The sequence below is a fragment of the Marinobacter sp. genome (assembly GCF_035268745.1).
Taxonomy (GTDB): domain Bacteria; phylum Pseudomonadota; class Gammaproteobacteria; order Pseudomonadales; family Oleiphilaceae; genus Marinobacter.
This window is the reverse complement of the sequence record NZ_DATFKH010000050.1, coordinates 1-57671: the sequence shown is the minus strand read 5'-3', so window position 1 is coordinate 57671 and position 57671 is coordinate 1. Positions and strand designations below refer to the sequence as shown.

The window sequence follows — 57671 nt, the reverse complement described above, 5'->3', positions numbered from 1 at the left end:
AGCGTTTTTTCTGTCCAGAAGGGCCGGGGAACGACTTCCATAAAGCGATCCAGCCTGAGATGACTCCAGTTATTGCTCTCGTCGGCCGGCCCAATGTCGGCAAGTCCACACTCTTCAATCAGATGACCCGTTCCCGGGACGCGCTGGTCGCGGATTTTCCGGGCCTTACCCGTGATCGTAAATACGGTGAGGGCAATTACGAGGGCCAGCGTTTCATTGCCATTGATACCGGCGGCCTGACCGGAGATGAAAAGGGTCTGGATGCAGAAATGGCGCGCCAGTCGATGCAGGCCGTTGAAGAGGCCGATATCATCCTGTTCATGGTGGACGGCAAGGCGGGTCTGAATGGTGGTGATGAGCTGATTGCCGAACAGCTCAGGAAAACCGGCAAGCGTGCTCATCTGGTGGTGAATAAAACCGATGGCCAGGATCCTGACATTGCTGCGTCCGATTTCCATGGCCTGGGCTTTGATTCCGTTTTTCTTGTTGCAGCCTCCCATAACCGGGGCATCCGCTCCATGCTGGAGCTTTTGCTGCCCGGTATTGAAGAAGGCGAACAGCAGGACCGCGCCGATCAGTACCCGGGCATCCGGATTGGCATTGTCGGACGTCCCAACGTTGGCAAGTCAACCCTGGTCAACCGTATGCTCGGCGAAGACAGGGTCGTGGTGTTCGATATGCCGGGCACTACCCGCGACAGCATCTATATTCCCTACGAGCGTCACGACAGGCAGTACACCCTGATTGATACTGCCGGTGTCCGGCGGCGCAAGAATGTCAGTGAAGTTGTCGAGAAATTCTCGATCATCAAGACCCTCAAGGCCATCGAAGATGCTCATGTGGTGATCCTGGTAATTGATGCCCGGGTAGGTCTGGTTGACCAGGATCTGCACCTTATCGGCTTTGTGCTGGATGCCGGTCGTTCGCTGGTGATTGCCGTCAACAAGTGGGACGGAATGGATCCGGAAGACCGGGCGAAAGTGAAGGAACAGGTTGCCCGCCGCCTCGACTTTCTGGATTACGCCGACAAACACTTTATTTCTGCTCTTCATGGCTCCGGTGTCGGGGTCATGTACGAGTCTGTTGAAGCCGGCTACGAATCCGCGATGGCGAAATGGCCGACCAATCGGCTCACGGCTATTCTGCAGGACGCAATCGCGCAGCATCAGCCTCCGCTGGTGCAGGGTCGGCGGATCAAATTGCGTTATGCTCACCAGGGCGGGTCAAATCCGCCGGTTGTTGTTGTCCACGGTAACCAGGTGGATTCGTTGCCGGGCGCCTACAAGCGTTATCTGGAAAATACCTTCCGCAAGGTCCTTAAAGTCACCGGGTCTCCTATCCGGTTCGAGTTCAGGTCGGGAGAAAACCCTTACGCCCACAAGGTGGACCGACTGACTCCGCGTCAGAAGGTCAAGAAAGATAACGAACACAAGCAGGGGCGCATGCCGCCGAAGAAAAAACGCCAGAAAAGCCTCAAGCGTTAGTGCCTTCAGCCTGTTTTGCCTGCACGGCGGTGAGGGCAATGGTAAACACAATGTCCTCCACCAGCGCGCCCCGCGACAGGTCGTTAACGGGTTTGCGCAGGCCTTGCAGCATCGGGCCGATGCTGACCACATTGGCGCTGCGCTGGACGGCTTTGTAGGTGGTGTTGCCGGTGTTCAGGTCGGGAAAGACGAATACCGTGGTTTTGCCCGCCACCCTGCTGTCGGGAGCCTTGCTTCTGGCCACGCTTGCGATGGCAGCAGCGTCGTACTGAAGGGGCCCGTCAATCAACAGTTCGGGCCTGCGTTCCCGCGCAATCCGCGTGGCTTCCCTTACTTTATCCACGTCCTCGCCACGGCCTGATTCGCCGGTGCTGTAACTGATCATGGCGACCCGCGGCTCAATGCCGAAGGCTCTGGCGGATTCGGCGCTCTGAATGGCAATATCCGCCAGTTCCTCGGCATCCGGATCCGGGTTGATTGCACAGTCGCCATAGACCACCACCTGTTGCGGAAGCAGCATAAAGAATACGGAGGACACCACCTTCGCCTGGTCGTGGGTTTTTATAAGTTGCAGGGCCGGGCGCACGGTATTGGCCGTAGTGTGAGTTGCGCCGGAAACCAGCCCGTCAGCTTCATCCAGCGCTACCATCATGGTGCCCAGAACCACGTTATCCTCAAGCATGGCTTCGGCCAGATCCCGCGTCAGGCCCTTGTTTTTGCGAAGTTCGACCATGGGTGAAATGTAGCGCTCACGCACTTCGACCGGATCGATGATTTCGATGTCCTCCGGTAACTCGAGATCCTGGGAACGGGCAATACGCCGGATCTCCGACGCATCACCGATCAAAACGCAGCGGGCCAGCTTGCGCTGATGGCAGGTAACCGCTGCCTCGACTGTTCGCGGTTCGCTGCCTTCCGGCAGAACGATACGCTTATTGGCAGCACGGGCAGACTCTGAAAGCTGATAGCGAAATGCAGGCGGAGAAAGCCGGTTCTGACGCTCCACCCTGAGATGTTGCTTCAACCAGTCAGTGTCTATGCGGGTGGCTATCGCTTCCATCGCCTTTTCGATACGTTCGGGGTCATCAATGGGAATGGCTGATGACAGGTTGGCCAGCATCTGGGCTGTCCCGAAGGTATTGGTATCGGAACTGATGACCGGAAGCCCGGTTTCCAGCGCGCGATGACAGAGATCGATCACCCGCTGGTCCGGCATGAGTCCACCGGTGAGTATCAGGCCAGCCAGTGGCACTCCGTTGAGTATCGCGAGCGCTGCGGTAACCAGAATTTCCTCGCGGTCCCCGGGGGTCACCAGCAGGGTCCCGGGCCTGAGTGTTTCGATCATGTTGCGGATACTGCGCGCGCACATACTGACTTTATGAACCCGCCGGGCCTGCATATTGCCTTCGCTCAGCACCGGCAGCCCCAGTTCCCGCACAATGTCAGAAACCCTTGGCGCAAGAAGTTCGGGCTGCCAGGGTATTTCACCGATCAATCGGAACCGGTCCTCGCTGAACACCCTGCACTCGGTCCGGTAATCAACCCCGGGAGCGCTGGTCTGGTTGCCGCCGGGAGGGAGTTGAAGCCCATATAGCTCGGGTTTGCCAACCATATTGAGAATGACCCCGATCACATCCGGGTCGTTGGGATCGGCGAACAGACGTGATGAGAATTCCAGCTCTTCATCCATCTGCTCTGCATCCATGTTTTTCGGCGAGCTGACAAGGATGACGTGGGAGCCCAGGTTGCGGGCAACTTCCACGTTCAACCTGGCGATATAGGCTTCGGTTCGATCAGGGACCAGGCCTTCAATAACAACGACATCAAATTCCCTGGCTACTTTCTGGTACTCTCCGACAACTTTTTCCAGCAGATAATCCGACTCTCCCCGGTTCAGCAGTTGTTGTGCTTCTTTCAGAGGAATCGGGTCTGGCGGGGACAGATGACTGCTGGTCCGGGCAAACGCCACCGATGAATCCTGGCCATTGTTATGGCGGACTTCTGCGCGGTGGATAGCCTGGCTGAAGGGTTTGTAGAAACCAACACTGACACCTACCCGCTCCAGCGCCCGCAGCATGCCAAGGCAAACCGAGGTAAGGCCGGAGTCCATTGAGGTAGGTGAAAAAAAAAGGCTCTTTGCCATGACTGTAGTCCTGATTATGAATGTTGGTCAGCGGGTTCCGGCCTGCCCGCCAGTCGCGAAGCTTCCTGTGCTATGACCAGTTCCTCGTCAGTGGGGATCACCAGAATCGGGAACCGGGAGTCAGGGCTTTCGATCCTGCCATCGCTGAAGCTGCCATGGTTCTTGTTAAGATCGGTGCCGATGGCAAATCCCATCAGGCCCAGATGGCCGATGGTTTGCTGTCTGATCCGGGCACTGTTTTCGCCGATTCCGCCGGTAAAGACCAGGGCATCCAGCCGGGCAAGGGATGCCATCATGGCCCCGATATACCGGGCCAGGCGGAAGCAGAACACCTCAATGGCTGTTTTCGAGGGTTCGTGGCCATGATCAGCAAGTTCACACAATGACCGCATGTCGTTGGTCTGGGCTGAAAGTCCCAGCAGACCGCTCTGATGATTCAGGACCTGATGGACTTCTTCGGCGTCAACGCCTTTGCTGCCAAGAAAGTCAAACAGACCCGGGTCCACATCTCCGCTCCGGGTGCCCATGACCAGGCCTTCAAGTGGGGTAAGTCCCATACTGGTGTCGACACTGACACCTTCGCTGATCGCGGTGATGCTGCAACCATTGCCAAGATGGGCGGAAATCACGGAGGTGGTTGCCGGGGTTCTGCCCAGCAAGCGGGCGGCCTCGATTGCCATGAAAGCATGACTGGTGCCGTGAAATCCGTAACGGCGAACACCCCAGTCCCGGTGCCAGGATCGGGGAACCGCATACAGATAGGCCCGTTCCGGCAGCGTCTGATGAAAGGCCGTATCGAATACCGCGACCTGCTGAACGCCGGGAAACAACGCCCGGGTCGCCCGGATGCCGCAGAGGTTGACCGGATTATGAAGGGGGGCGAGTTCGGCACAGTCGTCGATGGCCTTTATCACGTCATCATCAATCACCACGGCCTCGTGGAAGGTTTCGCCGCCGTGAACCACCCGGTGGCCGACAGCTGCGGGCCTTGACGCCATCAGTTCAAGATTCTGGAGCGCGCTGACTATTGCTTCCAGTGCCTGTTCATGGGATGCGTCAGGCTTCAGGGCAATGCCCTCGTCGTTGCCGCCGATGCGGGCACCCGCGTCTTTTGTGTTCAGACGCTCCGCAGCAGCAGATGCCAGCTTGCTGAGGTGATGGTCAAATAACGAAAGTTTCAGTGATGAGCTGCCGCAGTTAACGACAAGTATGGTATCTTCCATGGCGTTGAGGTTCCGGCGGTTTGGAATTTATACCCGACGATTGCTGGCCAGCCAGGTTTCAAATCTGGGGCCGGGCATGGGGTGACTATAAAAATAACCCTGGGAGAAATCACAGCCTTCCTGTTCCAGGAAGTGAGTCTGTTCTTCCTCTTCGACCCCTTCGGCAATGACCCGCAGCCCAAGGCTGTGAGCCATGGTGATAATGGCCTTTACCAGCGACGCATCACTCTGTTCTTTCATCACATCCTGAATAAAGGACTTGTCGATCTTGAGTGTATCAAACGGGTAAGTTTTGACATAACTGAGCGCGGAATAACCGGTGCCAAAATCGTCCACAGACAATCGGATTCCGGATCTGTCCAGTTCACTCAGAATATCGGCAGTCTCGATGGTGTTGTCGAGAATCAGCCTTTCGGTAATTTCAAGCTCAAGCTGATCAGGCTCCAGTCCACTGTGTTCCAGTGCCTTCATGACCGTGGTCACGAAACGGGGATCACGGAATTGCCGCGGCGATACATTGACCGCAATGCCGATACTGGTGCCGAGCTGCTCTTTCCAGCGCATGGCTGCAAGACAGCTCTCTTTTAACACCCATTCGCCGATGGTGATAATGAGGCCAGTCTCCTCGGCCAGCGGAATAAAACGGTCCGGCATCACCATGCCCAGGCTCGGACTGTTCCAGCGGAGCAGGGCTTCAGCGAAGGCGAGCTGGCCGGTGTCTGTTTGCACGATTGGCTGAAAATAAAGCTCGAACTCATGCTGATCCAGGGCGCGGCGCATGAGTGATTCCATTTGCAGGCGCTCGTGGGAGACTTCAGTCATTTCAGGCTTGAACACGGCATAGGCGCTCTTTCCCTTGTTTTTCGCCTGATACATGGCGGTGTCGGCGTGTTGCAGCAGCGTGCCGCTGTTGTCCGAGTCGAGGGGGAAGATGGCAATGCCAATGCTGGTGGTAATAAACACTTCCTGGCCGTTGATAACGTAGGGCGGCTGAAATGTCGAGAGGATACGCTGGGCCACATGAATACTGGCTTCCATGTCCGCAAGGCCAGGAAGCACGACAAGAAACTCGTCGCCACCGAGCCTGGCAACGGTGCTGGTGCCTCTGAGGCAGCTTGAAACCCGCCGTGCGGCCTCGACCAGCAGATTGTCGCCGGCATCGTGGCCGAGAGTGTCGTTGATGTGCTTGAAGTTGTCCAGATCAAGGAACATGACGCCAACCAGTGAATCTTCCCGGCGAGCCTGTGCGAGGGCAAGTTTCAGGCGATCCAGAGCAAGCATGCGGTTGGGCAGGCCTGTGAGTATGTCGTAATTGGCCTGTCTGAGCAGTTGCTGCTCGTAACGTTTGCGTATGCTGATGTCTTCACCAAGAATCAGGTATCCGGTTACCTTACCGTCATTATCCTTGATCGGGGTTACGATGAGCTGTTCCCAGAAATGCTCTCCGTTTTTCCGGGAACTGTTTACCTCACCCTGCCAGACGCCTACCCGTTGCACCTGCAACCGGATGGACTGCCATAGTTGCCTGCTTTCCCTGCGGGCGTTGATATCGTCGCTCAGGGTTTCCGGATGCTTGCCCCTGATGGCGTCCGGATCATACCCGGTCAGCTGGGAAAATTTCTGGTTGGCGTACTCGACCTGCCATTTACGGTCGCAGATCAGCACCGACGACGGGCTCTGCTCTATGGCTTTTGAAAACTTGCGGATTTCCCGGGCGTCGCGCTCCTGCTGCTCAACGTCCTCAGCAAGGCGCCGGCGCATCTGGTTAATGGCGTCGGTAACCTGTGCCAGTTCGTCTTTGTTGTTCGCCGGCGTATCGGGCCTGTCCAGTTGCAGTGGTGCACCAAGATTGTTCAGTGAAAAATTACGGGCATAGTTTGCCATGGCGGTCAGATGCCGGGTGACAAAGTGCTGGAAGATCAGAACGATCAGGATGGATATGAAAAAGGTCTTGAGAAACTGGGTCGCCAGTATGAGCAGCACTCGTTGTTCCATGTCGGCGTAGGCGCGCCTCAGATCGGCGGTAACGGTTAACTCGCCAAGAATGAACATGCTGTCGTCCTGATGAATCAGTTCGAAACTGTGGCTGGTTGTGGTTGTGTCCCGGGGAATCCGGCCGAGTACCAGCTCGGAATCGGGCTCGATCTTGAGCCGGAGATGGACAATATCCGGAAGGCTCAGGACGCCCTCAAGCTGGGTCTGCAGCAGTTTCTGGTCCAGCGCCCAGAGACTTCTTGCCAGACTGGACGCGTAGCCTGTTTCGATAACCTCCATGCGGCGGTCAATCTGGAATAAGTCTTTTCTGAAGTCGGAATAGATCTGACTGGCCGAGCTGACCAGGGTAAAAACCGAGCTGAATAGAAGGATATAGGCCAGCAGCCTGAATGACAGTGGAGATCTGGATTTGAAATGCTGCAGGCGAGTCAGAAATTTTGGCATGATCTAAGGTTTCGGACCAGATCGGATTATTGAGTTGCGCCTTCCGACTATAGCAGCAGTTCTGAAATGCTGTCTCGCAAATGCCCGATAAATCGGCAGATTATTCTGACAATCGGAGGAAACACCGAACCGGATTATGGTTACGGTTGCTGACAGAAGTGGCGTCCCCTACCGGGTTCGAACCGGTGTTGCCGCCGTGAAAGGGCGGAGTCCTAGGCCACTAGACGAAGGGGACGGATCTCTTGGTACCTAGCCTCATTGAGGTGGCGCGTATATTAAAAAAGGCGATGATCCCTGTCAAACGCTTTTTAATGAGCCCGACGGGACACTAGAAACGCGTTGCGTCTTCAAGGGCCGACCCCAGATCCCTGTAGTGGAAGCTGTAGCCCTCGTCTGTAAGCTTCTTCGGTATCGCCTGCTGGCCGGTCAGCAGCAGCCGCGCCATTTCTCCCATGGCTATTTTCAGAACAGTTTCCGGCACCGGAAATACAGCCGGGCGATGCAGGACATTTGCAAGTTCTGCAGTGAACTGGCGGTTCGTGACCGGGTTGGGGCTGACCACGTTATAGGCACCGTTCGCCTCAGGAGTTTCCAGCATCCAGATCAGTGCCGACACAACATCCTCGCGGTGAACCCATGGCATGTATTGCCGGCCGCTGCCGATGCGCCCGCCGAGGCCCATCCTGAATGGCAGCAGCATCCGCTTGAGGAAGCCTCCGCCCGGCCCGACCACGAGACCGGTACGGGAAAGGCAGACACGGGTGTTGTCACTGCCCATGGCCAGGGCTTCGGCTTCCCAGTCCCGGCACATCCGGTGGGTGAATTCGTCAACCGGTGCGGTGTCTTCAGTCACCGTCTTGCTGCCCTGAGCGCCATAATATCCCACCGCCGAGCCGGAAATCAGAACTTCAGGGGGAGTCTCCCAGCTTTTCACAACTTCAGCCAGCTCGCGGGTGAGGCCTACCCGACTGTCAAGCAGCGTCTGTTTCCGCGCTTCTGACCATCGCTTGTCGGCAATGCCTTCACCAGCAAGATTGATCACCGCGTTGAAGCCGCGATGGCCTTGCAGATCGGAAAGATCGCCCAATGCCTCGACGCGGCCGCAGAGAGCCTGCACCTGATCCCGGGACTGGCGGCTCAGAACCGTCAGCGAGTAGCCTTTTGACAGCAGAGCGGGGCACAGTCTCTGGCCAATGAAACCGGTGCCTCCGGTAACAAGAATCTGATGGTCCATAGCAGCTCACTCCTTGTGTCTGATTGCAGAAATTATTCGGGCCTGCGACTCAATTCCTGGCGCACAACATCACGGATTGCATCGCCCAGCTGTGGGTTTTCACCAATCGGCGCGGCCAGCGTGATGGTGACGTTGTGAGTGTTTTCGATCTCCCTGATCATTCCGGGCACGTCTTTACGCAAATGGCGTCCGGCTGCCAGGAAAAGCGGTACTATGGTAAAGCTACGCACTCCGGAATTTACGCCTTCGGAGACAACCCTGTCGATGGAGGGTTGCGCCAGCTCCATGTAGGCGATGCGGGAGCCGGGCACCGACTCCAGTGTCGGGCCGGCAAGTTTTTCGAAGGTCTCACACCAGCGGGCATCGCTGCTACCATGGGCGAGAAGAATAATGGCCGGCTCGCTGCTCATGCCTGCTCCTCAACACTTGTCAAAAGAAGGATATAGTAACGCATATGTTCGACTGGAAGGAGATTCTGGATTTCTGGTTCGGTGAATTGGACGAGCACGGGCTGCCAGACAGCTTTCATCGCAACCGCTGGTTCCGTTCCAGCCGGGCCTTTGATCAGGAAATTCGCCGCCGGTTCATGTCGATGGTGCTGTTTGCCTCAGAGGACGGACTTGAACACTGGCGGTCCCGGCCTGGCGGCGCCCTGGCAGAGATACTGCTACTCGACCAGTTTACCCGCCATATCCACCGCGGGGGCGCACTTGCATTCGAAAACGACGCACTGGCGGTCAGGCTCTGCAAACAGGCGCTGAAGCGTGGCCACGATATGGCCCTGGCGCCTGTGCACAGAGCGTTTCTGTACATGCCACTGCAACATTCGGAAAACCAGGCAAACCAGGCCCTGTCAGTCGAGTGCTATGAGCAGCTTGCCGCCTCAACCGATGGTATAGCCGGTGATTTCATGCAAAATTTTCTGCAGTCAGCAAAGGATCACCGGGCTATTATTGAGCACTTCGGCCGGTTTCCCCATCGCAACCGGGCGCTGAAAAGGCCATCGAGACCGGAAGAAGAGAGGTATCTTGAAACTGGCAAGCGGTTCGGACAATAAAACTGTTGACGGCAAAGGCCGAATCCGTAGAATACTGCGTCTTCGATCAGGCGGGAATAGCTCAGTTGGTAGAGCACAACCTTGCCAAGGTTGGGGTCGCGAGTTCGAATCTCGTTTCCCGCTCCAGATTCAAGGAACCCGGCGTCTGTGCCGGGTTTTTTCGTTTTATGCTTCAGGAATCGCTCAATTTACCTGACGGCCCGGGGTCTCAAGGAATGTTCGTGCACTGTTGCCGTATCCCGTAGCATTTCTGGCCGGAAGCCCGGTGGAATGGAACTCGCCGGGTGACCCCGTCCGATCAGCACAGCAAACAGGAGCGCTTGAAAGTGCCACTTCTAACGCTGGATGCCGTCTCTCTGGCTTTTGGTATGCAACCTTTGCTGGATCAGGCCACCATGACTGTCGAACCGGGAGAGCGCATCTGTCTCCTGGGCCGTAATGGCGAGGGTAAGTCGACACTGCTGCGAATTGTCAGTGGAGAGATCCAGCCCGACGCCGGCGTCGTCAGGCTCGATGACGGAGCGGTTCTGTCGGTGCTCCCGCAGAACCTGCCGGTGGACGATCGCCGTACGGCTTATGAGGTGGTTGCCGGAGCGTTTCCGGAAACCGGAAAGCTTCTTGCCGAATTTCACCGTCTGACCCAGTCCGCGGATGAGCAGAGCCTGGATCGCATGATGAAGGTGCAGGAGCGCCTGGAGGCCCTGGACGGCTGGAGCCTCGACCAGAAAGTCGGCGACATCCTGGCCCAGTATTCCATTGATCCGGATCAGACCCTGAACACACTCTCGGGAGGCTGGCAGCGCCGGGTCCTGTTGGCCAGTGCTCTGGTAACCGATCCCAATATTCTGCTGCTGGATGAGCCAACCAACCATCTGGATGTGCCCGCAATCGCCTGGCTTGAGGAGGCACTCGGACAGTTTCGCGGTGCCATTGTGTTTGTCAGCCACGACCGTGCGTTCATACGCCGGATGGCGACCCGCATTGTGGAGCTGGATCGTGGTCAGTTGGTGAGCTTTGCAGCGAGTTACGATCGTTACCTCGAGCTCAAGGAAAAAGCGCTTGAAGAGGAAGATCGCCAGAACGCGCTGTTCGATAAACGCCTCAAACAGGAGGAAGCCTGGATCCGTCAGGGTATCAAGGCCCGGCGAACCCGAAATATGGGGCGCGTCCGGGCGCTGAAGGCCATGCGTGAGGAGCGACGTCAGCGCAGGGAGCGTGGTGGCACCGCTTCATTTGCAGTGGAGGACGCCGCCCGCTCAGGCAAGCTGGTGGTTGAGGCCCGCGATGCAGGCTTCGCCTACGATGCCGGCAATCCGGTTATCACCGGTATGACCATGACCGTGCTCCGGGGGGACAAAATCGGCCTTGTGGGTGAAAACGGAACCGGCAAGACGACACTGGTGCGACTGATGCTTGGGGATCTTGCGCCGACGGAAGGGCGGATCCGCCTTGGAACCAACCTTCAGGTGGCCTATTTCGATCAGTTGCGCGGCGCCCTGGATCTGGACAGGAACGCCCTGGACAACCTGTCTGAAGGGCGGGAATTCATTGAAATCAATGGTCAGAGCAAACATGTGCTCGGCTATCTGCAGGAGTTTCTGTTCAGCCCGGAGCGGGCCCGCTCGCCTGTGCGGGTATTCTCAGGGGGAGAGAGGGCCCGGCTGCTGTTGGCCAAACTGTTCAGCAAACCGGCGAACATTCTGGTTCTTGACGAGCCAACCAACGATCTTGATGTGGAAACCCTGGAGTTGCTGGAGGAAAGACTTGTAGAGTTCGCGGGCACGGTGATTGTCATCAGCCACGACCGGGAATTTCTGGATAATGTGGTGACCGACACGGTCTTTCTTGATGGGTCCGGTAAAGTGCGGGAATTCGTGGGTGGTTATACCGACTGGCGCCGCCAGGGCGGACGTTTTCCTGCCGAAGCCGGCGCCCGGTCGCCCAAAAGCAACAGGACTCCGGCCCAGCCAGCGCCACCAGCCCGGAAAACAAAGGCGGTGAAACTGAGTTATAAACTCAAACTTGAGCTCGAAGAGTTGCCGAAAAAAATTGAATCGCTTGAGGCGGAACTGGCCCGGCTTGAAAGTGCTGTAGCGGATCCGGGATTCTATTCGGGCTCGCCCGATGAAGTATCCGCCACTCTTGAAAAAATGTCCGAAACCCAACGTCAGCTTGACGCCGTAATGGAGCGCTGGATGGAACTGGAAGAACAGGCGGATCAATGAACGTGAATTACCGTTTTGAGCTGGAAAACAGGGTGCCTGTTGAATTCAGGGTCACCGACCGGCCCGCTTCTGCCGGACAGGCAAAACTGCCGAACTGGACCAGGCTGGAGCATTGCAAGTGTTCCAATTGTCCATTGACAGCAGCCGACACCGAGCGCTGTCCGGCCGCCGTTGAAATCCTTCCGGTGGTCACCGCATTTCAGGCCGAAGACGCCTATCAGAAAGTGTCTGTTGTGGTCCAGGATGATCGCCGTACCTACACCAAGTCCACCACTCTGGAGGAAGCCTTGCGCTCCCTGCTGGGCCTCAAGATGGCAACCAGTGGCTGTCCGGTGCTGGCGGAGCTAAAACCGATGGCGGTCCACCATTTGCCCTTCGCCAGTAACGAGGAATTCATCATGCGCAGTGTGTCCCACTTCCTGCTGCAGCAATACCTGATGAAGCGCAATGGTGAAGAACCGGACTGGGACCTGAAAGGACTGGTGGCCAGAAACCAGCGCCTGCAACTGGTCAACCAGGCACTCTGGCAGCGCATTAATTCCGTTTGCGAGGGAGACAGCAACCTCAAGGCCTTGCTGAACTTCTTCTCAATGGCTTCCAGTGTCAGCTTTTCACTGGAAAGTCAGCTGCGGAAACTGGAAGCCAGAATGAAAGGCGAAAATGGATTTTAAAGTCACACCCGACGGTCACGGGAATCTGCTCAGGTCTTTATGCGAACTGCCAGCACATCACAGGCAGCCCCATGCAGAACGCCGTTGGCGGTAGAACCCAGAATCAGCTGGAAGCCCTTACGGCCATGACTGCCGACCACAACAAGGTCAGCGCTGAGTTCCTCCGATAGCCGGTGAATTTCGGATTCCGGCCGACCCACCATCACTAACTGATTTTCCGGGGTAATACCGTGTTTTTCGCCGTAGCTCTGGAGTTTCTCTTTTGCCGCCTTGTCGAGTTGTTCCTGTAGCTCGGTGAGGTCCATGGGGATATCGCCACCATAGGCATAGCCCACTGGTTCCACGACATGAGCCAGAACAACTTCGGAATCGTGCGCCTTGCTCAATGCCATTGCTTTTTCAAGAACCTGCGGGGCTTCTTCAGTAAGGTCAATTGCAACTAGTATTTTCTGATAAATGGCCATGTTTTCACTCCTTCAGACCCCGCTGTTGTGCGGGCTAATATTTGTCAGGCGCTTCTGTTCCTGTATTTGTTGTCAGAACCGCTAATAAACTGCCACCTGGTGCGCACACTGTCCATGATAGATTTTAGCTCAACGCCGGGTTCAGTGCTTGCGGTATCACCACGCAGGTTATGGAATTGCCGGGCCTGAGTTTACCGCCAGGTTATTGTGGTGGACCAAGGTTTGGTGCCGGAGTTAAAGTATCGCTGCTGTCCATCAAGCGGTGCTGACCGGCTGGCAGCTGCCAGCGAGCGGAACCTGGTGGAATGATTGATTCATCAAGAAACAAATTGACAAATGGCCGGTTTTTTTTCATGGTGGCAAACCACGATTCAAACGACTGTATGAATTATTGGATCGGTTGATTGGGGTAGTGACCGAAAATAGTGACCGAAATCTCGCTGCATCGGCTGCCGCATTGCGGGCGCTTTTGCGGCAGTTATAGCAGTTCCAAACACAGACTGGAGATCAGTTGATGATTTACGAAGGTAAAGCCATCACGGTGAAAGAGATCGAAGGCGGGATCGCTCAGTTGGACTTTGACTTGCAAGGCGAGTCAGTTAACAAGTTCAACCGTCTGACGCTAGAAGAGCTCCACGCCGCGACTGACAAGCTGAAAGCAAAGAAAGGCCTGAAGGGTCTTGTTGTAACCAGCTCCAAGGACAGCTTCATTGTTGGTGCCGACATCACCGAATTCACCGAGCTGTTCGCCGGGCCCGAAGAGGATCTGATCGCTAACAATCTGAAGGCCAACGCCGCATTCAGTGCGATTGAAGACCTGCCCTTTCCGACAGTGACTGCCATCAACGGCATCGCGCTGGGCGGCGGCTTTGAAATGTGCCTGGCAACCGATTACCGGGTTATCGATCCCAGGGCGAAGGTTGGTCTGCCCGAGGTCAAGCTGGGGATTTTCCCGGGCTTCGGTGGGACCGTCCGCCTGTCACGCCTGGTGGGTGTGGATTACGCCGTCGAGTGGATCTGTGGCGGTAGTGAAAACCGTGCCGACAAGGCGCTGAAAGTTGGTGCTGTCGACGCTGTTATTGCCAGCGAAAAGCTGGTCGAAGGCGCTGTCGATCTGATCAGGCAGTGCAACGAAGGCAAGCTGGATTACCAGGCCCGTCGTGACGAAAAGAAGGGCAAGATCAAACTCAATGCCATGGAAAGCATGATGGCGTTTGAAACCTCCGAGGCGTTTGTTGCCGGTCAGGCCGGCAGGAACTACCCGGCGCCGGTCGAGGCTATCAAGGTCATGCAGAAGCATGCCGGCCTAACCCGTGACAAGGCCATCGAAGTGGAGGCCAAAGGTTTTGCCAGGATGGCCAAAACCAACGTGGCTGCGTGCCTTGTCGGGCTGTTCCTGAACGATCAGGCCCTGAAGAAGAAAGCCAGGGCCTGGAGCAAGGAAGCAAACGAGGTGAAGCTGGCTGCCGTTCTTGGCGCCGGTATCATGGGTGGCGGTGTTGCCTTCCAGTCGGCCCTGAAAGGCACACCGATACTGATGAAGGATATTAATCAGGACGGTATAGCGCTGGGCCTGAAGGAAGCCAAGAAGCTTCTGACCAAGCGCATCGATAAAGGCAAGATGAAGCCGGACCAGATGGCGGATGCCCTGAACAACATCACGCCGACCCTCAACTATGGTGACTTCAAGAACGTCGACCTGGTCGTGGAGGCCGTTGTCGAGAATCCGAAGGTGAAGGACGCGGTGCTGTGTGAAACCGAAGATGCGGTTCGCGAAGACACCATTCTGACTTCGAACACCTCCACCATTTCCATTGACAAGCTGGCCGCCAACCTGAAACGCCCGGAAAACTTTTGCGGCATGCACTTCTTCAACCCGGTTCACATGATGCCGCTGGTGGAGGTCATCCGTGGCAAGAAGACCAGTGATCGCGCCATTGCAACAACGGTTGCCTACGCCAAGGCAATGGGCAAGACGCCGATCGTGGTCAGCGACTGCCCCGGCTTCCTGGTAAACCGCGTACTGTTCCCGTATTTCGGCGGCTTTGTGAATCTGGTGCGTGACGGCGCTGATTTTCAGCACGTTGACAGGGTTATGGAAAAGTTTGGCTGGCCGATGGGGCCTGCCTACCTGCTTGATGTTGTAGGCATGGACACCGGCAAGCATGCCGGTGACGTTATGGCCGAAGGCTTCCCCGACCGGATGAAGCATGAGGGTACAACAGCCATTGACGTCATGTTCGATAACGACCGTTACGGCCAGAAGAACGGCAAGGGCTTTTACAAGTATGAGCAGGACCGTAAGGGCAAGCAGCAGAAGGTCGTCGACGAAGAAGCCTACAAGCTGCTTGAGCCTGTTGTTCAGGGCAAGAACGACTTCAGCGACGAGGACATCATCGCCCGAATGATGATTCCGCTGTGCATGGAGACTGTTCGCTGCCTGGAGGACGACATTGTCGAAGATCCCGCAGATGCTGACATGGGGCTGATTTTCGGTATCGGCTTCCCGCCGTTCCGTGGTGGTGCCCTGCGTTATATCGACGATATGGGTGTCGACAAGTTCGTTGAGCTGGCAGACAAGTTTGCAGATCTTGGCGCTTTGTATCACCCGACCGAGAAGCTGCGTGAAATGGCCAAGAATGGCAAGAAATTCTTCGCCTAACCCTGAACAAGATTTCCGAACGGAGAAAGATCTATGAGCCTTAATCCGAGAGACGTTGTCGTCGTCGATTGCGTGCGGAGTCCGATGGGTCGTGCCAAGAATGGCTGTTTCCGCAATGTCCGTGCGGAAAACCTGTCGGCTGCGCTGATTGAAGCACTGTTTGAGCGCAATCCGAAGCTCGACCCGAAAGAAGTTGAAGATGTGATCTGGGGCTGTGTAAACCAGACCAAGGAGCAGGGTTTCAACGTCGCACGTCAGATATCCGTGCTGACGCGCATCCCGCACGAATCCTCGGCGCAGACTGTCAACCGTCTTTGCGGCTCCGCCATGAGCGCCATCCACACTGCCGCGCAGGCCATACAGACCGGCAATGGTGAGATGTTTTTGGTTGGCGGTGTCGAACACATGGGCCACATCCCCATGACTGACGGCTTCGACCATAACCCGGCAGCCTCAAAATACACCGCCAAGGCGTCCAACATGATGGGCCTGACTGCGGAAATGCTGGCGAGAATGCATGGCATCACCCGCAAACAGCAGGATGAGTTCGGTGCCCGTTCCCATCGCCTGGCTCACGAGGCAACGCAGGAAGGTCGTTTCAGCAATGAAATCGTGCCGGTTGAAGGTCATGACGAAAATGGCTTCAGGAAGCTGATAGAGGAGGACGAGACCATTCGTCCCGAGACTACGGTTGAGTCCCTGGCTCAGCTCAAGCCCGCTTTTGATCCGAAGAATGGTTCGGTCACCGCCGGCACATCGTCCCAGCTCACTGACGGTGCGGCTGCGATGGTATTGATGTCTGCCGGCCGTGCCGAAGCTCTGGGCCTCAAGCCGATTGCCAGAATTCGCGGCATGGCTGTCGCCGGGGTTGATCCGGCGATCATGGGTTACGGTCCGGTTCCGGCGACCAAGAAAGCACTCAAGCGTGCGGGCCTGAAAGTCGAGGATATCGACTTCTGGGAACTCAATGAAGCCTTCGCCGGCCAGTCACTTCCGGTGCTGAAAGACCTGAAGCTGCTGGGCGTAATGGAAGAGAAAGTGAACCTGAACGGGGGCGCGATCGCCCTTGGGCACCCGCTGGGCTGCTCCGGTGCACGTATCTCGACCACCTTGCTGAACGTGATGATGGCCAAAGGCGGGAAGCTTGGTGTATCCACCATGTGTATCGGCATGGGGCAGGGTATCGCAACAGTGTGGGAGCGTGTTTAATTCATTGAATTGAATCAATAACGTGTTCTGAGAAAGCCCGGCAGTTGCCGGGCTTTCTTGTCTGACATTCAACAAAAACCGGGCACAACCCTTGCTGCATTTTTCCATAATGGGTTGTCTTGCTTTTCCTGACCCTGTACAACAATGCAATTATACTATTAGGGCGGCTATCAAGACTTTTCTAGCCGACTGATTTTACAGCGAGTTTACGGTTTGCTGACTTTTTAACCGATCATCGCCAAGGATATAGAACTCCGATATGGGTAAAAGCCTCGTTATTGTCGAGTCGCCAGCGAAAGCGAAGACTATCAACAAGTACCTCGGATCTGACTTCATTGTGAAGTCGAGCGTCGGGCACATTCGTGATCTGCCGGTCAGTGGCTCCGGTTCCACCAGTGATCCCAAGGAGCGGGCGCGGCTGGCTGCGATTACCCGCAAGATGAGTCCCGAGGAAAAGGCGGTCCACAAAAAGAAGAAGGCGCGGGATCAGTTAGTGGCGCGCATGGGAGTGGATCCGGACCATGACTGGGATGCCCGTTACGAGATACTGCCCGGCAAGGAAAAAGTGGTTAGCGAACTCAAACGCCTGGCGAAATCGGCCGACAATATCTATCTCGCGACGGATCTGGACCGTGAGGGGGAAGCCATTGCCTGGCATCTGCAGCAGACCATTGGTGGTGATCCGGAGAAATACCGCCGGGTGGTGTTCAACGAAATCACCAAGCGGGCGATTCAGAAAGCCTTCGAGGATCCGGGCAATCTTGACAATGACCGGGTGAACGCCCAGCAGGCCCGCCGTTTCCTGGATCGGGTTGTGGGCTATATGGTGTCACCGCTGCTCTGGGCCAAGATTGCCCGGGGCCTGTCGGCAGGTCGCGTGCAGTCTGTTGCGGTGCGTCTGATTGTCGAGCGTGAGCGGGAAATCCGCAAGTTCGTGCCCGAGGAATTCTGGCAGTTGCATGCGGACCTGACCCGGAGCGAATCGCGGCAGCCGATCCGCTTTGAGGTCACCCGATATGCCGACAAGGCCTATCGGCCAACCAGTGACAAGCAGAGTGCCGAGCACGTTGAGCGTCTGAAGTCAGGGAGCTTCAAGGTAGCAAGGCGGGAAGACAAACCAACCCGCTCACGCCCCTCGGCGCCCTTTATTACTTCTACATTGCAACAGGCCGCCAGCAATCGCATGGGGTTCAGCGTCAAGAAAACCATGATGCTGGCCCAGCGTCTTTACGAGGCGGGCTTCATAACCTACATGCGCACCGACTCCACCAATCTGAGTCAGGATGCGTTGGCCAGTTGCCGGGACTACGTCAAAAAGGTGTTTGGCGATAAGTTTTTGCCCGACCAGCCCAGAATCTATGGCAGCAAGGAAGGCGCGCAGGAAGCTCACGAAGCGATCAGGCCAACCGACGTAAATCGCAGGCCTACCGATATTGCCGGACTCGAGAAAGATGCTGAGAAGCTTTACGAGCTGATCTGGCGGCAGTTCATTGCCTGCCAGATGGCGGACGCAGAATTCCTGAGCACATCGATACTGGTCGCAAATGGCGATTACGAGCTGCGAATCCGTGGACGGATCATCAAGTTTGAAGGTTTCCTGAAAGCCGCGCCCCAGACGTCGAAAAAAGACGAGGACATGCCGCTGCCAGACATCCGGGAAGGCGAGACCCTTGGTCTTGAGAAGCTCGAACCGAGCCAGCACTTTACCAAGCCATCGCCGCGATATACTGAAGCCAGCCTGGTCAAGGAGCTGGAAAAGCAGGGCATAGGTCGCCCTTCCACCTACGCATCCATTATCTCGACCATTCAGGACCGGGGCTATGTGCGGCTTCAGAACCGGCGCTTCTACGCCGAGAAAATGGGCGAGATCGTCACCGAACGTCTGTCCGAATCCTTCCCCAATCTGATGGATTTCGACTTTACGGCCCGGATGGAGGACGAGCTGGATGAAATCGCCGCGGGTGATGTGCAGTGGAAAAAGGTACTGAACGACTTCTACAGTCGCTTCAAAAAACAGCTTGAGACTGCGGAAATCGCGGACGACGAGGGCGGTATGCGGGCGAATACGCCCACGGAAACCGATATTCCCTGCCCGACCTGCGAGCGCCCCATGCAGATTCGTGTGGCCAGCACCGGGGTGTTTCTTGGTTGCTCCGGTTATTCATTGCCACCGAAAGAGCGCTGCAAGACCACGATCAACCTGGTGTCGGGCGATGAGGTGGTGAGTGCCGATGAAGATGTCGAGGGTGAGGGCGAGAGCCGGTTGCTCCGCAAGAAGCGTCGCTGTCCCCGGTGCGGCACTGCCATGGACAGCTATCTTGTTGATGAGGGTCGCAAGCTCCATGTCTGCGGCAACAATCCGGACTGCCCGGGCTACGAGGTCGAGAAAGGCAGCTTCCGCATCAAGGGCTACGAAGGACCGACCCTGGAGTGCGACAAGTGTGGCTCTGAAATGCAGCTGAAAACCGGTCGTTTCGGTAAATATTTTGGTTGTACCAACGATGACTGCAAGAACACCCGCAAACTGCTAAAAAATGGTGAGCCCGCCCCGCCCAAAATGGATCCGGTTCCGATGCCGGAACTGGCCTGCGAGAAGGTGGACGACACCTATGTGCTTCGGGATGGGGCGTCTGGTCTGTTTCTGGCGGCAAGCAAGTTTCCCAAGAACCGGGAGACCCGACCGCCGCTGGTGAAAGAGATCAAGCCGCACCGCAAGGAGATCGATCCAAAATATGATTTTCTGATGGATGCGCCGGAGAAGGATCCTGAAGGTAATCCCACAGTGATTCGTTATAGCCGCAAGAGCAAAGAGCAGTACGTCATGTCAGAGAAAGACGGCAAGGCGACCGGCTGGTCAGCGTGGTACGAGAATGGGCGCTGGATTCCTAAAGACAAGAACAAGTGACTGGTTAGCCACGGAAAACACGGAAGATCACTGAAAAACTGAAAGACGATTTACCACGAAATCCACGAAATACCCGCTTCTTGGCTGGGGAATATAAATACACTGCCAGTCTTTTTTTCGTGTGATTTCGTGGATTTAGTGGCCAAAAATCTTTATTTCTCCATGTCCTTCCGTGGATTCCGTGGCAAAAAATCCTTACCGTTTTCCTTTCAGTCTCTGGATCAGCGACGAGGTATCCCACCTACGTCCGCCCATATCCTGAACGTCGCCGTAAAACTGATCCACCAGGGCTGCGACGGGTATTTTTGATCCATTTTTGCGGGCTTCCTCCAGGCATATCGCCAGATCCTTGCGCATCCAGTCCACCGCGAAGCCATGATCGAATTTACCCTCGATCATCGTGGCTGAACGGTTTTCCATCTGCCAGGACTGGGCGGCACCTTTGGAAATGACGTCCACGACCTTCTGAACGTCGAGTTCTGCCTGTTGGGCAAAATGCAGCGCCTCTGACAGCCCCTGTACCAGGCCGGCAATGGCAATCTGGTTGACCATTTTGGTTTTCTGTCCGCTGCCTACCGGCCCCATAAGGTTCAGGGCCTTGGAGTAGTGTTCCATCAGTGGCTTCGCTTTTGCAAAGGCCTGGTCGTCACCGCCACACATAATGGTGAGCTGGCCTTTTTCGGCGCCCTGTTGTCCGCCGGACACCGGCGCATCAACGAAACCCAGCCGGTTTTCTCCGGCAAGCTCTGCCAGGTGCTCTGCAATGCCGGCCGATGCGGTGGTATGGTCAACCAGAACAGCGCCCGGGCTGGCATTTTCAATGATGCCCTCCGGCCCAGTGAAAATTTCTTTCAGATCCGGGTCAGCGCCGACACAGGTAAACACAAAGTCTGCCCCGCTGACCGTTCCGGCAATGGATGTGCCGGCACTACCGGGGTATTGGGCTGCCCATTGCTCCGCTTTCCCTGAAGTCCGGTTCCAGACGGTTACGGCAATACCCGCATTGGCCAGATGTCCTGCCATGGGATACCCCATAACGCCAAGTCCAAGAAATGCAGCTTTGATGCTCATCTGTTTGTCTCCAGTGTGATGTTGTTATTGCTCTTGATGAATCATTGCAGAATGTCCGGGTATAAAAAAGGCCGCTATGGGAGCGGCCTGGCCTGAATGCCCGAGTCCGGGTCTATTTTTTCGGGTACTTGCGGACATCAGGACCGGTGTAAAGCTGACGGGGACGACCGATCCGGTAGCTGCCAGTGACCATTTCGTTCCAGTGGGAGAACCAGCCGATGGTACGGGACAGGGCAAAGATTACCGTGAACATGGAAGTGGGGATGCCGATCGCTCTAAGGATCAGGCCAGAATAGAAGTCCACATTCGGATAGAGTTTGCGCTCGACAAAGAATTCATCTTCCAGTGCAATTTTCTCCAGGCGCTGTGCAATCCTGAGCAGCGGATCGTTTTCCAGCCCGAGTTCAGACAGTACTTCATAGGCTGTCTCGGCCATGACCTTGGCACGTGGGTCAAAGTTCTTGTACACCCGGTGACCGAAGCCCATCAGGCGGAAAGGATCGTCCTTATCCTTGGCCTTGGCGATATATTTCTCGATGTTCGACTCATCGCCGATTTCTGACAGCATGGCCAGAACTGCTTCGTTGGCTCCGCCGTGAGCAGGTCCCCAGAGGGCTGCAATGCCGGAAGCGATACAGGCGTAGGGGTTGGCACCGGTCGAGCCCGCCAGGCGCACAGTGGACGTGGATGCGTTCTGCTCGTGGTCGGCATGCAGCAAAAAGATCTTGTCCATGGCCTTGGCCAGAACCGGGTTCGGTTTGTACTCTTCACAGGGAACGCCAAACATCATCTGCAGGAAGTTTTCGGCATAGGACAGGTCATTACGCGGATACATGAACGGCTGGCCAATGCTGTACTTGTAACTCCAGGCTGCAATGGTGGGCATTTTGGCGATCAGGCGATGGGCAGTGACCTCCCGCTCGCGTTCACTGGTTACATCCATCGAGTCGTGATAGAAGGCCGAGAGGGCACCCACGACCCCACACATGATCGCCATCGGGTGCGCATCACGGCGAAAGCCCTGGTAGAAGTTGCGCATCTGATCATGAAGCATGGTGTGATTCTTGATCGTCTGATGGAACTCCGTGTTTTTTTCCGCATCGGGCAATTCGCCGTAAAGCAGCAGGTAACAGACTTCCAGATAATCGGAATTCTCGGCCAGTTCTTCGATCGGATAACCGCGATGCAGAAGGACTCCGTTGGCGCCGTCAATGTAGGTTATGCCGGATTCGCAGGCTGCTGTTGAAATAAACCCCGGATCGTAAGTAAAGAATCCTTCCTCCACCAGGCCGCGTACATCGATGACATCAGGGCCAACAGTGCCTGAGTACACCGGTAGGTCCAAGGACTTGCCACCCACTGAAAGCGTGGCTTTCTTGTCGGTCATGGTACTCTCCTTTCTGTAAATGTTGGGAATCTGTTCAGTGTTTGGAAGCCCGGTAAGGCGAGTATTATCGCAAGACTAGGGGCAAAATATAGGGCGTTGGCTTTTTTTGTCAATGCAAAGTGACTACAAAGTGGTGATACCGCTACGAATAGCGGAGTCAGGCATAAAGTGTGAGACCCTGATTTTACGGGGTTTTGCAACCCTACGCGTTTGTAATTAGCAGGGCTACTCCTTATAATCCATAGCCCGTGATAATAGAGGACCCGCCGAGTTCAGCGCCGCATTAAGAACAGCGCAGGCCCGGCCTCCCTCCTGAGCCAATCGTGTGTAGGGCTCTCGTCTTTGCACACTGATCTGTCAACACCAACCCTCTGCCGTCGGATCCGGTCCGTCTGTAGAATAAAAAAAGAGAGTGTGAGAGCGCTGTGAATAGCAAACGACCAGTAAATCTCGATCTCGGCAAGTTTCATTTCCCGCTGCCAGCCATAACGTCCATTCTGCATCGCATCAGTGGCATCATTATTTTTATCGGTGTCGCGTTCATGCTGTACGGGCTTGACCTCTCCCTCAGCGGAGAGGCCGGCTTCAACCGGGTTAGTGACTTGCTGGACAGCTTCCTGGCGAAGCTGATTACCTGGGGCATCCTGTCCGCCCTGTTGTACCACCTGGTTGCCGGCATCAAGCACCTGCTGATGGATATGGGTATCGGTGAGGAGCTTGAAAGTGGTCGCATTGCCGCCAAAGCCACCATTGTGGTTTCCGTTATCCTCATCGTTCTGGCAGGAGTCTGGGTATGGTAAACAGCGTAACGAATCTTGGCCGAAGTGGCGTTTTTGACTGGATGGTCCAGCGCGTCACGGCTTACGTACTTGCTCTGTACACGATTTTCTTAATCGGTTTCGCGCTTACAACAGATGTAGACTATCAGGTCTGGTCAGGACTGTTCAGTCAGACCTGGTTCCGGATCCTTACCCTCCTGACTCTGATATCTATCGGTGCTCATGCCTGGGTCGGGCTCTGGACTATATCAACGGACTATATCAAGGCAACTGCACTGAGATTTCTGTTTCAGGCAGCTTGCGGACTTGCAATGTTCGTGTATCTGGTTTGGGGCATTCAGATTCTTTGGGGGCTTTAATTAATGTCTAACATCAAGACAATGTCTTACGACGCTATTGTGATTGGCGGGGGCGGTTCGGGTATGCGTGCTGCCCTGCAACTGACTGAATCCGGCGTTAATACAGCCTGTATCACCAAGGTGTTTCCGACCCGTTCGCACACGGTTTCGGCGCAGGGTGGTATCACCTGTGCAATTGCCAGTGCCGATCCCAACGATGACTGGCGCTGGCATATGTATGACACCGTGAAGGGGTCCGATTACATTGCCGACCAGGATGCAGTGGAATATATGTGTTCGGTTGGTCCCCAGGCGGTATTTGAGCTTGAACACATGGGCCTGCCGTTTTCCCGCACCGAGCAGGGCCGGATCTATCAGCGACCCTTCGGTGGCCAGTCCAAGGGTCCCGACAATCCAACTCAGGCGGCTCGCACCTGCGCGGCTGCTGACCGCACCGGCCATGCGCTGTTGCACACACTCTATCAGGCAAACCTCAAGGGCGGCACCACCTTTCTGAACGAGTGGTATGCCGTGGACCTGGTCAAGAACAGCAAAAACGAAGTTGTGGGCGTGGTTGCCATCGAAATCGAGACCGGGGAAGTGGCCTACATCAAGTCAAAGGCGACGGTGCTGGCAACGGGCGGTGCAGGGCGGATTTATGCCTCCACCACCAATGCTCTGATAAATACCGGGGACGGTATCGGGATGGCCCTGCGTGCAGGCTTCCCGATGCAGGATATGGAAATGTGGCAGTTCCATCCGACCGGTATATACGGTGCCGGCACCCTGGTAACAGAAGGCTGTCGGGGCGAGGGTGGCTACCTGATCAACTCGGAAGGTGAGCGCTTCATGGAGCGCTATGCACCCAATGCCAAAGACCTGGCGGGCCGCGATGTTGTCGCCAGATCCATGGTTATAGAAATTCTTGAAGGGCGTGGCTGTGGCCCGGAAAAGGACCACGTGCTGCTGAAACTGGATCACCTGGGCGAGGAAACGCTGAACCTGCGGCTGCCGGGTATCTGTGAGCTGTCCCGTACCTTTGCCCATGTGGATCCGGTCAAAGAGCCGGTGCCGGTCGTGCCGACCTGCCACTACATGATGGGCGGTATCCCGACCACTGTCGGCGGTCAGGCTCTGACCCAGGATAAAGACGGCAAGGATCAGCCGATCCCCGGCCTGTTCGCCTGTGGCGAGGCCGCATGTGTATCCGTACACGGTGCGAATCGCCTTGGCGGTAACTCGTTGCTCGATCTTGTTGTCTTTGGCCGGTCCGCCGGTCTTTATATTGAAGAACAGCTTCGTGGTGGCTTTGAAACCGACGTCGCGAGTGAAGAGGACATCAAGGCTGCCATGGCCCGCCTGGACCGCCTGAATTCAGCTAGCGAGGGTGAAAGCGTGGCCGATGTCCGGAAGGACCTCCAGAGCTGCATGCAGCTTTATTTCGGTGTCTTCCGCGACGGCGAAGCCATGGAGGAAGGCCTGAAGAAACTTGAGGCTATTGGTGAAAGAACCAGGAATACCAAGCTGACCGACACCAGCAATGCGTTTAACACGGCGCGGATTGAAGCGCTGGAGCTGGACAACCTCTACGAGGTTGCCCTTGCCACGGCGGTGTCCGCGGCTGAACGCAAAGAGAGCCGCGGCGCGCACGCACGCAATGATTTCACCGAGCGTGACGATGATAACTGGCTGAAGCACTCCCTCTACTTTCCGCTCGAGAAGCGGCTTGGCAAGCGGGACGTCAACTTCACGCCGAAGACTGTTCCGACTTTTGAACCGAAGGTCCGGACCTACTAAGGGGGATGTAACAATGTTGGTAAGTGTCTATCGTTACAACCCGGAAGCAGACAAAGCGCCCTATATGCAGGACGTGGAAGTTGATGTTCCGGAAGGCAAAGACCTGATGGTTCTGGACGTTCTCAATCTGATCAAGGAGCGGGATACGTCCATGGCGTACCGCCGTTCCTGTCGCGAGGGCGTTTGTGGCTCTGATGGCATGAACATGAATGGCAAGAACGGACTTGCCTGCATCACGCCGCTGTCGGAGGTGGTGAAGAAAGACAAGCTGGTGCTTCGCCCACTGCCGGGTCTCCCTGTCATCCGCGACCTGGTGGTCGATATGAGTCTTTTCTACAGCCAGTACGAAAAGGTCATGCCTTACCTGGTCAATAACAGCCCGGCGCCGGCCATCGAACGACTCCAGTCACCGGAGGAGCGGGAAAAGCTGGACGGCCTGTACGAGTGCATTCTTTGTGCCTGCTGTTCTACAGCCTGTCCGTCGTTCTGGTGGAATCCGGATAAATTCATCGGTCCGGCCGGCCTGCTGCAGGCTTATCGCTTTCTTGCGGACAGCCGTGATGACGCCCAGGAGCAGCGTCTTTCCAATCTTGACGATCCCTTCAGCGTATTCCGCTGCCGTGGCATCATGAACTGTGTCAGCGTGTGTCCGAAAGGTCTTAACCCCACAAGGGCGATTGGCCACATTCGTGATCTGCTCCTGCAGCGAGCAACTTAAGCAAATTCGACAACAGGCGCTATACTCTGCCTGATTAGAGAACACACCTCGAAGGCTCGCAGCGAAGCGGGCCTTTCAACCAATGGCTTATGGCCATAAGTTGGGGAGAGGTGCAAAATGTGCAAGCCGCGGTCGGGATCTGAATGGTTCTGCTGCGGCTTTTGCAGAGTATGATACCGGCGGATGGAAAACATCCATGTTTGGATGTGGCTGCCAGACTCAATCACGCCGAATCTCGGATTGACTGAAAACAATCGCTGGCAGACCATATTGGACTTCTCGCACCAGCCCAAGGTGAGCAATTCAACATGCACGAAAGCATAATGGAGCAACTGTGGCAGACCTCCCACCTGCAGGGTGGAAATCTGGCCTACGTCGAGCAGCTTTTCGAAACCTACCTGACTGACCCCAACGCTGTTCCTGAAGAGTGGCGAAGTTATTTCGACAGACTCCCCAGTGTTGACGGATACAGGGGGCGCGACGTCAGTCATGCGTCGATACGTCAGCAGTTCGAGCACATATCAAAAAATCAGCGTTTTGTGACCACTGGCGGTGTCCCCGCAAGTGCAACCGCGGATGCGGACAAAAAACAGATTCGCGTGCTCCAGCTTATTAACGCATTTCGCTTCCGGGGCCATCAGGAATCGGGGCTGGACCCTCTGGGAGTGTGGGAAAGAACGACGGTCGAGGATCTCAATCCTGCTTTTCACGAACTCACAGAAGCTGATTACGACCTTGAGTTCCAGACTGGCTCGCTGTGCTTTGGCAGCGAAACCATGCGGCTCAGAGACATTGTCGATGGCCTCCGTCAGACCTATTGCGGAAGCATCGGCGCGGAATACATGTATATTGTCGATACCCGCAAGAAGCGCTGGTTTCAACAGCGGATGGAGCCTGTCAGGTCCCGCCCGAAACTGGAAGTAACCACCCGCAGGCATCTGCTGGAGCGCCTGACCGCTGCTGAAGGGCTCGAGAAATATCTCGGCTCTCGTTATCCCGGCGTGAAACGGTTCGGGCTGGAAGGTGCCGAGAGCCTGATTCCCTGTCTGGACGAACTGATCCAGCGCGCCGGTAGCTATGGGGCAAAAGAAATTGTGCTTGGTATGGCCCACCGTGGTCGCCTTAATGTTCTTGTCAATACGCTGGGTAAGAATCCGAAGGAGCTTTTTGACGAGTTTGAAGGCAAGAAGCTTGCGGATTCGGGCTCCGGAGATGTGAAATACCATCAGGGCTTCTCGTCCAATGTCATGACGGATGGTGGTGAAGTCCATCTGGCACTGGCATTCAACCCGTCACATCTTGAAATCGTCTCTCCGGTCGTTGAAGGTTCCGTCAGAGCCCGTCAGACCCGTCGGGAAGACAAGGACGGCTCCCAGTGCGTGCCGATTGTCATGCATGGGGATGCGTCCTTTGCCGGCCAGGGCGTGGTGATGGAAACTTTCCAGATGTCCCAGACCCGTGGCTACGGCATTGGCGGCACTATCCATATCGTTATCAATAACCAGGTCGGTTTTACCACCAGCAGGCAGGAAGACGCCCGTTCCACTGAATACTGCACCGATGTGGCGAAGATGATTCAGGCGCCCATCCTGCACGTAAACGCGGATGATCCAGAGGCTGTTTTCTTCGTGACCCAGATGGCGATGGACTATCGTCATCAGTTCAAGGAAGACGTGGTGATTGATCTGGTCTGTTATCGTCGTCGTGGTCACAATGAGGCGGATGAGCCCGCTGCAACCCAGCCCCTGATGTACGACAAAATTCGCAAACTCAAGACTACACGCGGACTTTATGCCGAGAAGCTGATCCAGGAGGGTGTGATTGCAGAGGATGAGTCCAAGCAAACCGAGCTTGAGTACCGCGACGCCCTTGACAAGGGCGATCATGTGGTGAAGTCACTGGTAAAAGAACCGAACAAGGACCTCTATGTTGACTGGACTCCGTATCTGGGACACGAGTGGACCGCAAAGTGCAAATCCAGCGTCGCCCTGAAGACCATCCAGAAGCTCGGCAAGAAGCTGACTGCCTTGCCTGAGGGTTTCAGTATTCAACGCCAGGTCTCCAAGATTGTCAGTGACCGTGAAAAGATGACTGCCGGAGCCTTGCCGATAAACTGGGGCTACGCCGAAGTGATGGCGTACGCGACTCTGCTTGACGAGGGGCACCCGATCCGGATCACGGGTCAGGATGTTGGCCGTGGTACCTTTTCCCACCGTCATGCGGTTCTGCATAACCAGAAAAATGGCTCGACCCACATAGCGCTTGAACACATAGCTGAAGACCAGCCGAAATTCGAGATCTACGATTCATTGCTGTCTGAAGAAGCGGTCATGGCGTTTGAATACGGCTATTCCACCACGTCCCCGAGTGGTCTGGTGGTCTGGGAAGCGCAGTTCGGCGATTTTGCCAATGGTGCCCAGGTTGTCATCGACCAGTTTCTCACCAGTGGTGAGCATAAGTGGGAACGGCTCTGCGGCCTGACGTTGCTGCTGCCTCATGGATATGAAGGGCAGGGACCGGAGCACAGCTCCGCGAGACTTGAGCGCTTTCTGCAACTGTGCGCGGAACACAATATTCAGGTGTGCGTTCCGAGCACGCCGTCGCAGGTGTTCCACATGCTGCGCCGCCAGGTCAAGCGCCCGCTGCGCAAGCCGCTAGTGGCCATCACGCCAAAGAGCCTGTTGCGCCACAAGGAAGCCACATCGGATCTTGATGACCTGACATCGGGCACGTTCAAAACGATTCTGCCCGAGAAACAGCCCTCCGACCCGAAAAATGTCACCCGACTGATCATGTGCAGTGGCAAGGTCTATTTTGATCTGCTTGAGCGCAAGAAAAACGATGAACGGGATGACGTTGCGATTGTGCGAATCGAACAGCTCTATCCGTTCCCGGGTGATGATCTGGATGAATTGCTGAGTCAGTACACCGGACTGAAACACGTAACCTGGTGTCAGGAGGAGCCAATGAATCAGGGCGCCTGGTATTCGAGTCAGCATCATATGCGTAACGCTCTTTATCGGCATGATCCCAAACTTAATTTGCAGTACACCGGCCGCGACGCGTCTGCTGCTCCGGCCTGTGGTCATATGTCTGTTCATGTGGAAGAACAGAAAAAACTCGTAAATGACGCCTTTGAAATCTGACGAGCTACCGAACTAAGGATCCGAGATGTCAATTGAAATAAAAGCCCCCGTTTTTCCCGAGTCGGTCGCAGAAGGCACGATTGCGACCTGGCACAAGCAGCCAGGCGAAGCCTGCTCACGTGATGAGCTTATTGTCGATATAGAGACCGATAAAGTTGTGCTCGAGGTAGTTGCCCCGGCAGATGGTGCTATCGAAGAAGTAATGAAAGCTGAGGGTGATACCGTTGAAAGCGGCGAAGTGATTGGTAAATTCAAGAAAGGCGCCGGCGGGGAGTCCGGGTCGTCTGAAAAGGATTCAGGCGGTAGTGAAGACAAAGCATCGTCGGATGAAAAAGAACCGGCCGGAAGCTCTGATGAGTCCGCCTCCAAAGCATCAGGGGAAGCTATTCTGAGCCCGGCGGCGCGGAAACTCGCGGAAGAAAACGATATTGAGCCGGAAACCATTAAAGGCACCGGAAAAGATGGCCGTGTAACAAAAGAAGACGTACAGAATCATATAGATAATGCCGAGTCTTCCAGCTCTTCTTCAGGTGCACAGGCGCCGGCAGCCGACATGCCGGAAGTCGACCTTCAGCAAGGCGAGCGCCCGGAAAAGCGCGTACCCATGACGCGCCTGCGTGCCAGCATCGCCAAGCGACTGGTGAACGCCCAGCAGACTGCCGCCATGCTCACCACCTTCAACGAGGTCAACATGGGCCCGGTGATGGAGCTGCGCAAGCAGTACAAGGAAAACTTTGAAAAGCGTCATGGCATCAAGCTGGGCTTCATGTCGTTCTTTGCCAAGGCGGCCACGGAAGCGCTCAAGCGATTCCCCGCGGTCAATGCTTCGATTGATGGTAATGACATGGTTTACCATGGTTACCAGGACATCGGTGTGGCCGTGTCCACCGAGCGCGGACTGGTTGTCCCCGTTATCCGTGACGTGGACGGACTGGGGCTGGCGGACATTGAGAAGAAGATCGTTGAATACGGAAGCAAGGCCAAAGACGGCAAGCTGGGCATCGACGAGATGACCGGCGGCACCTTCACCATCACCAATGGTGGAATTTTCGGATCACTGATCTCGACACCGATTCTCAACCCGCCACAGACTGCGATTCTGGGTATGCACAAAATTCAGGAGCGACCCATGGCGGTGAATGGCCAGGTTGTGGTTCAGCCGATGATGTATCTGGCGCTGTCTTATGACCACCGCATGATCGATGGCAAAGAGGCGGTTCAGTTCCTCGTAGCGATCAAGGAAATGCTTGAAGACCCGGCCCGTATTCTGCTGGATGTCTGAGTTCTCACTTACCGAATCAGAAAACGGGGTTAATTATGTCTGACAAGTACGACGTTATTGTTATTGGTGCCGGGCCAGGGGGCTATGTTGCTGCTATCAAGGCGGCACAGCTGGGTCTGAAAACCGCCTGTGTGGAATCCTGGACCTCTGAAGACGGGAAAAGCCAGGTTCTGGGTGGCACTTGTCTTAACGTAGGCTGTATTCCGTCGAAGGCATTGCTGGAGATTTCCCACAAGTTTGAGGAAGCCAGCCATGACTTTGAAATGCAGGGGATCATCGCCAAAGACCTGAAAATCGATCTTGGCAAGATGATGGAGCGTAAGCTCGGTATTGTTAAGCAACTGACCGGTGGTATTGGTGGTCTGTTCAAGGCCAACGGCGTTACCTCCATACATGGTCATGGCAAGCTGCTGGCCAACCACAAGGTCGAGGTTACCGACAAAGACGGAAAGTCGACCGTATACGAGGCCGAGAACGTCATTCTTGCCAGTGGTTCAAAACCCATCGAGATTCCGCCCGCACGCTTCGACGGTGAGTCCATTGTCGACTCTGAAGGCGCCCTCGAGTTTGACGAAGTGCCGAAACGCCTGGGTGTTATCGGTGCTGGTGTTATCGGTCTTGAACTGGGCAGCGTCTGGGCCAGACTGGGTTCGGAAGTTACCATGCTCGAAGCGGTGGATACGTTCCTGCCAGCGGTGGATCAGCAGATTGCCAAGGACACCCTGAAACAGTTCCAGAAGAAAGGTCTGAACATTGTTCTCGGTGCCCGAATGACCGGCGCCGAGGTCAAGCGCAAGCTGGTACACGTGACCTATGAAGATGCCAATGGCAAACATGAGCAGAAATTCGACAAGCTGATTGTTGCTGTCGGCCGCAGGCCCTATACCGACAACCTTCTGGCTGAAGACTCGGGCGTCAAGATGGATGAGCGGGGCTTCATTTTTGTCGATGACACCTGCAAGACCGAAGCGCCCGGGGTCTGGGCCGTCGGTGACGTGGTTCGCGGACCCATGCTGGCCCACAAGGCGTCGGAGGAAGGCGTGATGGTTGCCGAGCGTATCGCCGGGCACAAACCTCAGGTCAACTACGACTGCATTGCGAACGTGATCTATACCTTCCCGGAAGTGGCCTGGGTCGGCAAGACCGAGGAAGAGCTGAAATCCGAAGGCGAGGCCTACAAGACCGGGGTTTTCCCGTTCGCGGCAAACGGCCGGGCCATGGCCGCCAACTCGGCTGCCGGTATGGTAAAAATTATTGCGGATGAGAAAACTGACCGCATTCTTGGCTTTCACGTGGTAGGACCACAGGCTTCGGAAATCGTGGCACAGGGTGTCATCGCCATGGAGTTCGGCTCCAGTGCCGAGGATCTGGCGCTGACCTGTTTTGCGCATCCGACTCTGTCAGAGTCTGTACACGAGGCAGCACTGGCTGTGGACGATGGGGCGATTCACGTCGCCAACCGTCGCAAGAAGAAGTAACGCGAACAAGGAACCAGGGGGCGCCGACAGAGGCGCCCCATTGCTATCTTCCATAACATAGCGGGATACAAACTATGAATTTGCACGAATATCAGGGCAAGCAGCTATTTGCTGAATATGGCCTGCCGGTATCCAAAGGGGTCGCCTGCGATACCCCCAAGGACGCGGTGGCCGCAGCTGACGAAATCGGCGGCGACGCATGGGTTGTCAAAGCCCAGGTACACGCTGGTGGCCGCGGTAAGGCCGGTGGTGTAAAACTGGTCAAAAGCAAGGACGAAATCCGCGCCTTTGCCGAGCAGTGGCTGGGCAAGAATCTGGTGACTTACCAGACCGACGAGCACGGCCAGCCGGTCAGCAAAATTCTGGTGGAAGCCCTGACCGATATTGATCAGGAACTTTATCTGGGCGCCGTTGTGGACCGTGGTAGCCGTCGTATTGTTTTTATGGCGTCCACCGAGGGTGGCGTTGAAATTGAAAAGGTCGCGGAAGAAACTCCGGAAAAGATTCTGCGCGCAGAGATCGATCCGCTGGTCGGGGCGCAGCCATACCAGGGCCGCGAGCTTGCGTTCAAACTGGGGCTTGAAGGCAAGCAGATTGGCCAGTTCACCAAGATGTTCGTTGCACTGGCGAAGCTCTTTGAAGAGCGTGACCTGGCGTTGATGGAAATTAATCCGCTGGTGATTACATCCAGCGGCGACCTGCACTGCCTGGATGCCAAAATCGGGGTGGATGGCAATGCCCTTTACCGCCAGAAAAAGATTCAGGAAATGCACGACCCGTCTCAGGAAGATTCCCGTGAAGCCGAAGCCGCCAGGTGGGAACTCAACTACGTGGCGCTTGACGGCAATATCGGTTGCATGGTGAACGGTGCCGGTCTTGCCATGGGCACCATGGATATTATCAAGCTTTCCGGCGGCCAACCTGCCAACTTCCTTGACGTTGGGGGCGGTGCGACCAAAGAGCGCGTTTCCGAAGCCTTCAAGATCATTCTTTCCGACACCAACGTGAAAGCCGTACTGGTCAACATTTTCGGTGGTATTGTCCGCTGCGACATGATCGCAGAAGGTATTGTCGGTGCGGTGAAAGAGGTGGGCGTTAAAGTACCGGTGGTTGTCCGCCTGGAAGGTAACAACGCAGAGATAGGCACCAAGGTCCTGGCTGACAGTGGCCTGAACATAATCGCTGCAACCAGCCTGGCCAATGCCGCAGAGCAGGTCGTTAACGCCGCGGGGGGTAAATAATGAGTATCCTGATTAACAAAGACACCAAGGTTATCTGCCAGGGCTTTACCGGCGCTCAGGGTACTTTTCACTCCGAGCAGGCTATTGAGTACGGCACCAGAATGGTAGGGGGCGTCAGCCCGGGTAAGGGTGGCACCAAGCACCTGGGCCTGCCGGTATTCAACACGGTTCGCGAAGCGGTAGAAGAAACGGGCGCTCAGGCTACGGTTATTTATGTGCCTGCTCCCTTCTGTAAAGATGCCATCATCGAAGCGGCGGACGCCGGTATTGAGCTGATTGTATGCATTACCGAAGGTATCCCGACCATCGACATGCTTTACGCCAAAGAGTATGCAGACCGGAATGGAGTACGCATGATCGGGCCTAACTGCCCGGGCGTGATTACACCGGAGCAGTGCAAGATCGGCATCATGCCGGGGCATATTCACCAGCCGGGTAAAGTCGGGATTGTGTCACGCTCCGGTACGCTGACCTATGAAGCGGTCAAGCAGACTACGGACTTCGGTTTCGGCCAGTCAACCTGTGTCGGTATCGGCGGCGATCCGATCCCGGGGTCGAACTTCATCGATATTCTGCAACTTCTGCAGGAGGATCCGGAGACCGAGGCCATCGTGATGATCGGTGAGATCGGCGGCACCGCTGAAGAAGAGGCCGCAGCCTTTATCAAGGCCAACGTGACCAAGCCGGTGGTTGCCTATATCGCCGGTGTTACTGCGCCTCCGGGCAAGCGTATGGGGCATGCGGGTGCCATTATTTCCGGTGGCAAGGGAACCGCGGATGAAAAATTCGCAGCCCTGAATGATGCCGGTGTTAAAACCGTCCGCAGTCTCGCCGAAATTGGCAAAGCCCTGAAGGACGTGACCGGCTGGTAACGCCGTCCGTTCACAGAAAGCCCCCGGGTCTGCTTGGCGGACTTCCGGGGGCTTTTTGTTTAACGCCGGACCTTCATCAGACTATAATGCCCGGTCAGCTTCCAGATGGTGGCTGACCATTTTTTCAGAAGGAGTTCATGCTTTGAGTTCTGTCGATTCCCAGCAACGGATACTGTCCGGTATGCGTCCCACCGGAAAGTTGCACCTTGGCCACTATCACGGTGTCCTCAAGAACTGGGTAAAACTCCAGCATGAATTCGAGTGTTTCTTTTTTGTCGCCGACTGGCACGCATTGACCACCAACTATGATGACCCCAGCGGCATAGAACACAGCGTGTGGGAGATGGTGGTCGACTGGCTGGCTGCCGGAGTCAATCCCGGCTCATCGACCCTGTTTATCCAGTCCAGGGTGCCGGAACATGCCGAATTGCATCTGTTGCTGTCGATGATTACGCCTCTGGGCTGGCTCGAACGCATTCCGACCTATAAGGACCAGCAGGAAAAGCTGCGGGAAAAGGATCTGGCGACCTATGGTTTCCTGGGCTATCCGTTGCTGCAGAGCGCCGATATTCTCGTGTATCGTGCCGGCCGGGTACCGGTGGGCGCGGACCAGGTGTCCCATGTCGAGATTACCCGCGAGATTGCACGGCGGTTCAATCATATTTACGGACGCGAGCCGGGGTTCGAAGAGCAGGCCGAAGGCGCGATCGTCAAGATGGGCAAAAAGAACGCCAAACTCTACCGCACGCTCAAGAATCGCTATCAGGAAGCAGGGGATATGGAAGCCCTGGAAACCGCCAGGGCGCTATTGAAAGAACAGCAGAACATTTCGCTGGGGGATCGCGAACGTCTATACGGCTATATTGAAGGCGGCGGCAAGGTAATTCTGCCAGAGCCCCGGCCCCTGCTGACGCCGGATTCGAAGATGCCGGGTCTGGACGGACAGAAAATGTCAAAATCCTACAACAACACCATCGGCCTCAGGGAACACCCCGATACCGTCTCCCGCAAAGTCCGGACCATGCAGACAGATCCTCAGCGTGTTCGTCGCACGGACCCCGGCGAACCTGAAAAATGCCCGGTCTGGGGGCTGCATAAAGTATATTCAGACGAGCGTACCCAGATGTGGGCGCAGAATGGTTGCCGCAGCGCAGGGATCGGATGTCTGGAGTGCAAGAAACCGCTGATCGACGCCATTGTGGAAGAGCAGAAACCACTTCATGATCGCGCCGCGGAGTACGAGAGCAATCCGGATCTGGTCAGGGCGATCATTGAAGATGGCTGTGAAACCGCCCGTGACGCCGCAAGGGACACCCTTGAAGAGGTCAGGGCAGTGATGGGGCTAAAGTACCGCTAGAGCAGAAAGGTACCATCAGAACTTTATGACCGAAGAAACCACAGAAAATCCGACTACTGATACGCAGGTGGCGTCGCCGGAAGGCCCGTCGCCGTTCGCCCGTGTGTCTGGCAAAACTGTGGTGGACATGCCGAATGACCTTTACATTCCGCCGGACGCACTGGCGGTTTTTCTCGAGGCATTCGAAGGACCGCTGGATCTTCTGCTTTATCTGATCCGCCGTCAGAACATGGACATCCTGGATATCGATGTCAGCGAGATCACCCGGCAGTATATGGACTATATCGGCGCCGTCGATTCCATGCGGTTCGAGCTGGCCGCCGAGTACCTGGTGATGGCGGCAACCCTGGCTGAAATAAAATCCCGGATGTTGCTGCCCCGGCAGCACACGGAAGACGAGGAAGAAGTCGACCCCCGCGCGGAGCTGATTCGACGGCTCCAGCAATACGAGCGCTTCAAGCAGGCGGCTGAGGACATTGACCGGTTGCCGCGCCAGGAGCGGGATTCGTTCGCAGCTTCCGCAGCATTGCCAACGCTTCACTCGGCCCAGACCCAGCCTGACGTGGATTTGCGGGAAATGCTGTTGGCGCTGCGCGGCGTTCTTGCCCGGGCTGAGCTGTTTACCAGCCATCATGTTGAACGGGAGCGGCTTTCCACAAGGGAGCGGATGTCCGCTATTCTTGCTGCATTGACCGATGATCAGTTTGTCACCTTCCAGAGCCTGTTTACCCCCGAGGAAGGTAAACTGGGTGTTGTTGTCAGTTTTCTGGCGACCCTTGAGCTGGTCAAGGAGCAACTGATTGAAGTCGTCCAGGGGGAGGTGTTGGGTCCAATTCACGTTCGGGCAAGAGCCGTGAGGTGAATAAACACAGGCGGATGTTGAGTCTATGAACGAAGAAAGTCTCCGGAAGCTACAGGCAATCGCCGAAGCCGCTCTGCTGGCCGCCGGCAGGCCCATGTCCCTGGATCAGTTGCGGGAGCTGTTCGATGAAGAAGAACGGCCGGCGCGCCAGGTCATGGAACACGTGATGGTGCTGCTTGACGCTGCCTGTGAGGGCCGTGGATTTGAGCTCAGAAAAGTGGCCAGTGGCTACCGGTTGCAGGTGCGTGAAGTCTATGCACCCTGGGTCGGGCGACTGTTTGAGGAAAAACCGCAGCGTTACTCTCGTGCGCTACTGGAAACCCTGGCGTTAATCGCTTACCGCCAGCCCATCACCCGGGGTGAAATTGAAGATATTCGTGGCGTCACTGTCAGCACCAATATCATCAGGACCCTGCAGGAAAGGGAATGGGTAAGGATCGTGGGCCATCGGGATGTGCCCGGTCGTCCGGCGATGTATGCCACGACCCGGCAGTTCCTGGATTATTTTAATCTTCAGGGGTTGGATCAGCTTCCGCCGCTGTCGGAAATCCGCGATCTGGAAGCAATTGGTCGCGAGATTGAAAGCAACATGCAGGCGGAAATCGAATTCGAAGGAACGCTTCACTGATATTGCCGCTTTGGCAGTTTTTTATTAAAGGACCTATTGATGGCGGCTGATCGCCCCGGAAAACCCGATCCAGGCACCTCAAAAACAACCACGACGGACGAACCGGAACGTATCCAGAAGCTTCTGGCACGGGCCGGCGTTGGTTCCCGCCGCGAAGTCGAGAGCTGGATCGAAGCCGGTCGGCTTCAGATCAATGGCAGGCCAGCGATGCCGGGGCAGAAGGCTACGGTAAGTGACAGGATAGAACTGGATGGCAAGCGGCTGGATATTAAAGCGGGCGCAGAGGTCCTCAGGCGGGTGCTGATCTATAACAAGCCCGAGGGCGAAGTGACGACACGTCGCGATCCTGAGGGCAGGCCAACGGTTTTTGATCGCCTGCCAAGACTGCCTGACCACCGCTGGATTGCCATTGGTCGACTGGATATCAACACCACCGGGCTGGTTCTCTTTACCACCGACGGTGAGCTGGCAAACCGGCTGATGCACCCCTCAAGACAGATTGATCGTGAATACGCCGTGCGGGTGTTTGGCGAGGTGGACGAAGCCATGATCAGGCGCCTGTCCGAAGGCGTACTGCTGGACGATGGCACCGCACGATTCACGGATATTTCCGAGGCCGGGGGCAAGGGCATCAATCAATGGTTCCATGTCACCCTGATGGAAGGCCGCAACCGGGAGGTCCGGCGGCTATGGGAATCCCAGGGCGTGCGGGTAAGCCGACTCAAACGGGTTCGCTATGGCCCGGTATTTCTGCCCAGTCGCCTGAGTATGGGTAAATGGGAGGAACTGGACCAGAAAGCGGTGGATTCGTTGAGTCGCATGGTGGAACTGCCGCCGGTTGATATTCCCGCCAAAACGCCGTCGGAAAAAAAGATCGATGACCGCAAACAGCGCAAGCATGGCGGACCCGCAAGGCGCAAACCCGGAACCCCCAGGTGGCAGGTATCCGGTGGACAGAATATGGATGACGACAGAGCAGTAAAAAGAGGCCGCAATAAAAAACATCGAGGCTGACAGCGCAAAAGTACTCAGCCATGGGTAATCGCTGCGAATACCCGGGTGCAATTGCGGCCGTTATCTTTCGCCCGGTAGAGCGCTTCATCGGCCCGTGCCAGCCATTGCTTCGGGTCTTCTTCCGGCAACCCCATGGCGACCCCGCAACTTGTGGTAACAGCGATTGTGGCTTCGCCACAGCGGACCCGGATGGTGCTTATGAACTGCCGGATCCGGTCGGCGACTGCCCTGGCGTCGGCCTCGCTGGTCTGGGGCAGTAGAATGGCAAATTCTTCGCCGCCGAAGCGGTAGACCTCGTCGGAGGTCCGGATGGCATTCTGCAACTCCTGGGCTGCAAGTTGCAGAACGCGGTCGCCAATAATGTGCCCGTACTGGTCATTGATGGATTTGAAATGGTCCAGATCACAGAGGATCAATGAATTCTGCAGACCATGGCGATTGCTCAGCGAGGTCGCTCTTGCCATGGCATCGTTCATGGCGCGTTTGTTCGGGATTCCCGTGAGCGGATCGGTCAGTGCCGCCTGCTCAACGGCAAGGTACTGGCAGGCATTGCGAACCGGACAGATGGCTGCGCCGAGGATCAACTCCAGGCCCTGGAGTTCCCTTTCGGTAAAGCGCCTCTTGCGGCTGAACGTGAGCGAGCCGTAAAACTGACCCTCCAGATTCAGCCGGTAGTCGCAGCGGTGGGGGCCACCAATACCGGTGGCGTAGACAAAATCTTTCGATGCAATCTGGTGACGATAAGTCATGCAGTCAAACGGAATAACCGACATCATTTCCTCGGCAATAATACCCATCTGGGTTGCCAGGGACAGGGTGGTTGAGAGTCTTCTGGTGAGTCGCGTCAGAACATCGGGCGATTCATTCCAGTTCTTGTGTGTCTGCACCAGCGTCGCCAGTTTTTGAGTGGTCTGGACGGAACCTGTAATGCCTGGACTCTGTTTCACTGTTGTTGCCCCGGTTTGCCATTTGAATCTGTCGAAGCACAAGTCTTGCCAGGAAACAAAAACCATATATATAACAGAAAGTAAGAAAACTTATTTAATATAAAATCCGTCGATTTATTGAGGTCATGTACCTGTTCGCCAATTTTATGGCAGAATCTTTCCGCCCTCGTCCGGCAACTGAAAATACTCCGGGAGGATGGGGCTTGCCGACGCCTGTGATAAACTTCCGCACTTCATGTTCAGGCGCTCATTGCAGGGGTTGTTCAGTTATATGAGGTTCAGGGCCCCCGAAAATCTGTCCAAGAAGATTGGCCATCATGATGACCCGGCCCGGCTGGAACAGGTTATCCGGAAGTTTGGCGAACATCAGCGCCATCAGGTGCTCAGTAACCTTGGAACAGGAGCCTGATATGAGACTCAAGTCCATCAAACTGGCGGGGTTCAAGTCGTTTGTTGACCCGACGACGGTTCCGTTCCCGACCAATATGACCTCGGTTGTCGGGCCCAACGGCTGTGGAAAATCCAACATCATTGATGCCGTGCGCTGGGTGATGGGGGAAAGTTCCGCCAAGTATCTCCGTGGCGAATCCATGACCGACGTCATTTTCAACGGGTCCAGCGCCCGCAAGCCCGTGGGTCAGGCCACTATTGAACTGGTCTTTGATAACAGCGATGGCTCCGCACCGGGTGAATTTGTAAAGTTCAATGAAATATCGGTTCGCCGCCGCGTCTCCAGAGAGGGACAGTCTGAATATTTTCTCAATGGCTCCAGGTGTCGCCGCCGTGACATCACCGATCTGTTTCTTGGCACCGGACTCGGGCCACGGAGTTACGCCATCATCGAGCAGGGTATGATTTCCCGGCTTATTGAAGCCAAACCGGAGGAATTGCGGGTCTACATCGAAGAAGCCGCGGGCATTTCCAAGTACAAGGAGCGCCGGAAGGAAACCGAAAGCCGGATTCGCCGCACCCAGGAAAACCTGGAACGCCTGACCGACCTGCGGGATGAGCTGGGGCGTCATTTGCAGCATCTTTCGCGACAGGCAGAGGCGGCTGAAAAGTATAAAAGCTACAAACACGAAGAACGCGGCAAGAAGGCGGAACTGATTGTGCTGCGGTGGCAGGCGCTGGACCGGGAGCTGCAGAACTCCAGGGCGCGCATTGGTGACACCGAACTGGAGCTGGAGCAACATCTGACCGCAAGAGTCAGCCTGGAAACGTCTCTGGAAACACTTCGCGAAGACCACCAGGAGCGCAACGAGCATTTCAATCGGGCGCAGGCGAAATATTACCAGGCCGGCGCTGATATCGCGCGCATTGAACAGAGTCTCGATCACCACCGGGAACGCAGCCGCCAGACCGCTGCCGAGCTTGATCAGGCAATGGCGAACCAGCGTGAACTGGCGCGGGAACTTGAACAGGACGAAAACAGGCTGGCTGCCATCCGGGCCGAGCTGGCTGAGCTGATTCCGGAGCAGGAATCCCTGAGCCTGGCATCCGAGGAATCCGGCGCCAGACTCCAGCAGGCCGAGGAAGCCATGTCGCAGTGGCAGCATCAGTGGGAAGGTTTCAGTGCCCGCTATGCCGATGCACGCCGTCAGGCCGAGCTTGCCCAGTCCCGGATTCAGTCTCTGGAAACTGCAATCGAGCAGCTTCGCAACCGCCAGCAGCGAATGGGGGATGAAAAGACACAGCTTGAGGATCAGTTTGACCGGGCCGAGCTCGACGCCATGCTGGAGCAGCAGGAGATTCTCGAGCTGCGCCGGGAAGAGGCCGGGGAACGTATCAGTCAGTTGCAGGATGAACTCCAGGAAGCCCGCTATCAGCAGCGTGGTGCCGAAAGCGCGGCAGCGGATGAGAGGCAGTCTGTGCAGAATCTGCGGGCCTCGCTGGACTCACAGCAGGGCCTGCTGGACGAACAGCTGGATGGCCAGAATGATGCCCTGAAAAGCTGGCTTGGCGATCAGAATCTCGGCAACAGGGATCGCCTGGCCACCCGCTTGCGGGTGGAAAGCGGCTGGGAATATGCGGTTGAACAGGTGATCGGGCGCTTCAGTCAGGGCATGAGTGTGCCCGTTCTCGATCCGCTTGAGAACGCTCTGACAGGGGCACCGCGAGGGCTGGCCGTGGTAAGTCAGCAAACCGGCGACCTGATCCCTGACAGCGGCACCCTGGCGGCCAGAGTAGAGGGTGCCGGCGGCATGATGCCGGTGCTGGCTATGGTCGATACCGCAGAAACTCTGGAGCAGGCGCTGCAACGGCGGGGCTCGCTTGAACCGGGCCGGAGCATCATAACGGCCGAAGGTGCCTGGCTGGCCAGGGACTGGATGCTGATGCCGGATTCTGAATCTTCCCATGTGGGTATTCTCGAACGGCAGCGCAAGGTGACGGAACTGGCTTCCGGACTCGAGCAGGCCGAGTCGCGCCTGGAAGCCGCGGAGTCCCGGCTGGAACACTATCAGCAACGTGCCGAGCAAGCCGAGCAGGCCCGGGAAACGGCGCAGTCTGAACAGTCCGGCGTCGAGCGCGAGCTTGCCGCCCTGTCGTCGCGGATCAGCGGCATCAGGGCCCGCGCCGAACAGATCGAAGATCGTCTGCAGCGCATCGGCGAGGATATGACGGATATCGCCCTGCAACTCGAGGACCAGCAGGAGCAGTTGCTTGCGGCGCGGGAAGAGTGGCAGGAGGCTCTGGCCTCAACCGAGCAGAGTGATGATGAGAAAGAGCAGCTTCTTGAGCGCCGGGACACCCTGCGGGAACGGCTTGATGGTCTGCGGCAGCAGGCACGGCACGACCGCGATCGCGCCCATCAGTTACAGTTGCAACTGCAGTCGTTGCAAAGCCAGCGCGATGGCCTTGAACAGACTCTTGACCGAATGCAGCTGCAGAAAGAGCGGCTGGACGAGCGCCTCGAACTCCTTGGTGACAGTCGGGAAACGGCAGAGGAGCCCATTGAGGATCTGCAGATGCAGCTTGAGGGGCTTCTGGACCGCCGCCTTGCGGAAGAGCAGAAACTGGCGGCGGCCAGAGACGCGCTTGAAGATATTGACCGGCAGGTTCGCGAGCAGGAGCAGGGTCGAAGCCGCGCGGAAATCCGGATCCAGGAGGTGCGGGCAGGCCTGGAGCAGGCAAGAATGGAGTCACAGGCCACCGAAATCCGTGCCGCGCAGTATCTGGAGCAGCTCACCGATCTGAATCTTCAGCTTCAGGATGTGGTTGGCGGGCTCCCGGAGGATGCCACCGAGCAGGCCTGGTCGGATGCTCTGGAAAGGATTGCGGCGCGGATTCAGCGTCTGGGTGCCATTAACCTGGCTGCGATAGAAGAGTACCAGGTGCAGAGTGAACGCAAGCAGTACCTCGACAGTCAGAATGCGGACCTGATGGAGGCGCTTGAGACCCTCGACACGGCCATCCGCAAAATCGACCGGGAAACCCGTCAGCGCTTCAAGGAAACCTTCGACAAGGTGAATGGCGGGCTTCAGGCCCTTTTCCCCAAGGTGTTCGGGGGCGGCAATGCCAGTCTTGAACTGACCGGGGAAGATCTGCTCGAGACCGGTGTTGCCATTATGGCGCGCCCTCCGGGTAAGAAAAACAGTACGATTCACCTCTTGTCCGGTGGCGAGAAAGCCCTCACGGCCATCGCTCTGGTGTTTTCCATCTTCCAGCTCAATCCCGCGCCTTTCTGTATGCTGGATGAGGTGGACGCTCCGCTTGACGATGCCAACGTGGAGCGTTATGCGAATATGGTGAAAGAAATGTCGAAGCAGGTGCAGTTTATTTTTATCACTCACAACAAGATCTCCATGGAAATGGCCGATCAGTTGATGGGCGTGACCATGCACGAGCCCGGGTGTTCGCGCCTGGTATCGGTTGATGTCGACGAAGCAGCGGCCCTGGCCCAGGCCTGAAACACGGAACTGATGACAAATTGGCCATCTCGGCCGGCTAAGCGTTGTATTCAAATGGGCGTTTTCATAGAGTAACGGTGTTACTGATATCGCAGACAGGACAGTAAGGCTATGTCTTTAAGGGAATGGTTAATTGCCATTGGCGCTCTGGTGGTAATCGGGGTTGTCATTGATGGCATTCGGCGCATGCGTCGGGCACGCAAGGAATCTGTGGCCATCTCGTCAGGCATGGGTGCCGATGATCTTGATCCATCGCCGCTGGATGATGACTTCAATCCGGAACTGCCAAACGGAGGCGCCAGAACGATAGGCCGGGATACCCTTGAAGACAGGGGCTACGTCAAACCACAGAAATCCCGTTTTGGCAACCCGCCGCCGAGGCCAACCCGGCCGGTTACGGCGGCGAAGGAGACCGCAGATTCGACCGTTGCGGCTGAAGAAAGTCCCGGTGAGAGATTCTCTGCAACCGGCGACGACGCCGACCCGGAGATTGAATCTGGCTGGGGATCGGCCGACGAGCCCGCCGTTGACGCGGATGGGGACGATGGCATCCTTGGCGAAGCCCGCGTTGTCGGGGCTAAGGAGCCGGCGGCGCCGCAGACCGGGCAAAATTCCTGGAAGCAGCGCAAGGAACCGCCGGTCCTGACCTCCGAAGTCGAAGAGGATACCGCCAGGCGAGCGCCGGTCGGCAAGGAGTCTGACCAGCCGCTGGCCGGAGCCAACCGCCCGGAAGCGCGGGAAGTGGTGGTGATCAACGTGCTGGCGAAAACAGGCGAGAATTTCAGCGGCAAAAAACTGAAAGAGCTGTTCGAGGCCTGCGGGCTGCAGCACGGTGACCTCGACATCTACCATCGTCATGAGCAAACAGATACCCGCAGCCCGGTTCAGTTCAGCGTTGCCAGTGCGGTTGAGCCGGGCACCTTCCGGCCGGAAGAGATGGCACAACTCTCGACGCCGGGAATCAGTTTTTTCATGAGTATGCCGGGGCCGTCGAATTCGCTACAGGCCTTCGAGTTCATGCTCGAGACAGCTCAGTGTGTGGTCCGTAATCTGGGCGGGGAACTGAAAGACGAACGCCGCAGTGTCATGACCGCACAAACCATTGAACACTGCCGTCAAAGAATCCGCGAATATGAGCGGAAAAACCGATCTCCGGGACAATGACTGACCACCAGGCAAAAAAGCGGGCAGAAGAACTTCGCCAGGCTTTGACAGATTACAACTACCGGTATTATGTACTTGATGATCCCGAGGTTCCGGATTCCGAGTACGACCGTCTGTTTCGCGAACTGCAGGAGATTGAACAGGCGCACCCTTCGCTGATTACTGCGGATTCCCCGACCCGCCGGGTGGGCAGCGGCGCAGAAACCCTGTTCGAATCTGTTTCCCACCGCATTCCGATGCTGTCGCTGGATAATGCTTTTTCCGATGACGAGCTGAAAGACTTTGATCGGCGGATCAGGGACCGGCTTAAAAGCGACGATCCCATCGAGTATGTCTGCGAGCCCAAACTGGACGGCCTTGCCGTCAGCCTGCACTACGATGACGGTATACTTACCCGCGCAGCGACGCGGGGCGACGGTTACACCGGCGAGGATATTACCGCGAACATCCGCACCATCGCGTCGGTGCCACTCAGGCTCCGGGGGCAGAAGGTTCCCGGCCTGGTTGAGGTCCGCGGTGAGGTGTATATGCCGAAATCCGGCTTCGAGAAGCTGAATCAGACGCTGGCAGAAAAGGGCGACAAAACCTTTGTAAACCCCCGCAACGCAGCCGCAGGCAGCCTGCGACAGAAAAAACCGACGGTGACAGCGCGGCGCCCGCTGGAAATGTGTGCCTACAGTGTTGCCCTGGAAGACGAGAGCACCATGCCGCCCACCCACTGGGAAGGGCTTCAGCAGGTCAAGTCCTGGGGTTTCCGGACCAATCCGGAAATGCGCCTGGTCACCGGCGTTGATGCCTGCCTCGAGGCATACCGGGACCTGCTCGACAAACGTAACGAACTGCCCTACGAGATCGATGGCATTGTGTTCAAGGTTAATAGTCTGGCCCTGCAACAACAGCTTGGCTTTGTTTCCAGGGCGCCCCGCTGGGCCATTGCCCAGAAGTTTCCGGCCCGGGAAGAACTGACCGTTATTGAAGACGTGGAATTCCAGGTTGGACGTACCGGTGCCATAACCCCGGTTGCCCGCCTGAAACCGGTCTTTGTCGGCGGTGTCACCGTGAGCAATGCAACGCTTCACAATATGGATGAAATCCGTCGTCTGGATGTCCGGATCGGCGACACTGTTTTCGTTCGCCGGGCAGGGGATGTTATTCCCCAGGTGGTGAAGGTTTTGCCGGATCAGCGCCCTGACGATGCCAGAACGGTTAGCCTGCCGCCGGACTGTCCCGTCTGTCACTCCGATATCGTGCAGCTTGAGGGCGAAGCGGTCGCCCGCTGTTCTGCCGGTCTCTACTGTCCGGCCCAGCGCAAGGAGGCCATCCGCCATTATGCCTCGCGAAAAGCCATGGACATTGAAGGCCTGGGTGACAAGTGGATCGATATTCTGGTCGACCGGGAACTGGTAAGGACGGTCGCTGACCTTTATCGGCTGAAGAAATCCGACCTGACCGGGCTTGAGCGGATGGGCGACAAGTCTGCCTCCAACCTGATCAATGCCGTCGACCAGTCTAGAAATCCCGTACTCTGGAGGTTTCTGTATGCGCTGGGCATCCGGGAAGTTGGAGAAGCAACAGCGAAAGCCATTGCAAGCCATTTTGGTAGCCTGGAAGCAATCAGTCAGGCTGACGAGGAGAGTCTGCAGACGGTGCCGGATGTGGGCCCCATTGTGGCAGGGCATATCCGCAGTTTTTTCGGGCAGAGCCATAATATCGACACGCTTGAGGCCCTGAAGGAGGCGGGAGTTGAGTGGCAGCAAGAGGAAATCACCGCCCGCGAACAACCTTTTAGAGGTGAAACCTGGGTGCTGACAGGGACTCTGTCCACCATGACCCGGGATGAGGCGAAAGCCTGTCTGGAGAGTCTGGGGGCAAAGGTTGCGGGCAGCGTATCGGCAAAGACCTCCTGTGTAGTGGCTGGAGAATCCGCCGGTTCCAAGCTCGCAAAAGCTGAAAAACTGGGTGTTCCGGTGATGGATGATGAAGCATTTACCGATTTTCTGAGCCGTCACAATTTTCTCTGACGCCCCGTAATGGCCCCGTGTCCGGAATTCCCGCAACGACCGGCCGCCCTGGCCTGGTCCTGATTACACCCGGCCTTCCTGGCGGCCGACGTTGGCATACAGACGCAGGTAATCCGTGCTGGTCACGATACCGGCCGGCTGGCCATCAGGAGCAATAATCAGGGCAGCATTCAACTGGTGAGCCAGCATCAGGCGGGCAAGCTGATGGGCGTCGGTTTCAGGTGACGCCGTCAGAAAGGCCGGTAATTCAAGATTGACCAGGGCGGATTGCGTGGACGCTGCACGATTGTCATTAAGCCAGGCCAGGAGCCAGCGAAGTTCCACCAGACCTGCGACATTGCCCTCGGCTGTCACTACCAGGTGGCTGACGCCGCGCTCATCCATTATGTCCAGAGCTTCGGCCAGCGAGGTTGGAGCGGGCACCGAAACCACCATCGGCGTGCAGATTTTCGACACCGGCAAGTAAGGACGTTGCTCCCTGTGTTCGCCGGATGCTGCCGCGCCGTATTGCTCCAGTGCCCTGTGGCGCCCGGAATTTTCGGCCTGCAGAAATTCCGCATCGGTGGCTTCGCTGTGGCTGACATTGATGCGTTGGGGCTCCTCCACTTCAGACACATTGCCCACCCTTCGACCCCGGAAAATTTCCGGCAATCGGGTGCCGACCGGCCTTCCTGGTTCGCTGACGTGAATAGACATAGGCATTTATCCCATAAGGCCAGACTGCTCGACTTGGTTATCGGCCGGTGATCAGGCTTCTGCAGTTAGCGCGTACCCGCCATTATGTTTTCCCGGCCTGGTGGCTACGCTGCGTCGCTACGCGTTTTACCAGATTTTCCGGGAGACAGGCGGGTTGCCCTGAGATCAGGTCTGCCAGGTATTCTGCCAGCAGCGGCGCATAGGTCAGCCCTTTGCTGCCCAGACCGGTCAGCAGGTAAAGCCCGTTCAGCATCCGGCCTTCCCGCGTTTTCATCACGCCCGCTGTTGGCTGGTAATCGTGGGTGGTACATCGAAAACCGACCCGGCCGCGGCTGCGGGCCGCAATCTCTGTAATTCTGGACGAATCCAGCGCGGCTGGCAAAAGATCCGCCAGCATGTCCAGGTTTTCCCGGTCACTTTGTGCGGAGACGGCCGGTGATGGGTCGTGGAGATCAAAGGTTGCGCCAACCAGGGCGCTGCCGTCATGGACCGGGTTCAGGTAGCCCGGCCCACAAACGACCACTTGTGGCGCATTTATGCTGTTTTCCGGCAGCTCGGTAATCTGCCCGCGGATCCGTTTCATACGGAATTGGCCATCTAGCGGGATAAGCCCGGGTGTGTCTGGCCCCGCACAGATAACCACCTGGTCAAATCTGAGTGATTCTCCCTGGCTGGAAACAAGCGACCAGCCTGCGCCTTCATTCTTGATGGTGTCGACGGCAAATCCGAAACGGTGAGAAATATCAGGATGGCTGGCCAGACTCTGGCACAGCTTTGCTGGCTGGAGCCATCCGCTGGCTGGAAACCAGAGTCCACCGTGATTTATGGGTATGCCGGCAATAGCGCTGGCCCGGTCGGCACTAACCGGTTCAAAAATCCTGGCCGGATACTGGTTCTTGGCCAGGAAACGCGCCTGTCGGTCTGCTTCTGCGTCACTGTAGGCCAGTTGCAGCAGGCCGGTTGGATGCCAGCCCGCGCCCTCAAAGCGTCTGTAAAACCGCTGGCTGAACATCAATGCAGCCAGCGCGAGCTGGGTCTGGTCGTTGTAATCGACACCAAGTTTGACGTACAGCGCGCCCTGACGATTGCCCGACGCCGCAGAGGCTACAGACCCGGCTCTGTCAATCAGGGTCACCTTGCAATGGCGTCTGGCAAGATTATCAGCGAGCAGTGAGCCGGCAATGCCAGCGCCCACTATCCCTATGGTCCCGGCATTGCCTGCGGGTGCCGGGCCTGGAGATTCCAGCTCCGGGCAGCCATCACCGGGCCGGGTGGTGGCGGCAAGCCAGGCATCGGCGCTGAATTCAAGCTGATTCCGCGGATCATAGAGATCACCGGAACAGAGGGTGAGGCGGACCCGGCCCTGGTCAAGCACCAGTCGATGGGGGCCGGAAACATCGGGCGGAAAGCCGGCAATAAGTTCATCTGCCAGGGGAACCAGTTCCGGCAGGGCTGTGAGAGCATGAAACAGTTCGGCGCGGTCCGGGCAGCCATGATACGCCGAAATAAAGTGTAGACAGGCGTGGGGCCGGCAATTGGTTTGTTGCCACAGCCGCCAGACGGCCAGAAAACTGAGCCCCTCGCCAAATTGCTTTTGCGCTATGACAAAGTGCCCGCCATCCGGTACCCCGGCAAGCCGTTCCGCCAGCTTTTTGCGGCGGAGCAGTGTTCGGGCGGTTTCCTCAGGCGGGCAGGGCGGAGCGTCGCTCATGGGAGCAGAGTGATGTTCCTGATCATGATCGGCTCGTTGGGTACGTTTGCCATGCCGCGCTGCTGCCCGGTCGGCTTTGAGGCAATGGCGTCGACAACCCCCATGCCATCCGTTACCTTGCCGAAGACAGCGTAACCCGGCCCCCGGGCACCGGCATCCAGAAAACTGTTATCGACCAGGTTGATAAAAAACTGCGAAGTAGCCGAATCAGGGTCCTGGGTGCGCGCCATTGCGATGGTGCCACGGAGGTTCTTTGCGGTCGGTTTGGCCTCATTCACCACCGGCTTTCTGGTGCGCTGTGGCCGGAGGTCAGGGTCGAATCCGCCTCCCTGCACCATGAACCCCGGGATAACCCGGTGGAAAATGAGGCCATCATAGTAATCATCGGCGACATACTGTCTGAAATTGCTCACCGTCTCAGGGGCAATGTCGGGTCTGAGGGTGACCTCAAAAGACCCCAGGCTGGTCTCCACCAGCACTTTCGGGAGTGGTTCTTCTGCGGTCGCGTTTCCTGCAAACAGCATTGCTGTCATACACAACAGGGCGGAAATTGTATAACGAAACGGTTTTGCCTGGTTTGCCATGCTTTACTGCTCCTTATGGTTATCTGCTGCTGGTTTGGTGTAACACTGTCTTGAGTTGTCCTGCGACAGTTTAACTGACTAATCCGTGCGTAAGTAGGCGGACCGGTCTTTCCAGAACACGCTGTAAACAGGAAGGCAGATCAGCCATGGAACTTACGGGACTGTGAGCAAAACAGCGACAATGGAGGAAAGAGCAGCAGCCGGGGCGTCGTCAGCGGGCTGCGGCATAACCATTTACACCGTCTGAAGTCCGATGCATCGAACTCAGGCGCTTGCCAGCACGTTGCGGTGGGAGACTGCCTCTTCCTGGCCTTTGGCGCCGTAAAGCTTATCCTGGCCGCTTGCACCACGGAATATTTCAGTCAGTCTGGCAAGTCGTTTCTGCAAATGGGAAACAACGCAGCTATTGGCCCGATTCAGGGTCTGACAGTATGTCAGTTGCTCAGCCCCCTGCTGCCAGAGGCTCACCAGTTCATGCATTCCGGCACTGCGAAGGAATCGTGAAGGCTCACCCTGATCTGGCCGGAAGCCCATGGCAACCAGCAGGCGGATCTTGGCTTTTGCACGCTCGCGAATCTGGCTCAGACAGTGATTTTTTTCATGGGTTACTGACGCCAGCGATTTGACATCAGCCCCTGAGAGAAGGGACTTCTCCTGCGCAAGCAGGTCACTCAGAGTTGTTAACTGCTGGATATCCTGTTCAAGAAGGCTTTTCAGCTCATCAATGTTTGCCATGGCTCACTCACCCGAAAATGCTTTTATCCATATCAAGCATTTTCTGGGCCAGTTTCTGAGCGTCTACCTTGTAAGAGCCATCTTCCAGTGCCGCCCGGATCTGTTCGATCCGCTCATCGTCAGTTTCCGGGAACTCACCGAGCTTCTGTTCAAGCTGTTTCAGGTCTTTGGCCTGGCTGCTCAGGTTAACGTTCTCGCCACGGGCATTGTTTGCCTGCGGTCTCGACTGTTCCGGGGCTGCCTGGTTCGGCGCCCTGGAGCCGGACGCCCGGTCCGCTGATGGTCTCTGATTGTTGACCTGGCCAGAGCCAATGCCGTTAAAGTCAACTGTCATATCGATACCTGCTTAGCTTTTGACCACCGGGTGGCCCGAATAAGTTTATATCTGCATAGCGGCAGATCGCGACTGAACTTTAGTAATATTTTTGCAGACGGCGAAATATTGCCGTTGGTCGCAGGTCCGCAACAATCAACGGCAACTGGAGCGGCAAAAAAATGCCGCGTTGCTTTACATTATATTACATCACATAGGAATTCTGACCTGTCCCGGGGCCGTTATTTCGGCACGAACAGTGCGGGTGCTGGAAAGATTCTCGACCGTCACCTGCTCGCCAATGCCACCGCTGCTCAGGGCTTTCCCCCGTGATCTTACCGAAAAACCGTTGGTTTTTGCAGTGATGACCACGTGATCACCGCGGGCCACTGCTTCAGGTGCCGACAGCAGATCAGCGCTAAAAACAGTGCCGGCATTGACTCCGCGCCGCATTTCCATCCCCACCAACTGGTCCTTGCTGCGAATAGGGCTACGTCGGGTTGCGTTCAGCGCCACGGCTTCGCGTTTCAGAGCACTTTCGGTAATCCGCTCGCCTCTGGCCAGAGGGCGCGCAGCCACCAGGCCCTTGCCGCTGATCTCGACGCTGACAGGAAGAAACATCCGCCAGGGGCGTTCCCCGTCGCAAACCACCAACAGGGATGGCTGACTTGTCTTCCAGGGATCGCCGCTGAAGGAAACACCGGGTGCTGATTCGCAGACCTCCAGAGAAAGCCGGGCGTCCAGTCGACCAGGGTTGTAGCGGACGGTAAAGCCTCTGGCGGTCTGCTCAGCGGCAAAGGTCTCGAGGAACCGGTCCGCGGCACCCGTAATCTGGGCAGCTGTTGTGGTTGCTGCGCTGACCGTGGCGCTAGCAAGAACCGAGATGACGAAAATGAAGATGCGCATACGCTTCAGTTTGTCCTATGCTGTCGTAACTTCGGGCAGGGCCTGGAATGCGGTAATTTCTAAACAATTCGTTTATTGGGCCGATGTTCCAGGTACAAGCCTTGAAGTGGCGTTTTATTTCTTGGGCATTATGTATCATGCGTGAAGCAATATGCATGCCCAGTATCGGCAGCTAACTGGAGAGAAAAGGGATGGCAGGGGTTTTAGACAGTGTTAATCAGCGCACTCAGCTGGTGGGCCAGAATCGGCTGGAACTTCTGCTGTTCCGGCTGCAAGGGCAACAGAGCTATGGCATCAATGTCTTCAAAGTAAAAGAGGTGCTGCAATGTCCCAGGCTGACCACTCTCCCGGACAGTCGCCCCATGGTCAGAGGTGTGGCACACATCCGTGGCGCAACCATTCCGATTATTGATCTTGCCATGTCCATCCGCCTGCCCGGTATTGCCAAGGAGAACCTTCATTCAAGTTTTGTGATCATTACCGAGTACAACCGTAAAACCCAGGGTTTTCTGGTGGCCGCCGTGGATCGCATTGTCAACATGAACTGGGAGGAGATCCTGCCCCCACCGAAGGGCGCGGGCAGAGATATCTACCTGACCGCGGTCACCCGGATTGATGAAAAGCTGGTTGAAATTATTGATGTGGAAAAAATCCTGTCGGAGGTAGCGCCCCTTGATGATAATGTCACCGAGGAAGTGCGAGCGCGCAGTGAAAACCGCGCCCCCGGGCTTTTGCCTGTGCTGGTTGTCGACGACTCCGCTGTCGCCCGCGGGCAGATCCAGCGCTGCCTGCAAACCATTGGTATGGAAGTAATCACCAAGAACGACGGCAGGCAGGCCCTGGATTTCCTCAAAGAGATCACTGCGGACGGTTCAAGCGCCAGTGATCACCTCTGTCTCATTATTTCGGATGTCGAAATGCCGGAGATGGACGGGTACACTCTCGTCAACCGCTGTAAAAGCGACGACGCAATAAAGGGCGTGTTCATTCTGTTGCACACGTCGCTGAGCGGTGTTTTCAACACGGCGATGGTCCGGAAAGTCGGTGCCGACGATTTTATGGCCAAATTCAGCCCGGACGAGCTGGCCGAGCGGGTGATGGAAATTGTTGACGGCCAGTTATGAGGCCATTGCGTGATTCTGACTCAGTCAAAACCGGAATTTAATGAAAGCTGACATCACGCCACAGGAATACGAAACGTTCAAATCGTTTCTGCAGGATGCGTGCGGCATCCTGTTGGGTGAGAACAAACAGTATCTGGTAAAAAGCCGGTTACGGCGGATCATGGCCGAGCATGAGCTGGCGACGCTGGGAGAGCTCCTCGAACGGATTAAACGCACAAGCCGGGGGAACCTTCGTGAGGTCGTGGTTGAGGCAATGACAACCAATGAGACCTTGTGGTTCAGGGACAGTCACCCATTCCGGATTCTGCAGGAAAAGCTGCTGCCGGAATTTGCCGATGCCAGAACCGGCGGCCAGTCCCTGCGGATATGGTCTGCTGCGGCATCGACCGGGCAGGAACCCTATTCGGTGGCAATGATTATTGAGGAGTTCCGTCGTCAGCGCCCGGACAAGTTGCGGAACGTCAAGATAATCGCCACGGATATCTCCGGGAGTGTGCTTGAAGTAGCCCGGCGTGGCGAATACGAAATGCTCGCCATTGGTCGCGGCCTTTCCCCTGAACGTCAGAAGCAGTTTTTCACCCCGACCCTGAGCGGCAGCTGGCAGATCAAACCCAACATCAGAAGCATGGTCGAGTTCCGGGAGCTTAACCTTCTTGAACGTTATCTGCTGGGCAAGTTCGACATAGTGATGTGCAGGAATGTGCTGATCTACTTCTCTGCTGAACTTAAAAAAGACATCCTGACCCGTATTCATGCCACCCTTAATCCGGGTGGCTATCTGATTCTCGGTGCTTCCGAATCCCTGAACGGGCTGTCGGATCTCTATGAAATGGTGCACTGCAAACCGGGAATCATCTATCAGAAAAAGTGATCTATGAAAACACTCCGGCTTCTTGTGGTTTTTTTCGTGTTTGCTGGCGTCGGATGCACCGGCTTGCCTGAGGGTATTGAACCCGTTGATGAGCTCAATCTGGAACGTTACCAGGGTAGCTGGTACGAGATAGCCAGACTTGACCATTCTTTCGAGCGCGGCCTGTCGAATGTAACAGCGGAGTATTCGCTGAATCCGGATGGCAGCGTGACGGTGATAAACCGTGGATATTCGGCACAAGAAGACCGTTGGGAAGAAGCAGAGGGCCGTGCTGTTCCGGTTGAGGGTTCAGCAGAAGGCCACCTGAAGGTCTCTTTCTTCGGACCATTCTATGCGTCTTACGTGGTGTTCAGGCTGGATGATGCTTACCGGACCGCCTATGTGACCGGCTATGACAGGGACTACCTGTGGCTGCTGTCCCGCAGTCCCGAAGTCAGCGCTGAGGCCCTGAGGGAGTTCAGGAAAGTTGTCCGGGATAAGGGCTTTGACCCTGGTGAACTCATTATCGTCGATCAGGGCAAAAACATTGCAGCGCGCGACCGCGCAAACTGATTGCACGGTTAAGGCAGGTCACGGGGGCAGGTGGCCCGTTTTTACCCAGATAATGGTCTGCTCATCCACAAACGGGTGGTGCTGGCTCAGGTGCGGGCTGCGGATCCAGGTACCTGCCGGATAACGCCCGTGTTCGTCGCAGAATTCGCCGGACAGCACCAGTATCTCCTCTCCGCCAAAATGCCGGTGGGGCTGGAATCTTTCCGCTTCAGGCCATTTCACCAGAGCGACATGCTCATGGCCGTATTCATGCAGAGGCATGACTTCCAGCCCGCCGTGACCGGGCAGCCAGGGTGTGTTGTTGGTATCGACCCGGACCCTGCTGACATCGTCGGGATTGAACTGATGCAGCTTCACGAACAGCACGCAGCCTTCATTGCTGAAAGGTGCATGGCCACTGCCCGGTGGATTACGCAGATAGGTACCCGGGCCGTAGTCCCCGGACTCGTCTGAAAATGTGCCTTCAAGAACCAGGATTTCCTCACCCAGAGGATGCTCGTGCCTGGCAAAGCAGGCCCCCGGTTCATAGCGCACAATGCTGGTGGCATGGCCACGCTCAGCTTCCTCACGGGCCAGAGGCTTGCGCAAAACCCCACCGGAAGGACTGGGAACCCACTCCTGCTCAGAGCTGCGGATAACCACTCGCTTGCTGAAATCCATGTTTAACAAAGCAGAAAACCTCCGAATACAACTGTTCCACAACAATTTTACCCGATTATACGGAATCAGGCCTAAAACAGTGCTGCGGGAAATTGGCAGTTGCCAAGCGAGCCCAAAACTATTAAAGTCTGCCCCCTCAAATCAGAGACAAAACCGCTGATTTGAAACGGTTTAAAGGAGAGGTGGCCGAGTGGCTTAAGGCGCACGCCTGGAAAGTGTGTATACGTTAATAGCGTATCGAGGGTTCGAATCCCTCCCTCTCCGCCAATACAAAACCCCGGCAGCGCCGGGGTTTTTTATTGGCTGACTGGCAGGGTAGGAAGAACCCTCGCGGGTTCGACCGCAGGCTGCGCAGCAGCCGGAGGAACGTTGGAGCAAAGCGACGACGGCCCCGAAGGGGTGAGGGCCGAAGGCCCGAATAATCCCTCCCTCTCCGCCAATACAAGACCCCGGCAGCGCCGGGGTCTTGTATTGCTGAAACCCTTACTTCGCGTTCGGAAAAAACAGTTGCTGCCCATCAACCCTGAACTCAGCGATTGCCTCTTGTCCTTCTTCGGAAACCAGCCATCGGTGCCACTGCGCGGCGAGGTCGTGTTTCAGATGCGGATGTTTGTCCCCGGACAGCAGCAGGCTGCCGTACTGATTGAACAGCACCTCGTCGCCCGCGAACAGCAGTTTCAGATTTTGCGGGTTTGCGAACGCGACCCAGGTAGCCCTGTCTGACATCACGTACGCGTCCATGGCGGCGGCGGTGTTGAGGGTGGGGCCCATGCCGCTGCCGAGTTCGCGGTACCAGTCGCCGCCGGGTTCGACGCCGGCATTTTCCCAGAGGCGCAGCTCGGCCCGGTTGGTACCACTGTCATCACCGCGGGAGGCAAATGGCGCCTGGGCTTCGGCGATACTTGAAAATGCCCCGGCGGCAGTCCGGGCCTGAGCGACATTGGCCGGATCACTGGCCGGGCCAATTACCACGAAGTCGTTGTACATCACGTCGGCCCGTTCGGTGGCGTAGCCGTTTGCCACAAAACGCTGCTCGCCAGCCGTATCATGGACAAGAAGGCTGTCGGCGTCACCACGGCGGGCGATCTCGAAGGCCTGCCCGGTGCCAACGGCGACCACTCGTACCTCGATCCCGGTGGCGTCCCTGAACTGTGGAAGGATAGCGTCAAACAGTCCGGAGTTTTCGGTCGAGGTCGTCGACGCCAGGGTGATGTAGTCATCAGCACTGGCGCCGGCAGCCAGGCCCAGGGTGGTCAAACCGGCGAGTATGAGCGTCAGGTTTTTTTTCATCGTGTTGGTCTCCTCTGCTGGGTTGGCAACCGGAACTGGACTACTGCCCGGCAAAGCTGCCGGAACCGGATTATTCGACCAGTTCTCCGGCAATAAACGCCTGCGCTTCTCGCGAGGCGGGCGTACTGAAAAAGGCGTCAGCACCGGCGTGCTCCCGGACCCTGCCGCCGACAACAAACAGCACATCGCTGGCCAGACGTCGGGCCTGGTGCAGGTCATGCGTGGTCATGATGATGCGCGTCCCCCGCTGATGAAATTCGCGCACGGCGGTTTCCACCGCTCTGATTGCCGCCGGATCCAGCGCGGAAGTGGGCTCATCCAGAAACAGCACATTGGGGGAAAGCACCCAGGCGCGTGCCAATGCCAGGCGCTGCTGTTCGCCGCCGGAGAGCACGCGGGCCGGCGTGTCGGCGCAGGCAGCAAGCCCGAAACGCTCCAGCGCCCGGAGTGCGAGTTTCCTGCGTTCCTTGCGCGGGGTGCCATTGACGGCCAGCGCGTGGGTGATGTTGGCAACCGCTGAACGGCGCAACAGTACCGGTTGCTGGAAAACCATTGCCTGCCGGGGCAGCTCGTCTCCGGACCATGAAACCCGGCCCTGGGTGGGCACAAGCAGGCCATGGGCTAGGCGCAGCAAAAGGCTCTTGCCGGCGCCATTGGGGCCCATGATCAGGGTAGGGCCAGCGCCCTCCAGGACAAAGGAGCAGGGCCCGAACAGCGTTTTGTCGAGGTTGCTGAAAGCGACCTCCGCAAAATGCAACGCGGGCGGCGGACAGAGCGTGGGTGCGGCGTTGAGAGCTGCGTTGAATGAAGTCATCCCATCCGCCTCTTGGCCAGTTCAGCCACCATATAAGCGCCGGCATTAATCACCATCACCAATGTCAGCAGGACAATGCCCAGCCCCAGTGCCAGCGCGAGATTGCCCTTGCTGGTTTCCAGTACAATAGCCGTGGTCATTACCCGGGTAACACCGTCAATATTGCCTCCAACCATCATCACCGCGCCCACTTCGGCGCTGGCGCGACCGAATCCCGCCAGCAAAACGGTCAGTAGCGTAAAACGCGCGTCCCATAGCAGGGTTGGCATCATGCGCAGGCGCGACATCCCCAGCGAAACGAACTGTTCCCGGTACTCACCCAGAAGCTCCTCCACCTTCTGACGCGAGAGCGCAGCAAGAATCGGCAGCACCAGAACGATCTGCGCAATCACCATGGCTGCGGGTGTAAACAGAAGCCCCCACTCGCCAAGCGGGCCCGCGCGGGAGAGCAGCAAATAAACGGTGAGCCCGGCCACGACGGGTGGCAGTCCCATAAGGGCATTGAGTGCGACAACCACAGCACCTCGCCCCGGAAAACGCCATAGCGCGACCGCGGCACCCAGCGGAAACCCCAGCAGTGCTGCGACCAGCACAGCCAAAAGGGAAACCTGCAGCGACAGCCACACAATCTGGAACAGGGTGGCGTCCAGGTTTATCAGTAACGACAGCGCCACATAAAAGGCATTATCTTCCACAACCGCGTCTCCTTGATCTTGAGCATCTTGTCGGTTTCCATTACGCTTTGCACGGAATGTCGAAAAAGATGCAGTCAAAAACAGTCTCAAGTCTATTCAGGCAAGGAGAGACCATGCCCCTTCCGGCTTACCTCACCACCGCAGAAGTCGCCGACTATCTGCGTCTGAAAGAACGCAAGGTCTACGATCTGGTCAGCCAGGGGGTTATTCCCTGCGTGCGGGTGACAGGCAAGCTGCTGTTTCCGCGCCAGCGGATTGACCTGTGGCTTATGAGCCATCTGGAGGGGGACGATGCCGCAAGCAATCCAACGCCGCCGGTGTTGGTGGGCAGCCAGGATCCTTTACTGGATTGGGCGAGCAGGGAAAGCGGTGCCGAGCTGGCCCTGCTGTGTCAGGGCAGCGGTGACGGCGTCCAGCGACTGCTCGACGGTCGTGCGATGCTTGCCGGCATGCATATCTGGCATGCGCAAAGCCAGAGCTACAATGATCCCGCGCTGTTAGGTCTGGGGGGAATGCGCGATCTGGTGGTGATTCGCTGGGCGAAACGGCAGCAGGGACTTCTTCTAGCCCCCGATAATCCCCACAAAATTGTGCGGTTTGAAGATATTGCAGGCCCCGGCATACGTCTCGCCCATCGCCAGCCTGATGCCGGCGCGAGCCAGTTGCTGCAGAGTTTTATCACCCGCTACCGTATCAATGCCACGAGTCTTACCTGGACGGCGAATCCATCGCTCAGTGAGGATGATCTCGCTCTCGCCGTTCGTCAGGGAGAGGCGGATGTCGGTCTGGGGATTGAGGCCGCGGCACGGCGACAAGGACTGGCCTTTATTCCGTTGCAGCAAGAGCATTTTGATCTTGCCATGCGTCGCCGGCATTACTTCGAACCCTCCCTTCAGCGCCTGTTGGCCTTTGCAGCATGCGAACGCTTTGCCCAGCGTGCGCGGGCATTGGGCGGCTACGATATCAGCGAACTGGGACAGGTGAGATATAACGC

The 57671-nt window shown here is 56.7% G+C and carries 48 protein-coding genes and 3 tRNA genes (1 of these 51 running past the window's edge); 31 read left to right on the top strand and 20 right to left on the bottom strand.

What is annotated here, in order from left to right; translation table 11 throughout:
• Both bamB and der read left to right on the top strand, forming a co-directional pair.
• A protein-coding gene (gene bamB / locus VJ956_RS03710; protein ID WP_324081782.1) for an outer membrane protein assembly factor BamB crosses the window boundary here: on the top strand, positions 1-63 show its final stretch. The gene continues 1128 nt to the left of window position 1, outside the view; only the last 63 of its 1191 coding nucleotides appear in the window; the start codon falls outside the window, past its left edge; its stop codon occupies positions 61-63.
• Positions 60-1484, top strand: a complete 1425-nt coding sequence (gene der, locus VJ956_RS03705) for a ribosome biogenesis GTPase Der (protein ID WP_324081780.1) — start codon at positions 60-62, stop codon at positions 1482-1484. The genes bamB and der overlap by 4 nt, the downstream gene beginning before the upstream one ends.
• Here der and pta read toward each other — a convergent pair.
• The 6 genes from pta to VJ956_RS03675 form a co-directional block, all read right to left on the bottom strand.
• Positions 1474-3627 carry a phosphate acetyltransferase gene (gene pta / locus VJ956_RS03700; RefSeq protein ID WP_324081778.1) on the bottom strand — a complete coding sequence of 718 codons (2154 nt, stop codon included), beginning with the start codon at positions 3625-3627 and terminating at the stop codon, positions 1474-1476. The genes der and pta overlap by 11 nt on opposite strands.
• A 14-nt stretch (positions 3628-3641) precedes the next feature.
• Entirely contained in the window at positions 3642-4850 is a 1209-nt protein-coding gene (locus tag VJ956_RS03695; RefSeq protein WP_324081776.1) for an acetate kinase, read from the bottom strand.
• 27 nt (positions 4851-4877) lie between these two features.
• Positions 4878-7289, bottom strand: coding sequence for a bifunctional diguanylate cyclase/phosphodiesterase (locus VJ956_RS03690; RefSeq protein WP_324081774.1), 2412 nt, complete (start codon positions 7287-7289; stop codon positions 4878-4880).
• A gap of 159 nt (positions 7290-7448) precedes the next feature.
• A tRNA-Glu gene (locus VJ956_RS03685) sits at positions 7449-7524 on the bottom strand.
• Positions 7525-7617: 93 nt separating this feature from the next.
• Positions 7618-8523 carry a TIGR01777 family oxidoreductase gene (locus VJ956_RS03680; RefSeq protein ID WP_324081772.1) on the bottom strand — a complete coding sequence of 302 codons (906 nt, stop codon included), beginning with the start codon at positions 8521-8523 and terminating at the stop codon, positions 7618-7620.
• Positions 8524-8555: 32 nt separating this feature from the next.
• The gene (locus VJ956_RS03675) at positions 8556-8933 is read right to left on the bottom strand and encodes a CbiX/SirB N-terminal domain-containing protein (protein WP_324081771.1); all 378 of its coding nucleotides are present in this window, start codon (positions 8931-8933) and stop codon (positions 8556-8558) included.
• Positions 8934-8977: 44 nt separating this feature from the next.
• Between VJ956_RS03675 and VJ956_RS03670 the strand changes: the two genes are divergently transcribed.
• The 4 genes from VJ956_RS03670 (at position 8978) to VJ956_RS03655 (ending at position 12476) form a co-directional block, all read left to right on the top strand.
• The gene (locus VJ956_RS03670; RefSeq protein WP_324081769.1) at positions 8978-9580 is read left to right on the top strand and encodes a DUF924 family protein; all 603 of its coding nucleotides are present in this window, start codon (positions 8978-8980) and stop codon (positions 9578-9580) included.
• A gap of 50 nt (positions 9581-9630) precedes the next feature.
• Positions 9631-9706: transfer RNA gene (locus tag VJ956_RS03665), tRNA-Gly, on the top strand.
• A 200-nt stretch (positions 9707-9906) separates the two neighbouring features.
• On the top strand, positions 9907-11805 hold the full coding sequence (locus VJ956_RS03660; protein WP_324081767.1) for an ATP-binding cassette domain-containing protein: 1899 nt from the start codon (positions 9907-9909) through the stop codon (positions 11803-11805).
• A complete protein-coding gene (locus VJ956_RS03655; protein WP_324081765.1) occupies positions 11802-12476 on the top strand; it encodes a DUF6901 family protein in 675 nt (224 codons plus the stop codon). The genes VJ956_RS03660 and VJ956_RS03655 overlap by 4 nt, the downstream gene beginning before the upstream one ends.
• 29 nt (positions 12477-12505) lie before the next feature.
• Here the strand turns inward: VJ956_RS03655 and VJ956_RS03650 are convergent, their stop codons facing one another.
• The gene (locus VJ956_RS03650) at positions 12506-12940 is read right to left on the bottom strand and encodes a universal stress protein (RefSeq protein WP_324081762.1); all 435 of its coding nucleotides are present in this window, start codon (positions 12938-12940) and stop codon (positions 12506-12508) included.
• A 514-nt stretch (positions 12941-13454) separates the two neighbouring features.
• Between VJ956_RS03650 and fadB the strand changes: the two genes are divergently transcribed.
• The 3 genes from fadB (at position 13455) to topA (ending at position 19716) form a co-directional block, all read left to right on the top strand.
• Complete coding sequence (gene fadB, locus VJ956_RS03645; RefSeq protein ID WP_324081760.1) at positions 13455-15602, top strand: fatty acid oxidation complex subunit alpha FadB; 2148 nt, start codon at positions 13455-13457, stop codon at positions 15600-15602.
• Between the two features lie 33 nt (positions 15603-15635).
• A complete protein-coding gene (fadA, locus tag VJ956_RS03640) occupies positions 15636-16811 on the top strand; it encodes an acetyl-CoA C-acyltransferase FadA (protein ID WP_324081758.1) in 1176 nt (391 codons plus the stop codon).
• A gap of 259 nt (positions 16812-17070) precedes the next feature.
• Positions 17071-19716 carry a type I DNA topoisomerase gene (gene topA / locus VJ956_RS03635; protein ID WP_324081755.1) on the top strand — a complete coding sequence of 882 codons (2646 nt, stop codon included), beginning with the start codon at positions 17071-17073 and terminating at the stop codon, positions 19714-19716.
• A gap of 195 nt (positions 19717-19911) precedes the next feature.
• Here topA and VJ956_RS03630 read toward each other — a convergent pair whose 3' ends face one another.
• On the bottom strand, positions 19912-20787 hold the full coding sequence (locus VJ956_RS03630; protein WP_324081753.1) for an NAD(P)-dependent oxidoreductase: 876 nt from the start codon (positions 20785-20787) through the stop codon (positions 19912-19914).
• Between the two features lie 112 nt (positions 20788-20899).
• Entirely contained in the window at positions 20900-22174 is a 1275-nt protein-coding gene (gltA, locus tag VJ956_RS03625; protein WP_324081751.1) for a citrate synthase, read from the bottom strand.
• Positions 22175-22599: 425 nt separating this feature from the next.
• Here gltA and sdhC point away from each other — a divergent pair, with 425 nt between their 5' ends.
• The 13 genes from sdhC to rluB all read left to right on the top strand — a co-directional run bounded on the left by sdhC (position 22600) and on the right by rluB (position 37686).
• On the top strand, positions 22600-22974 hold the full coding sequence (gene sdhC, locus VJ956_RS03620; RefSeq protein WP_324081749.1) for a succinate dehydrogenase, cytochrome b556 subunit: 375 nt from the start codon (positions 22600-22602) through the stop codon (positions 22972-22974).
• A complete protein-coding gene (gene sdhD / locus VJ956_RS03615; protein ID WP_324081748.1) occupies positions 22968-23312 on the top strand; it encodes a succinate dehydrogenase, hydrophobic membrane anchor protein in 345 nt (114 codons plus the stop codon). Before sdhC ends, sdhD begins: the two co-directional genes overlap by 7 nt.
• A gap of 3 nt (positions 23313-23315) precedes the next feature.
• Positions 23316-25088 (top strand): succinate dehydrogenase flavoprotein subunit, encoded by a 1773-nt coding sequence (sdhA, locus tag VJ956_RS03610; protein WP_324081746.1) that lies wholly within the window; start codon positions 23316-23318, stop codon positions 25086-25088.
• Between the two features lie 13 nt (positions 25089-25101).
• On the top strand, positions 25102-25806 hold the full coding sequence (locus tag VJ956_RS03605; RefSeq protein ID WP_324081744.1) for a succinate dehydrogenase iron-sulfur subunit: 705 nt from the start codon (positions 25102-25104) through the stop codon (positions 25804-25806).
• A gap of 308 nt (positions 25807-26114) precedes the next feature.
• Positions 26115-28952, top strand: coding sequence for a 2-oxoglutarate dehydrogenase E1 component (locus VJ956_RS03600; protein ID WP_324081743.1), 2838 nt, complete (start codon positions 26115-26117; stop codon positions 28950-28952).
• Between the two features lie 25 nt (positions 28953-28977).
• Positions 28978-30234: a 2-oxoglutarate dehydrogenase complex dihydrolipoyllysine-residue succinyltransferase gene (gene odhB / locus VJ956_RS03595; RefSeq protein WP_324081741.1), complete on the top strand. Its 1257-nt coding sequence runs from the start codon at positions 28978-28980 to the stop codon at positions 30232-30234.
• 35 nt (positions 30235-30269) lie between these two features.
• Complete coding sequence (gene lpdA, locus VJ956_RS03590; RefSeq protein WP_324081739.1) at positions 30270-31712, top strand: dihydrolipoyl dehydrogenase; 1443 nt, start codon at positions 30270-30272, stop codon at positions 31710-31712.
• Between the two features lie 74 nt (positions 31713-31786).
• On the top strand, positions 31787-32953 hold the full coding sequence (gene sucC, locus VJ956_RS03585) for an ADP-forming succinate--CoA ligase subunit beta (protein WP_324081736.1): 1167 nt from the start codon (positions 31787-31789) through the stop codon (positions 32951-32953).
• A complete protein-coding gene (gene sucD, locus VJ956_RS03580; RefSeq protein WP_324081734.1) occupies positions 32953-33825 on the top strand; it encodes a succinate--CoA ligase subunit alpha in 873 nt (290 codons plus the stop codon). The genes sucC and sucD overlap by 1 nt, the downstream gene beginning before the upstream one ends.
• 142 nt (positions 33826-33967) lie before the next feature.
• A complete protein-coding gene (locus VJ956_RS03575) occupies positions 33968-35182 on the top strand; it encodes a tryptophan--tRNA ligase (RefSeq protein ID WP_324081732.1) in 1215 nt (404 codons plus the stop codon).
• A gap of 25 nt (positions 35183-35207) precedes the next feature.
• Complete coding sequence (locus VJ956_RS03570) at positions 35208-36044, top strand: segregation and condensation protein A (RefSeq protein ID WP_324081730.1); 837 nt, start codon at positions 35208-35210, stop codon at positions 36042-36044.
• 25 nt (positions 36045-36069) lie between these two features.
• Complete coding sequence (gene scpB / locus VJ956_RS03565; protein WP_324081728.1) at positions 36070-36672, top strand: SMC-Scp complex subunit ScpB; 603 nt, start codon at positions 36070-36072, stop codon at positions 36670-36672.
• 39 nt (positions 36673-36711) lie between these two features.
• The gene (gene rluB / locus VJ956_RS03560) at positions 36712-37686 is read left to right on the top strand and encodes a 23S rRNA pseudouridine(2605) synthase RluB (protein ID WP_324081727.1); all 975 of its coding nucleotides are present in this window, start codon (positions 36712-36714) and stop codon (positions 37684-37686) included.
• Between the two features lie 14 nt (positions 37687-37700).
• Here the strand turns inward: rluB and VJ956_RS03555 are convergent, their stop codons facing one another.
• The gene (locus VJ956_RS03555; protein WP_324081725.1) at positions 37701-38633 is read right to left on the bottom strand and encodes a GGDEF domain-containing protein; all 933 of its coding nucleotides are present in this window, start codon (positions 38631-38633) and stop codon (positions 37701-37703) included.
• Between the two features lie 271 nt (positions 38634-38904).
• Between VJ956_RS03555 and VJ956_RS03550 the strand changes: the two genes are divergently transcribed.
• The 4 genes from VJ956_RS03550 (at position 38905) to ligA (ending at position 45726) form a co-directional block, all read left to right on the top strand.
• Positions 38905-39042 (top strand): hypothetical protein, encoded by a 138-nt coding sequence (locus VJ956_RS03550; RefSeq protein WP_324081723.1) that lies wholly within the window; start codon positions 38905-38907, stop codon positions 39040-39042.
• Between the two features lies 1 nt (position 39043).
• A complete protein-coding gene (gene smc, locus VJ956_RS03545) occupies positions 39044-42541 on the top strand; it encodes a chromosome segregation protein SMC (protein ID WP_324081721.1) in 3498 nt (1165 codons plus the stop codon).
• 111 nt (positions 42542-42652) lie between these two features.
• A complete protein-coding gene (gene zipA / locus VJ956_RS03540) occupies positions 42653-43705 on the top strand; it encodes a cell division protein ZipA (protein WP_324081719.1) in 1053 nt (350 codons plus the stop codon).
• A complete protein-coding gene (ligA, locus tag VJ956_RS03535; RefSeq protein ID WP_324081717.1) occupies positions 43702-45726 on the top strand; it encodes an NAD-dependent DNA ligase LigA in 2025 nt (674 codons plus the stop codon). The genes zipA and ligA overlap by 4 nt, the downstream gene beginning before the upstream one ends.
• Positions 45727-45789: 63 nt before the next feature.
• Here the strand turns inward: ligA and VJ956_RS03530 are convergent, their stop codons facing one another.
• The 6 genes from VJ956_RS03530 to flgA all read right to left on the bottom strand — a co-directional run bounded on the left by VJ956_RS03530 (position 45790) and on the right by flgA (position 50671).
• The gene (locus VJ956_RS03530) at positions 45790-46422 is read right to left on the bottom strand and encodes a CBS domain-containing protein (RefSeq protein WP_324081715.1); all 633 of its coding nucleotides are present in this window, start codon (positions 46420-46422) and stop codon (positions 45790-45792) included.
• A gap of 82 nt (positions 46423-46504) precedes the next feature.
• Positions 46505-48133 (bottom strand): FAD-dependent 5-carboxymethylaminomethyl-2-thiouridine(34) oxidoreductase MnmC, encoded by a 1629-nt coding sequence (gene mnmC / locus VJ956_RS03525; protein WP_324081713.1) that lies wholly within the window; start codon positions 48131-48133, stop codon positions 46505-46507.
• Positions 48130-48717 carry a peptidylprolyl isomerase gene (locus VJ956_RS03520; RefSeq protein WP_414674372.1) on the bottom strand — a complete coding sequence of 196 codons (588 nt, stop codon included), beginning with the start codon at positions 48715-48717 and terminating at the stop codon, positions 48130-48132. Before VJ956_RS03520 ends, mnmC begins: the two co-directional genes overlap by 4 nt.
• A gap of 264 nt (positions 48718-48981) precedes the next feature.
• Complete coding sequence (locus tag VJ956_RS03515) at positions 48982-49452, bottom strand: flagellar protein FlgN (protein ID WP_324081711.1); 471 nt, start codon at positions 49450-49452, stop codon at positions 48982-48984.
• A 7-nt stretch (positions 49453-49459) separates the two neighbouring features.
• Entirely contained in the window at positions 49460-49786 is a 327-nt protein-coding gene (flgM, locus tag VJ956_RS03510) for a flagellar biosynthesis anti-sigma factor FlgM (protein WP_324081710.1), read from the bottom strand.
• Positions 49787-49975: 189 nt separating this feature from the next.
• Positions 49976-50671 (bottom strand): flagellar basal body P-ring formation chaperone FlgA, encoded by a 696-nt coding sequence (gene flgA / locus VJ956_RS03505; protein ID WP_324081708.1) that lies wholly within the window; start codon positions 50669-50671, stop codon positions 49976-49978.
• A 191-nt stretch (positions 50672-50862) separates the two neighbouring features.
• Between flgA and VJ956_RS03500 the strand changes: the two genes are divergently transcribed.
• The 3 genes from VJ956_RS03500 to VJ956_RS03490 are packed head-to-tail and all read left to right on the top strand — an operon-like array spanning position 50863 to position 53218.
• Entirely contained in the window at positions 50863-51795 is a 933-nt protein-coding gene (locus VJ956_RS03500) for a chemotaxis protein (RefSeq protein ID WP_324081706.1), read from the top strand.
• A gap of 40 nt (positions 51796-51835) precedes the next feature.
• A complete protein-coding gene (locus VJ956_RS03495) occupies positions 51836-52666 on the top strand; it encodes a protein-glutamate O-methyltransferase CheR (protein ID WP_324081703.1) in 831 nt (276 codons plus the stop codon).
• 3 nt (positions 52667-52669) lie between these two features.
• Positions 52670-53218 (top strand): lipocalin family protein, encoded by a 549-nt coding sequence (locus VJ956_RS03490; RefSeq protein WP_324081701.1) that lies wholly within the window; start codon positions 52670-52672, stop codon positions 53216-53218.
• Positions 53219-53236: 18 nt separating this feature from the next.
• Here VJ956_RS03490 and VJ956_RS03485 read toward each other — a convergent pair whose 3' ends face one another.
• Complete coding sequence (locus VJ956_RS03485) at positions 53237-53887, bottom strand: cupin domain-containing protein (RefSeq protein ID WP_324081699.1); 651 nt, start codon at positions 53885-53887, stop codon at positions 53237-53239.
• Positions 53888-54054: 167 nt separating this feature from the next.
• Here VJ956_RS03485 and VJ956_RS03480 point away from each other — a divergent pair.
• Positions 54055-54145, top strand: a tRNA-Ser gene (locus VJ956_RS03480).
• 216 nt (positions 54146-54361) lie between these two features.
• Here the strand turns inward: VJ956_RS03480 and VJ956_RS03475 are convergent.
• The 3 genes from VJ956_RS03475 to VJ956_RS03465 form a co-directional block, all read right to left on the bottom strand.
• Positions 54362-55168, bottom strand: coding sequence for a substrate-binding domain-containing protein (locus VJ956_RS03475; RefSeq protein WP_324081697.1), 807 nt, complete (start codon positions 55166-55168; stop codon positions 54362-54364).
• A gap of 70 nt (positions 55169-55238) precedes the next feature.
• On the bottom strand, positions 55239-55982 hold the full coding sequence (locus tag VJ956_RS03470) for an ATP-binding cassette domain-containing protein (protein WP_324081696.1): 744 nt from the start codon (positions 55980-55982) through the stop codon (positions 55239-55241).
• Positions 55979-56677 carry an ABC transporter permease gene (locus VJ956_RS03465; RefSeq protein WP_324081694.1) on the bottom strand — a complete coding sequence of 233 codons (699 nt, stop codon included), beginning with the start codon at positions 56675-56677 and terminating at the stop codon, positions 55979-55981. The genes VJ956_RS03470 and VJ956_RS03465 overlap by 4 nt, the downstream gene beginning before the upstream one ends.
• A 113-nt stretch (positions 56678-56790) precedes the next feature.
• Between VJ956_RS03465 and VJ956_RS03460 the strand changes: the two genes are divergently transcribed.
• Positions 56791-57671, top strand: an 881-nt coding sequence (locus VJ956_RS03460) for a helix-turn-helix transcriptional regulator (protein ID WP_324081692.1), incomplete at its 3' end; no start/stop codon positions are given.

Coding starts and splice junctions, on each gene's coding strand:
- lpdA (WP_324081739.1), top strand. CDS start 30,270: ATGTCTGACAAGTACGACGTTATTGTTATTGGTGCCGGGCCAGGGGGC.
- VJ956_RS03680 (WP_324081772.1), bottom strand. CDS start 8,523: ATGGACCATCAGATTCTTGTTACCGGAGGCACCGGTTTCATTGGCCAG.
- odhB (WP_324081741.1), top strand. CDS start 28,978: ATGTCAATTGAAATAAAAGCCCCCGTTTTTCCCGAGTCGGTCGCAGAA.
- sdhD (WP_324081748.1), top strand. CDS start 22,968: ATGGTAAACAGCGTAACGAATCTTGGCCGAAGTGGCGTTTTTGACTGG.
- VJ956_RS03695 (WP_324081776.1), bottom strand. CDS start 4,850: ATGGAAGATACCATACTTGTCGTTAACTGCGGCAGCTCATCACTGAAA.
- pta (WP_324081778.1), bottom strand. CDS start 3,627: ATGGCAAAGAGCCTTTTTTTTTCACCTACCTCAATGGACTCCGGCCTT.
- fadA (WP_324081758.1), top strand. CDS start 15,636: ATGAGCCTTAATCCGAGAGACGTTGTCGTCGTCGATTGCGTGCGGAGT.
- VJ956_RS03630 (WP_324081753.1), bottom strand. CDS start 20,787: ATGAGCATCAAAGCTGCATTTCTTGGACTTGGCGTTATGGGGTATCCC.
- VJ956_RS03500 (WP_324081706.1), top strand. CDS start 50,863: ATGGCAGGGGTTTTAGACAGTGTTAATCAGCGCACTCAGCTGGTGGGC.
- VJ956_RS03470 (WP_324081696.1), bottom strand. CDS start 55,982: ATGACTTCATTCAACGCAGCTCTCAACGCCGCACCCACGCTCTGTCCG.
- VJ956_RS03655 (WP_324081765.1), top strand. CDS start 11,802: ATGAACGTGAATTACCGTTTTGAGCTGGAAAACAGGGTGCCTGTTGAA.
- VJ956_RS03475 (WP_324081697.1), bottom strand. CDS start 55,168: ATGAAAAAAAACCTGACGCTCATACTCGCCGGTTTGACCACCCTGGGC.
- zipA (WP_324081719.1), top strand. CDS start 42,653: ATGTCTTTAAGGGAATGGTTAATTGCCATTGGCGCTCTGGTGGTAATC.
- rluB (WP_324081727.1), top strand. CDS start 36,712: ATGGCGGCTGATCGCCCCGGAAAACCCGATCCAGGCACCTCAAAAACA.
- VJ956_RS03515 (WP_324081711.1), bottom strand. CDS start 49,452: ATGGCAAACATTGATGAGCTGAAAAGCCTTCTTGAACAGGATATCCAG.
- mnmC (WP_324081713.1), bottom strand. CDS start 48,133: ATGAGCGACGCTCCGCCCTGCCCGCCTGAGGAAACCGCCCGAACACTG.
- sucD (WP_324081734.1), top strand. CDS start 32,953: ATGAGTATCCTGATTAACAAAGACACCAAGGTTATCTGCCAGGGCTTT.
- VJ956_RS03495 (WP_324081703.1), top strand. CDS start 51,836: ATGAAAGCTGACATCACGCCACAGGAATACGAAACGTTCAAATCGTTT.
- VJ956_RS03670 (WP_324081769.1), top strand. CDS start 8,978: ATGTTCGACTGGAAGGAGATTCTGGATTTCTGGTTCGGTGAATTGGAC.
- topA (WP_324081755.1), top strand. CDS start 17,071: ATGGGTAAAAGCCTCGTTATTGTCGAGTCGCCAGCGAAAGCGAAGACT.
- scpB (WP_324081728.1), top strand. CDS start 36,070: ATGAACGAAGAAAGTCTCCGGAAGCTACAGGCAATCGCCGAAGCCGCT.
- VJ956_RS03600 (WP_324081743.1), top strand. CDS start 26,115: ATGCACGAAAGCATAATGGAGCAACTGTGGCAGACCTCCCACCTGCAG.
- flgA (WP_324081708.1), bottom strand. CDS start 50,671: ATGCGCATCTTCATTTTCGTCATCTCGGTTCTTGCTAGCGCCACGGTC.
- VJ956_RS03520 (WP_414674372.1), bottom strand. CDS start 48,717: ATGGCAAACCAGGCAAAACCGTTTCGTTATACAATTTCCGCCCTGTTG.
- ligA (WP_324081717.1), top strand. CDS start 43,702: ATGACTGACCACCAGGCAAAAAAGCGGGCAGAAGAACTTCGCCAGGCT.
- VJ956_RS03490 (WP_324081701.1), top strand. CDS start 52,670: ATGAAAACACTCCGGCTTCTTGTGGTTTTTTTCGTGTTTGCTGGCGTC.
- flgM (WP_324081710.1), bottom strand. CDS start 49,786: ATGACAGTTGACTTTAACGGCATTGGCTCTGGCCAGGTCAACAATCAG.
- VJ956_RS03675 (WP_324081771.1), bottom strand. CDS start 8,933: ATGAGCAGCGAGCCGGCCATTATTCTTCTCGCCCATGGTAGCAGCGAT.
- sdhA (WP_324081746.1), top strand. CDS start 23,316: ATGTCTAACATCAAGACAATGTCTTACGACGCTATTGTGATTGGCGGG.
- VJ956_RS03570 (WP_324081730.1), top strand. CDS start 35,208: ATGACCGAAGAAACCACAGAAAATCCGACTACTGATACGCAGGTGGCG.
- VJ956_RS03690 (WP_324081774.1), bottom strand. CDS start 7,289: ATGCCAAAATTTCTGACTCGCCTGCAGCATTTCAAATCCAGATCTCCA.
- fadB (WP_324081760.1), top strand. CDS start 13,455: ATGATTTACGAAGGTAAAGCCATCACGGTGAAAGAGATCGAAGGCGGG.
- VJ956_RS03530 (WP_324081715.1), bottom strand. CDS start 46,422: ATGTCTATTCACGTCAGCGAACCAGGAAGGCCGGTCGGCACCCGATTG.
- der (WP_324081780.1), top strand. CDS start 60: ATGACTCCAGTTATTGCTCTCGTCGGCCGGCCCAATGTCGGCAAGTCC.
- VJ956_RS03550 (WP_324081723.1), top strand. CDS start 38,905: ATGAGGTTCAGGGCCCCCGAAAATCTGTCCAAGAAGATTGGCCATCAT.
- VJ956_RS03650 (WP_324081762.1), bottom strand. CDS start 12,940: ATGGCCATTTATCAGAAAATACTAGTTGCAATTGACCTTACTGAAGAA.
- gltA (WP_324081751.1), bottom strand. CDS start 22,174: ATGACCGACAAGAAAGCCACGCTTTCAGTGGGTGGCAAGTCCTTGGAC.
- sucC (WP_324081736.1), top strand. CDS start 31,787: ATGAATTTGCACGAATATCAGGGCAAGCAGCTATTTGCTGAATATGGC.
- smc (WP_324081721.1), top strand. CDS start 39,044: ATGAGACTCAAGTCCATCAAACTGGCGGGGTTCAAGTCGTTTGTTGAC.
- VJ956_RS03605 (WP_324081744.1), top strand. CDS start 25,102: ATGTTGGTAAGTGTCTATCGTTACAACCCGGAAGCAGACAAAGCGCCC.